Source organism: Microvirga massiliensis (assembly GCF_001006805.1).
Taxonomy (GTDB): domain Bacteria; phylum Pseudomonadota; class Alphaproteobacteria; order Rhizobiales; family Beijerinckiaceae; genus Microvirga; species Microvirga massiliensis.
Genome location: NZ_LN811353.1, coordinates 531,311 through 587,304 on the forward strand (window position 1 = coordinate 531,311; position 55,994 = coordinate 587,304).

The 55,994-nt window shown below is 63.6% G+C and carries 55 protein-coding genes (1 of these 55 cut by a window edge); 29 read left to right on the top strand and 26 right to left on the bottom strand.

The features are described 5' to 3' along the window. Positions 1–155: 155 nt before the first annotated feature. The 6 genes from BN1233_RS15015 to BN1233_RS15040 all read left to right on the top strand — a co-directional run bounded on the left by BN1233_RS15015 (position 156) and on the right by BN1233_RS15040 (position 6,634). Entirely contained in the window at positions 156–1,082 is a 927-nt protein-coding gene (locus tag BN1233_RS15015; protein WP_046864349.1) for a LysR family transcriptional regulator, read from the top strand. A 130-nt stretch (positions 1,083–1,212) separates the two neighbouring features. Then, a complete protein-coding gene (locus tag BN1233_RS15020) occupies positions 1,213–2,124 on the top strand; it encodes an NAD(P)-dependent oxidoreductase (protein WP_046864350.1) in 912 nt (303 codons plus the stop codon). Between the two features lies 1 nt (position 2,125). After that, positions 2,126–3,670 (top strand): aldehyde dehydrogenase family protein, encoded by a 1,545-nt coding sequence (locus tag BN1233_RS15025; RefSeq protein ID WP_046864351.1) that lies wholly within the window; start codon positions 2,126–2,128, stop codon positions 3,668–3,670. A 225-nt stretch (positions 3,671–3,895) separates the two neighbouring features. Beyond that, positions 3,896–4,729 (top strand): DUF3100 domain-containing protein, encoded by an 834-nt coding sequence (locus BN1233_RS15030; protein ID WP_046864352.1) that lies wholly within the window; start codon positions 3,896–3,898, stop codon positions 4,727–4,729. Next, positions 4,726–5,238 carry a hypothetical protein gene (locus tag BN1233_RS15035; RefSeq protein WP_046864353.1) on the top strand — a complete coding sequence of 171 codons (513 nt, stop codon included), beginning with the start codon at positions 4,726–4,728 and terminating at the stop codon, positions 5,236–5,238. The genes BN1233_RS15030 and BN1233_RS15035 overlap by 4 nt, the downstream gene beginning before the upstream one ends. Positions 5,239–5,407: 169 nt before the next feature. Then, positions 5,408–6,634, top strand: a complete 1,227-nt coding sequence (locus tag BN1233_RS15040) for an adenylate/guanylate cyclase domain-containing protein (protein WP_046864354.1) — start codon at positions 5,408–5,410, stop codon at positions 6,632–6,634. Here the strand turns inward: BN1233_RS15040 and BN1233_RS15045 are convergent. After that, entirely contained in the window at positions 6,629–7,582 is a 954-nt protein-coding gene (locus BN1233_RS15045; RefSeq protein ID WP_046864355.1) for a pseudouridine-5'-phosphate glycosidase, read from the bottom strand. The two genes, BN1233_RS15040 and BN1233_RS15045, sit on opposite strands and share 6 nt — an antisense overlap. Before the next feature lie 520 nt (positions 7,583–8,102). Here BN1233_RS15045 and BN1233_RS15050 point away from each other — a divergent pair. Next, positions 8,103–8,492 (top strand): septal ring lytic transglycosylase RlpA family protein, encoded by a 390-nt coding sequence (locus BN1233_RS15050; RefSeq protein WP_046864356.1) that lies wholly within the window; start codon positions 8,103–8,105, stop codon positions 8,490–8,492. 131 nt (positions 8,493–8,623) lie between these two features. Here the strand turns inward: BN1233_RS15050 and BN1233_RS15055 are convergent, their stop codons facing one another. The 3 genes from BN1233_RS15055 to BN1233_RS15065 all read right to left on the bottom strand — a co-directional run bounded on the left by BN1233_RS15055 (position 8,624) and on the right by BN1233_RS15065 (position 10,449). Then, a complete protein-coding gene (locus BN1233_RS15055; RefSeq protein ID WP_046864357.1) occupies positions 8,624–9,097 on the bottom strand; it encodes a YbaK/EbsC family protein in 474 nt (157 codons plus the stop codon). Positions 9,098–9,293: 196 nt separating this feature from the next. Next, positions 9,294–9,824, bottom strand: a complete 531-nt coding sequence (locus tag BN1233_RS15060) for an isochorismatase family protein (RefSeq protein ID WP_046864358.1) — start codon at positions 9,822–9,824, stop codon at positions 9,294–9,296. After that, positions 9,811–10,449 carry a TetR/AcrR family transcriptional regulator gene (locus tag BN1233_RS15065; protein ID WP_046864359.1) on the bottom strand — a complete coding sequence of 213 codons (639 nt, stop codon included), beginning with the start codon at positions 10,447–10,449 and terminating at the stop codon, positions 9,811–9,813. Before BN1233_RS15065 ends, BN1233_RS15060 begins: the two co-directional genes overlap by 14 nt. Positions 10,450–10,529: 80 nt before the next feature. On the opposite strand from BN1233_RS15065, the gene BN1233_RS15070 reads away from it, so the two are divergent. Genes BN1233_RS15070 through BN1233_RS15080 form a run of 3 tightly spaced genes read left to right on the top strand, consistent with a single transcriptional unit; the run spans position 10,530 to position 14,670 of the window. Continuing rightward, positions 10,530–12,053, top strand: a complete 1,524-nt coding sequence (locus BN1233_RS15070) for a 4-hydroxyphenylacetate 3-hydroxylase family protein (protein WP_046864360.1) — start codon at positions 10,530–10,532, stop codon at positions 12,051–12,053. Between the two features lie 5 nt (positions 12,054–12,058). Further along, the gene (locus BN1233_RS15075; RefSeq protein WP_046864361.1) at positions 12,059–13,714 is read left to right on the top strand and encodes an acyl-CoA dehydrogenase family protein; all 1,656 of its coding nucleotides are present in this window, start codon (positions 12,059–12,061) and stop codon (positions 13,712–13,714) included. A 41-nt stretch (positions 13,715–13,755) separates the two neighbouring features. Next, on the top strand, positions 13,756–14,670 hold the full coding sequence (locus BN1233_RS15080; RefSeq protein ID WP_046864362.1) for a LysR family transcriptional regulator: 915 nt from the start codon (positions 13,756–13,758) through the stop codon (positions 14,668–14,670). A 28-nt stretch (positions 14,671–14,698) separates the two neighbouring features. Here BN1233_RS15080 and BN1233_RS15085 read toward each other — a convergent pair whose 3' ends face one another. The 4 genes from BN1233_RS15085 to BN1233_RS15100 form a co-directional block, all read right to left on the bottom strand. Next, entirely contained in the window at positions 14,699–15,544 is an 846-nt protein-coding gene (locus BN1233_RS15085; protein WP_046864363.1) for an HTD2 family dehydratase, read from the bottom strand. Further along, complete coding sequence (locus BN1233_RS15090) at positions 15,541–16,674, bottom strand: CaiB/BaiF CoA transferase family protein (RefSeq protein ID WP_046864364.1); 1,134 nt, start codon at positions 16,672–16,674, stop codon at positions 15,541–15,543. Before BN1233_RS15090 ends, BN1233_RS15085 begins: the two co-directional genes overlap by 4 nt. Further along, a complete protein-coding gene (locus BN1233_RS15095; protein ID WP_046864365.1) occupies positions 16,674–17,846 on the bottom strand; it encodes an acyl-CoA dehydrogenase family protein in 1,173 nt (390 codons plus the stop codon). The genes BN1233_RS15090 and BN1233_RS15095 overlap by 1 nt, the downstream gene beginning before the upstream one ends. A 103-nt stretch (positions 17,847–17,949) precedes the next feature. After that, positions 17,950–18,486 carry a GNAT family N-acetyltransferase gene (locus BN1233_RS15100; RefSeq protein WP_046864366.1) on the bottom strand — a complete coding sequence of 179 codons (537 nt, stop codon included), beginning with the start codon at positions 18,484–18,486 and terminating at the stop codon, positions 17,950–17,952. Positions 18,487–18,737: 251 nt separating this feature from the next. Between BN1233_RS15100 and gcl the strand changes: the two genes are divergently transcribed. The 10 genes from gcl to BN1233_RS15150 all read left to right on the top strand — a co-directional run bounded on the left by gcl (position 18,738) and on the right by BN1233_RS15150 (position 27,605). After that, positions 18,738–20,513 (top strand): glyoxylate carboligase, encoded by a 1,776-nt coding sequence (gene gcl / locus BN1233_RS15105; RefSeq protein WP_046864595.1) that lies wholly within the window; start codon positions 18,738–18,740, stop codon positions 20,511–20,513. Between the two features lie 23 nt (positions 20,514–20,536). Then, positions 20,537–21,352, top strand: a complete 816-nt coding sequence (gene hyi, locus BN1233_RS15110; protein WP_046864596.1) for a hydroxypyruvate isomerase — start codon at positions 20,537–20,539, stop codon at positions 21,350–21,352. Further along, entirely contained in the window at positions 21,349–22,254 is a 906-nt protein-coding gene (gene glxR, locus BN1233_RS15115; protein ID WP_046864367.1) for a 2-hydroxy-3-oxopropionate reductase, read from the top strand. The genes hyi and glxR overlap by 4 nt, the downstream gene beginning before the upstream one ends. A gap of 191 nt (positions 22,255–22,445) precedes the next feature. After that, positions 22,446–22,733 carry a hypothetical protein gene (locus BN1233_RS15120; RefSeq protein ID WP_046864368.1) on the top strand — a complete coding sequence of 96 codons (288 nt, stop codon included), beginning with the start codon at positions 22,446–22,448 and terminating at the stop codon, positions 22,731–22,733. Between the two features lie 357 nt (positions 22,734–23,090). After that, positions 23,091–23,639 (top strand): sigma-70 family RNA polymerase sigma factor, encoded by a 549-nt coding sequence (locus BN1233_RS15125; RefSeq protein WP_046864369.1) that lies wholly within the window; start codon positions 23,091–23,093, stop codon positions 23,637–23,639. Continuing rightward, positions 23,632–24,393: an anti-sigma factor family protein gene (locus tag BN1233_RS15130; RefSeq protein ID WP_046864370.1), complete on the top strand. Its 762-nt coding sequence runs from the start codon at positions 23,632–23,634 to the stop codon at positions 24,391–24,393. The genes BN1233_RS15125 and BN1233_RS15130 overlap by 8 nt, the downstream gene beginning before the upstream one ends. A 22-nt stretch (positions 24,394–24,415) precedes the next feature. Continuing rightward, positions 24,416–25,132, top strand: coding sequence for a Bax inhibitor-1/YccA family protein (locus BN1233_RS15135; RefSeq protein WP_046864371.1), 717 nt, complete (start codon positions 24,416–24,418; stop codon positions 25,130–25,132). A 136-nt stretch (positions 25,133–25,268) separates the two neighbouring features. Continuing rightward, on the top strand, positions 25,269–25,832 hold the full coding sequence (locus tag BN1233_RS15140; RefSeq protein WP_046864372.1) for a DUF2076 domain-containing protein: 564 nt from the start codon (positions 25,269–25,271) through the stop codon (positions 25,830–25,832). A 489-nt stretch (positions 25,833–26,321) separates the two neighbouring features. Next, positions 26,322–27,083 (top strand): TerC family protein, encoded by a 762-nt coding sequence (locus BN1233_RS15145; RefSeq protein WP_046864373.1) that lies wholly within the window; start codon positions 26,322–26,324, stop codon positions 27,081–27,083. A 69-nt stretch (positions 27,084–27,152) separates the two neighbouring features. Then, the gene (locus BN1233_RS15150) at positions 27,153–27,605 is read left to right on the top strand and encodes a hypothetical protein (protein WP_046864374.1); all 453 of its coding nucleotides are present in this window, start codon (positions 27,153–27,155) and stop codon (positions 27,603–27,605) included. Between the two features lie 421 nt (positions 27,606–28,026). Here the strand turns inward: BN1233_RS15150 and BN1233_RS15155 are convergent, their stop codons facing one another. The 13 genes from BN1233_RS15155 to BN1233_RS15215 all read right to left on the bottom strand — a co-directional run bounded on the left by BN1233_RS15155 (position 28,027) and on the right by BN1233_RS15215 (position 41,137). Continuing rightward, the gene (locus BN1233_RS15155) at positions 28,027–28,287 is read right to left on the bottom strand and encodes a DUF3297 family protein (RefSeq protein ID WP_046864375.1); all 261 of its coding nucleotides are present in this window, start codon (positions 28,285–28,287) and stop codon (positions 28,027–28,029) included. A gap of 88 nt (positions 28,288–28,375) precedes the next feature. After that, entirely contained in the window at positions 28,376–28,792 is a 417-nt protein-coding gene (locus BN1233_RS42930; RefSeq protein WP_048709229.1) for a hypothetical protein, read from the bottom strand. Positions 28,793–28,800: 8 nt separating this feature from the next. Then, positions 28,801–29,703, bottom strand: a complete 903-nt coding sequence (locus tag BN1233_RS15165) for a TIGR02587 family membrane protein (RefSeq protein WP_082145464.1) — start codon at positions 29,701–29,703, stop codon at positions 28,801–28,803. 134 nt (positions 29,704–29,837) lie between these two features. Next, a complete protein-coding gene (locus BN1233_RS15170) occupies positions 29,838–30,050 on the bottom strand; it encodes a hypothetical protein (RefSeq protein WP_046864376.1) in 213 nt (70 codons plus the stop codon). A 56-nt stretch (positions 30,051–30,106) separates the two neighbouring features. Beyond that, positions 30,107–30,808: an ABC transporter ATP-binding protein gene (locus tag BN1233_RS15175; protein WP_046864377.1), complete on the bottom strand. Its 702-nt coding sequence runs from the start codon at positions 30,806–30,808 to the stop codon at positions 30,107–30,109. Between the two features lie 24 nt (positions 30,809–30,832). After that, complete coding sequence (locus BN1233_RS15180; protein ID WP_046864378.1) at positions 30,833–31,552, bottom strand: ATP-binding cassette domain-containing protein; 720 nt, start codon at positions 31,550–31,552, stop codon at positions 30,833–30,835. Next, positions 31,549–32,589, bottom strand: a complete 1,041-nt coding sequence (locus BN1233_RS15185; RefSeq protein ID WP_048709231.1) for a branched-chain amino acid ABC transporter permease — start codon at positions 32,587–32,589, stop codon at positions 31,549–31,551. Before BN1233_RS15185 ends, BN1233_RS15180 begins: the two co-directional genes overlap by 4 nt. Before the next feature lie 3 nt (positions 32,590–32,592). Next, positions 32,593–33,453, bottom strand: a complete 861-nt coding sequence (locus BN1233_RS15190) for a branched-chain amino acid ABC transporter permease (RefSeq protein WP_046864379.1) — start codon at positions 33,451–33,453, stop codon at positions 32,593–32,595. Positions 33,454–33,529: 76 nt separating this feature from the next. Next, positions 33,530–34,783, bottom strand: a complete 1,254-nt coding sequence (locus BN1233_RS15195; protein ID WP_046864380.1) for an ABC transporter substrate-binding protein — start codon at positions 34,781–34,783, stop codon at positions 33,530–33,532. Between the two features lie 127 nt (positions 34,784–34,910). Further along, positions 34,911–35,792, bottom strand: coding sequence for a nitrilase family protein (locus tag BN1233_RS15200; RefSeq protein ID WP_074078303.1), 882 nt, complete (start codon positions 35,790–35,792; stop codon positions 34,911–34,913). A 464-nt stretch (positions 35,793–36,256) separates the two neighbouring features. Further along, positions 36,257–37,312, bottom strand: coding sequence for a 2-oxoacid:ferredoxin oxidoreductase subunit beta (locus BN1233_RS15205; RefSeq protein WP_046864381.1), 1,056 nt, complete (start codon positions 37,310–37,312; stop codon positions 36,257–36,259). Continuing rightward, entirely contained in the window at positions 37,309–39,153 is a 1,845-nt protein-coding gene (locus BN1233_RS15210) for a 2-oxoacid:acceptor oxidoreductase subunit alpha (protein WP_046864382.1), read from the bottom strand. Before BN1233_RS15210 ends, BN1233_RS15205 begins: the two co-directional genes overlap by 4 nt. A gap of 172 nt (positions 39,154–39,325) precedes the next feature. Continuing rightward, the gene (locus BN1233_RS15215; protein ID WP_046864600.1) at positions 39,326–41,137 is read right to left on the bottom strand and encodes an FAD-dependent oxidoreductase; all 1,812 of its coding nucleotides are present in this window, start codon (positions 41,135–41,137) and stop codon (positions 39,326–39,328) included. Positions 41,138–41,502: 365 nt separating this feature from the next. Between BN1233_RS15215 and BN1233_RS15220 the strand changes: the two genes are divergently transcribed. The 7 genes from BN1233_RS15220 to BN1233_RS15250 all read left to right on the top strand — a co-directional run bounded on the left by BN1233_RS15220 (position 41,503) and on the right by BN1233_RS15250 (position 48,346). Beyond that, positions 41,503–41,943 carry an SRPBCC family protein gene (locus BN1233_RS15220; RefSeq protein WP_046864383.1) on the top strand — a complete coding sequence of 147 codons (441 nt, stop codon included), beginning with the start codon at positions 41,503–41,505 and terminating at the stop codon, positions 41,941–41,943. Between the two features lie 388 nt (positions 41,944–42,331). Continuing rightward, on the top strand, positions 42,332–43,423 hold the full coding sequence (locus tag BN1233_RS15225) for an ABC transporter ATP-binding protein (RefSeq protein ID WP_046864384.1): 1,092 nt from the start codon (positions 42,332–42,334) through the stop codon (positions 43,421–43,423). Beyond that, positions 43,416–44,552: an ABC transporter substrate-binding protein gene (locus BN1233_RS15230; protein WP_147707261.1), complete on the top strand. Its 1,137-nt coding sequence runs from the start codon at positions 43,416–43,418 to the stop codon at positions 44,550–44,552. Before BN1233_RS15225 ends, BN1233_RS15230 begins: the two co-directional genes overlap by 8 nt. Before the next feature lie 106 nt (positions 44,553–44,658). Beyond that, positions 44,659–45,492 carry an ABC transporter permease gene (locus BN1233_RS15235; protein ID WP_046864386.1) on the top strand — a complete coding sequence of 278 codons (834 nt, stop codon included), beginning with the start codon at positions 44,659–44,661 and terminating at the stop codon, positions 45,490–45,492. Continuing rightward, complete coding sequence (locus tag BN1233_RS15240; protein WP_244889832.1) at positions 45,489–46,409, top strand: ABC transporter permease; 921 nt, start codon at positions 45,489–45,491, stop codon at positions 46,407–46,409. Before BN1233_RS15235 ends, BN1233_RS15240 begins: the two co-directional genes overlap by 4 nt. 99 nt (positions 46,410–46,508) lie before the next feature. Continuing rightward, positions 46,509–47,258 (top strand): DUF4336 domain-containing protein, encoded by a 750-nt coding sequence (locus BN1233_RS15245; RefSeq protein ID WP_046864387.1) that lies wholly within the window; start codon positions 46,509–46,511, stop codon positions 47,256–47,258. Between the two features lie 320 nt (positions 47,259–47,578). Next, a complete protein-coding gene (locus tag BN1233_RS15250) occupies positions 47,579–48,346 on the top strand; it encodes an SDR family NAD(P)-dependent oxidoreductase (protein WP_046864388.1) in 768 nt (255 codons plus the stop codon). A gap of 25 nt (positions 48,347–48,371) precedes the next feature. Here BN1233_RS15250 and BN1233_RS15255 read toward each other — a convergent pair whose 3' ends face one another. Next, positions 48,372–49,058: a hypothetical protein gene (locus BN1233_RS15255; RefSeq protein WP_046864389.1), complete on the bottom strand. Its 687-nt coding sequence runs from the start codon at positions 49,056–49,058 to the stop codon at positions 48,372–48,374. A gap of 185 nt (positions 49,059–49,243) precedes the next feature. Here BN1233_RS15255 and BN1233_RS15260 point away from each other — a divergent pair, with 185 nt between their 5' ends. Then, complete coding sequence (locus tag BN1233_RS15260) at positions 49,244–49,990, top strand: sulfite exporter TauE/SafE family protein (protein WP_046864390.1); 747 nt, start codon at positions 49,244–49,246, stop codon at positions 49,988–49,990. Positions 49,991–50,064: 74 nt separating this feature from the next. On the opposite strand, the gene BN1233_RS15265 is transcribed toward BN1233_RS15260, so the two are convergent. From BN1233_RS15265 to BN1233_RS15280, 4 genes are all read right to left on the bottom strand, one after another. Next, positions 50,065–51,477, bottom strand: a complete 1,413-nt coding sequence (locus BN1233_RS15265) for a pyridoxal phosphate-dependent decarboxylase family protein (protein ID WP_046864391.1) — start codon at positions 51,475–51,477, stop codon at positions 50,065–50,067. 38 nt (positions 51,478–51,515) lie between these two features. Next, positions 51,516–52,703, bottom strand: a complete 1,188-nt coding sequence (locus BN1233_RS15270; RefSeq protein WP_048709234.1) for a hypothetical protein — start codon at positions 52,701–52,703, stop codon at positions 51,516–51,518. Positions 52,704–52,754: 51 nt separating this feature from the next. Beyond that, on the bottom strand, positions 52,755–53,738 hold the full coding sequence (locus tag BN1233_RS15275) for an NADPH:quinone oxidoreductase family protein (RefSeq protein WP_046864392.1): 984 nt from the start codon (positions 53,736–53,738) through the stop codon (positions 52,755–52,757). Positions 53,739–54,080: 342 nt separating this feature from the next. After that, positions 54,081–54,266 carry a hypothetical protein gene (locus tag BN1233_RS15280; protein WP_046864393.1) on the bottom strand — a complete coding sequence of 62 codons (186 nt, stop codon included), beginning with the start codon at positions 54,264–54,266 and terminating at the stop codon, positions 54,081–54,083. A gap of 366 nt (positions 54,267–54,632) precedes the next feature. Between BN1233_RS15280 and BN1233_RS42935 the strand changes: the two genes are divergently transcribed. After that, on the top strand, positions 54,633–55,994 hold the 5' portion of the coding sequence (locus tag BN1233_RS42935) for a PAS domain-containing protein (protein ID WP_048709236.1). 1,143 nt of this gene lie beyond the right edge of the window; only the first 1,362 of its 2,505 coding nucleotides appear in the window; the start codon lies at positions 54,633–54,635; its stop codon lies beyond the right edge, outside the window.

Genomic DNA, 55,994 nt, shown 5'->3' on the forward strand with positions numbered 1-55,994 from the left:
TTGTGGGAGAGGTCGCGCACGCAGTGCGCGGGTGAGGGTGGCTGCGCCGAATTGTAAAAGCACCCAAACAGTTTGGCGTAATGCGGCGAAGCGGACGCGAGTGATTTAGTAGATCGGGCTCGCCGTGAATCTCTCTCGATGCTGATCTCACGCCCATGTCCTTCGACGCACTGGACTCACGAGCGCTTCGCCATTTCCTCGCGGTCGTCCGCACCGGATCGATCCGTGCCGCTGCGGATTACATCAACATCGCTCCCTCGGCGGTCAGCCGGCAGATCGCGGATATCGAGCATCGCCTCGGCCTGCCGATCTTTGAACGGACCGCGAGAGGCGTGATCCTCACGGAGGCGGGGCAACTCCTGTCCGAGCACGCGAAGCGCATGCTCGAAGACGAGGAACTCCTGCGCGAACAGCTCGACCATCTCAAAGGTGTAAGACAGGGCCTCGTCCGCATCTGCTGCGGCGAGGGATTTGTCGCGGACATGGTTGCGAACGGATTGAGGACCTTCGCGCAGATCTATCCCAGAATTCGCTTCATGATCGGGCTTGCCGGAACCGACGGCGTCCTCGAGGCGGTCTCGATCGGCGATGCGGATATCGGGTTGGTCTATAACCCGGTCATCGACACCGGTATCCGGTCGATTGCGATCGCGCGGCAGCCCCTTGGGGTCGTTGCCCCACCGGGTCATCCGCTGCTCGAACATTCGAGCGTCAGTCTGGCTGAGACCTTGAAACACTCTTACGCCTTGCTCTCCGAAGGCCACGGCGTACGTCAGCTCGTCGGCCGCGTGGCAACGGATTGCGGGCTTGCCCTCGCGCCGGTCCTCGAAACGACCTCTATCGATCTCCTTCGTGAGTTCGTCGGTGCTGGGCTCGGCATCACCTACCTGCCGCGCTTCTCCGTCGCGACCGAGCTGGCGCGCGGTGCCGTCGGAATCGTCGAGCTCACAGATACCCTGCTCGCGGAAGCCAGCGCTCACCTCATCATTCGGGCGCGTCGACGGCTGCCCGTCTCGGTCGAGCAACTCGTCAGTCATCTCGCCGCCGAAATGGTCGCTTTCAGAGTCAGACATCCCTATTGACCGCCTGCGTTGCGGGTGCAGCAACACCTCGTTCTTCCCTTTCGTCTTGTCGGCAGCCCCTCGTTTCCCGACTGTCCCTTGACGCCAGATCGCCCGAACAAGGGCCGAGAGGATCACGAAGGGACGTTCAATGACCAGGCAGGTTCGCGAAACGGTCGGGGTCGTCGGCCTCGGAAGCATGGGGCTGCCGATGGCGCAGACTCTTGTCGGCAAGGGCTTTCGGGCCATCGGCTACGACGTGTCGGAGGCGCGCGGCTCCGCTGCGATGGCGACCGGCATTGAGATCCTGCCCGAGGTCGGAGAGATCTTCACTAAGGCGAACTTCGTTCTCTTCTCGCTTCCCTCCGCCCGTGAGGTCGAGGCTGTCGTGAAGGCTCCGGGCGGACTCCTGGAGCGGAGCCGGGCGTCTCGGGTGATCGTGATCGACACGTCGACGTCGGAGCCGGATGTCAGCCGCCGGCTCGCTACAGAGCTTGCCTCTGTGGGCCACGGCTTCCTGGACGCGCCCGTCAGCGGCGGCCCTGCCGGCGCCGGCTCGGGCAACCTGACGATGATGATCGGCGGCAGCGAGGAGGACGTCGCCCTGGCGCGTCCGGCGATCGAAGCCATCGCATCCAAGATCCTGCATGTCGGTCCGGCCGGCGCTGGCAACGTGGCGAAGCTCGTCAACAATATGTTGGTCGCCGCTCACATGCTCACGACGAGTGAGGGCTTGCGCCTCGCGGCGGCGGCCGGTGTCGATCCGGATGCCGCGCTGCGCGTCGTGAACGCCGCCACAGGGCGTTCCGCGCTCAGCGAAATTCACTTCCCGAAATGGATCATGTCGGACCGCTTCGACAGCGGCTTCTCGGTGGGGCTGATGCGCAAGGACGTGCGGCTCGCCCAGGAGCTGGCCGAGAGGGTCGGCGTCGAGCTTCCGATCGCCGAGGCAGTGTCTCAGCAATGGAACTCCGGACCCCGGCAGCTCTCCGACACGGACGATTTCACCCGCATGGGTGCGGTCACGTCCGACCGGGACCCCTCCAGCAAGAAGGTTGCCTGATATGAACGCCCCCCGCATCGACATCGACGGCAGCGCGCGCGTGCAGGAGTTGCTTCAATCTCTGCTGCCTTCGAAGGATATCGGAAGCTTCGTTGGCGGCAGGGTGCTTCCGGGAACCGGCGAAACCGTCGAGCTCGTCGATCCGGCTACCGGCCAAGTGTTCCTGACTTATGCCGATGCCGGACCAGCCGTGATCGACGCGGCCATGGACGTCGCGCAGCAGGCGCAGGCGCGCTGGCTCGCCATGACGCCCTCGGCCCGTGGTCGGATCATGTGGGAGATCGGTCGCCTTCTGCGCGAGCATGCCCCGGCCATTGCCGAACTCGAGACCCGTTCCGCGGGCCAGCCGATCCGTGACACGCGCGGGCTCGTCGGCAAGGTGGCCGAGATGTTCGAGTACTATGCCGGCTGGTGCGACAAGCTCCACGGCGAAGTTATCCCGGTGCCGACGTCGCACTTCAACTACACGCGCCGCGAACCCTACGGCGTCGTGGTCCAGATCACGCCCTGGAATGCACCTCTGTTCACGGCGGGATGGCAGATCGCGCCTGCGATCTGCGCCGGCAATGCCGTGGTTCTCAAGCCGTCGGAGCTCACGCCGCTGACCTCTCTCGTTCTCGGAGCCCTGTGCGAGCGCGCGGGCGTTCCCGAGGGGCTCGTGAACGTCATCGCGGGCGTCGGGCGCACGTCCGGGCAATATGCGGTCGCGCATCCCGCGACCCGACTGGTCGTGTTCGTCGGATCGGCAGCCGCCGGCTCCGCGATTGCGGCGACTGCGGCGCGCAAAGTCGTGCCGTGCATCCTCGAGCTCGGGGGCAAGTCCGGCAACATCGTCTTTGCGGATGGCGATCTCGACCGGGCCGTGGTCGGGGCCCAGGCGGCGATCTTCGCCGGGGCCGGGCAGAGCTGCGTCGCGGGATCGCGGCTCCTCGTGCAACAGTCCGTGCATGGCGAGTTCGTCGAGAAGCTCGCGCGGGCCTCCGAGAGGATTCCCGTGGGATCCCCGCTGGACGATCGGACCCAGATCGGGCCGATCCACAACCGGCAGCAATGGACGAAGATCGACGAGATGGTCTGGCAGGGCGTCTCGGATGGAGCCCGGCTCGCGATAGGCGGCTGCAGGCCGGCCGCGCTCGAGGCGACGGGCGGGTTCTACTATGCGCCGACCATCCTCGATCGGGTCGATCCGGCCATGGAGATCGCCAGGGAGGAGGTCTTCGGGCCCGTGCTCGCCGTCACGCCCTTCGAGGACGAGGCCGAGGCGATCGCGATTGCGAACGGCACCCCGTATGGCCTCGCCGGGGCAGTCTGGACCGAGAATGTCGGGCGGGCCCACCGGGTGGCCGCCCAGGTGCGAGCCGGTACGTTCTGGATCAACAGCTACAAGACGATCACCGTCATGTCCCCGTTCGGGGGCTTCGGCCAGAGCGGCTACGGCCGGTCCAGCGGCAAGGAGGCGCTCATGGCCTACACCCAGACGAAGAGTGTCTGGGTCGAGACGGCCGAAAATCCGCCCGTCGTGTTCGGCTATCACCCGGCCGAGTAGGTGCGGCAACGGGCCGAGGATCTGCTCCGAGGGTGAGATCTGAACCGGGTTGCCTTATCGGGGCGTCGATGGCAGACGGGCGGCGCGAGGGCAGCGTTGCCGAGCCGGCAACGTATCGTTGCGCATAACGCGACTACCCTTTTGCCATCCCGTCTCGATAGCTCCGAAAATCAGGGATGACCTGAGATCGATGGGCATTCCGCATCAACCAGAGGGAACGATCGAATGACGCAGACCGGCCTGGACAGATATGGAGGGGTGGCATTGCACCTCTTCGTGCTGGGGATCGTGGTGGTCGCCGAATGGATCGGGCTCATTCGTGTCCCCATTGGCATCGCGGCCGTCATCCTGCTGCCGATCCTGTATGCCTTCGCGATGGGGATCATCCTCAATCCCAACATCCTGAAAGGCACAAGGCGCGTCCTGTCCGGCAACGCCACCAAGGTCGCCGGCACGATGATCGCAGTCGCGATAATGCCGTTCATCGCCAAGTTTGGGACGACCGTCGGGCCACAGATCCAGAAGGTGATCGAGACCGGCCCCGCTCTCGTGCTCCAGGAGATCGGCAATCTCGGGACCATTCTCGTAGCCTTCCCGATCGCGGTCTTCGTCCTGAAGATGGGTCGGGAAGCAATCGGTGCGACCTATTCCATCGATCGCGAGCCGAATCTGGCTCTGATCGCCGACAAATACGGGCTCAACAGCCCGGAAGGCGCCGGCGCGATGGGCGTTTATGCGACCGGGACGATCATCGGTACCTTTGTCTTCGCGATCATGCCGCCCCTCATCCATAGTCTTGGAATCTTCGATATCAGGTCGCTCGCCATGTCCTGCGGCGTGGGCTCCGGCAGCATGCTGGCGGCCTGTACGGGCGGCCTCGTCACTGTGGCGGCCGAGCATAAGGACACAATCCTGGCGCTCGCCGCAGCGAGCAACATCCTTACCTATGCGACCGGCCTCTATGCCGGCGTCTTCGTTGCGCTGCCGCTGACGGAATGGCTGTACCGGATCAGCCGCGGTGAAGAGACATCCAGGACTCCTCGGGAGGCGCGGTCATGACAACCAAGACCTACAACGACGCGTCGGCACCGGCGGACACGTTCAATGCGGAAGACGAGCGTCGGGTCGATGTCGCTCATCATGCCTTGCTCCTGCTGATTGCCTGCGCGATCGGGCTCGTGAGCAACTGGGTCGCCACCAACGTCGATCCGGTGGCCGCTCTGCCGGGCATGGCCCTCCTCTACGCGATGTCGATTGTGGGACTTGTCCTAGCGCGGTTCGCACCGTTCTATCTCCCGAGCGTCGCCTGGATCTCGCTCGTGGCTATCCTCCTGACGATCCCCGGAGTGCCGGGATCCGCTTATATCGTCGAGCAGGTCAACAAGCTGAACTTCCTGGCTCTGGCCACGCCTGCGCTCGCCTATGGCGGGCTCGCGCTGACGCAGAACGAGTTTCATATCGCTCGCACGTCGGGCTGGAAAATTGTCATCGTGGCGATCTGCGTGATGTTTGGGACCTATATAGGTTCCGTGGTGATCGCCGACATCACGCTTCGGCTCTTCGGGTAAGTCGGAGGGCATGTACTGATGGCGGATGCCCCTCGCGTGTATCCTCTCGACCTTGGGCCGCTGACCTCAGCGGCCTTTTTCGTGGGCGAGAGGCCAAGGTTCTAGGCAGCAGCCTTCCGCGTTAGTCTGTGGTAGTGCAATCCATCCGCGATGCCGGGAGGATCACTCCATGGACGCTGCGCATGCGACGGGCATTCTGAAATCGATCACCGAGGCCGGTCTCGCCGGCGCGTCCGAACTCGATCTGCTGCGGGAGTTCTGTACGCGGCTGAATGCTGATGGGTTGCCGGTATCCCGCGCGAACGTCCTCATCGACACGCTGCACCCCGTGCATGAGGGGCGCGTGTTCCGGTGGCGGCGCGACGAGGACGAGGCGAATTCCGTCGTTGAATACGGCAGAACTCATGAGGGTGCCGCAGCAGAGAACTGGCGCCGCAGTCCGTTCTACCATCTCGTCCAGACCGGCGAGGCGATGCTGCGGCGCCGGATCGCGCCAGGGCAGCCCGTCGATTTTCCAGTTCTCGAGGAATTGCAGGCGCTCGGCCAGACGGACTTCCTCGTCCTGATTCACCGTTTCGCTGCGCAAGGCGTGATCGGCGAGATGGATTGTGTCCATTCGTCCTGGGCGACCGATGCACCCGGCGGATTCACGGAAAATCAGATCTCCACGCTCTGCGAGCTCGTTCCGACCTTCGCATTGGCCATGAAATGCGCCTCGCTCGCCCGGATCGCCGAAACGCTCGTCGAGACCTATCTCGGCCGCGATGCCGGACAGCGCGTGCTGAGCGGCCGCATCGAGCGTGGCGTGACCGACCGCATCAGCGCCGTGCTCTGGTACAGCGATCTGCGCGGCTTCACGCGCATCACCGAAACGGCGGCCCCTGGCGAGATCATTCCGTTCCTGAATGATTATGCGGAGGCAATCATCTCGTCGGTTCACGATGGCGGGGGCGATGTCCTGAAACTGATCGGCGACGGGACGCTGGCGATCTTCAAGGCCGACGAGCCGGCCCGGGCCTGCCAATGCGCCCTCGGCGCAGTGCGCCTGCTGCGTTCCCGGATCGGCGCGCTCAACCTGCATCGTGCAGGACGAGGACTGCCGCTCACGGAGACCTATCTCGGACTCCATATCGGCGAGGTCTTCTATGGAAATATCGGCAGCCGGAACCGCCTCGACTTCACCGTCGTCGGGCCGGCCGTCAACGAGGTCAGCCGCATCGTGGCCCTATGCCGGTCCGTCGAGAAGGACGTCCTCGTGTCCTCGGCCTTCAGGTCCGCGGCGCGGGATGACGATCGCGCTGGGCTGGTCTCGGTCGGCCGCTACGCCTTGAAAGGAGTGGCGCGGTCGCAGGAGCTGTTCACCCTGGACCTCGACGAGGAGAATGGAAGGTCATGAGCGGGTTTGCGGCACGTCCGCAGTGCCGCGCCTAAGCGAGACTGCGACCTGCGCCGCCAAGGCCGCATTATTCTTCACGAGGGCGATGTTCGTCCTCAGGCTGCGTCCGCCGGTCTTCTCGACAAGGTATGACAGCAGGAACGGCGTCACTGCCTTGCCGATGATGCCTCGCCTGTCCGCTTTCTCGACGGCATTTTCGATGAAACGCGCCATCTCGGCCGATGGGATCTCGTCCAGGCTCGGGACCGGATTGGCGACGAGAAGGCCGCCCGTGAGCGCGAGGGCTTCCTTCGTGTGGATGAGGTCTGCGATCGCGTCCGGAGTGTCGAGGCGGATCGGCACGGGCAACTCGCTCGTCGCGCTCCAGAAGGCCGGAAACCGGTCTGTCCGGTAGCCGATCACGGGCACGCCCCGCGTCTCGAGATATTCGAGCGTTCGCGGCAGATCGAGGATCGCCTTCGCTCCGGCGCAGACCACCGCAACCGGAGTTCGCGCGAGCTCGTCGAGATCGGCGGAGATGTCCATGCTGTGTTCGACGCCGCGATGCACGCCGCCGATCCCGCCCGTTGCGAAGATGCGGATCCCGGCGAGATGCGCGCAGATCATCGTCGCTGCAACCGTCGTCGCGCCATGTCGGCGTGTCGAAACCGCGAAGGCCAGATCCGCACGACTGAGCTTCAGCACATCCTTTGCAGTTCCAAGCCATTCGAGCTCGCTAGCCTGCAATCCGATTTTGATCCGCCCGCCGATCACTGCGACCGTCGCCGGCATTGCGCCGTTCTCACGCACGATCGCTTCGACCTGCCGCGCGGTTTCGACATTCTGAGGAAAGGGCATTCCATGAGTGATGATGGTCGATTCGAGCGCCACGATAGGTTTGTTCTGCTGCAATGCGGCTTCGACAGCGGGATGAATGTCGAGAAGAGCTTTCGCGTGATCGTCGGGCATTGTGCTTTTCGCTTCTCGTCAGATGCGTGAATCCTTGGAGCGTAACGTTTCCTCCTCAGCCGCGCGCTGTCGCGCGCGACCTCTTCCGTTAGGCGAGAGGCGAAGCGGCGGAGGCTCGCACCTTACCTCCTTCTCGACGGGAGAGGTCGATGCCCGAAGGGTGGCGGGTGAGGGTGACCGCGCCAACCCCGCAAGCACGGCAGCGCTGCGCTCCCTCGGCATCTCCTTCGTCCTGTTGCCATCTTGCCTCCCGATTAACGCGAATACTCGGTCACATCATTCTATTCGAGATATTGGCAGAACGGCGCAAGCACTCGCCAAGTCTCGAGTATATGATAAGTATTGTGATGACTTGTTGTCGGGTTATTGCGATCAGGTCGCGAACCTGAACATCCGTTCAGGCTATTTTTCGAGGTAAGTTGAAGAACATCGCCGCTCGGACAGAAATTTCGCGCGGTCATATTCTCGCCTCATCTATTTAGATTTTGCGCGCATCCAAAAAGACACAAGGGAATGCGCTATGAATCAACGCAAGTTCATACTTGCGATTGTGGGACTTTGTGCCTCTTTCGCTCCGTATGCCTCCGCTTCGGCCGCCGACGCCAAGCCGGCCAGCGAGCAGGGATCGAAAGTTCAGGAGGGACAGGCGTCCTGGTACGGGCCTGGTTTCCATGGGCGCCGCACGGCCAGCGGCGAGCGGTTCGATACCAATGCGATGACCGCAGCCCACCGCACGCTTCCATTCGGCAGTCGGGTGCGGGTGGTGAACAAGCGTACCGGCGATTCCGTGGTCGTGCGCATCAACGACCGTGGCCCCTATGCCAAGGGGCGTGTGATCGATCTCTCCCGCGCTTCGGCCGAGGCGCTGGGGATCTCGGGTGTGGGAATGGTCGAGCTTTCGGTGCTCTGATCACGCGGCGAGTCGTCGCCGAAGCTCCTGGCAGACGGGCCAGCGCCCTGGAGATGCGGGTTCAGCCTTCAGGCTGGCCTGCCCTGGCCTGAGCAGCGCGGACCTCCAAGCGCCGCTCGGGCCAGCCGCCGTCAGTCGACGGCTGGAGGCTGGCAGACATCCACCCAGTCCGCCTTCGTGAGCTCGGCGATGCGCATCGGGGCGATGCGGACGGCGGCATGGGTGGATCCGGCGGCCGGAACGACCTCGTCGAAGGCCCTCAGGGAAATGTCGCAATAGATCGGCAGCGGGTTTGCGAGCCCGAACGGGCAGACGCCACCGACCGGGTGCCCCGTGAGGGCCTGCACCTCCTCGGGGCCCAGCATCGACGCCTTGCCGCCGAACACTGCCTTGATCTTGCGATTGTCGAGCCGGGCGTCGCCGCGCGTGACGACGAGGATCGTCCGGTCGCCGACGCGCAAGGAGAGTGTCTTGGCGATCTGCCCGGGCTCGACCCCGTGGGCCGCAGCCGCCAGGGCGACGGTCGCTGAGCTCGCTTCGGTGACGAGGACTTCGACGTCGGGAGCATGCTCGGCGAAAAAGGCGCGAACGGATTCGAGGCTCATATCCTGGTGGTTCCTGAGATCGTGGCCGGGAGAACGGGGCGAATGCCCGTGGCCGCTGATAGACGATGCATCGGCGCCAGGGAAAGGGTCGTGAGGGAAAGCCTGCCAATGCAATGATGCATGGCCGATTGCTCCGGCAAAGCCCAAGGAGCCACGATTCCCGATCGCGCAAGGCTGCGAAATCAGCCCCCGACTCTCACTTGACCAATGCGATCGCCTCCCGGAAGCGCGGGTGATCGGCCGTCGCGAGCCATTCGAATACGACCATCTCGGTCGTCACGATCTCGGCCCCATGGCCTTCCATCCGACGGATCGCCGTCTCCTTGCTTTCAGGGCGGCGTGCGCCGAGGGCATCGCGCACGAGATAGACCTTTCGTCCGAGGTCGAGCAGGCCGAGCACCGTCTGGAGCACGCAGACATGCGCCTCGCAGCCCGCGACGACGATGGACGGCTTGTCGGGCAGCGACAGGACGAAGCCAGGCTCCCGACAGGCATCGAAGAACATCTTGTGAGAGACCGCGTGACCCTCGGCCAGCCCGGGCACGGTTGCGCCGAGGCCTTTCGCGTTCTGCTCCGTGAACAGGACCGGGATGTCGAGGAGCGCAGCGGCCTGCAAGAGGCGTTTGGTATTCTCGACGGCGGCATCGGCCTCGTGGATCGCCGGCATCAGCCGCGCCTGGAAATCGACGACGAGGAGAGCGGACGTCGCTCGATCAATCGTTCGCATAGGTCTCTCCCTTCTCGAGTTCCGCGACGAGCCTGTCGACGTGGTGTTCCATGAGCTCGCGTGCGGAGGCCGCGAAGATCCGGATACGTCGCGTATGGGCGAGCAATAGCAGCCCGCTCGCATGCGCGAAAATGTCCGCGATGGCGAGCCGACTCATGCGGTGGTCGGCGCCGAGCGCCTCCGCGGCCTCGCCGATCGGCTGCAGCGTCGCGAACAGGGCCGCGTTCAGGCGTTCGTCGTGCTCGCGGCCGAGGCCGTGCGGCCTCATGCCGCCGCGGAACAGGTAGAAGCCGAGGTCGAGATCGCGGGGATTCTGCGCATAGAAATCGAAGAAGGCGAGCGTCGCCGCTCGCAGCCGTCTGGTCGGCAATGTCGTTGCTGCGACTGCTGCAGAAACGGCCTCCTGCAAGGACGCCAGCGAGGCTGCCAGGAGCTCGGCGTAGATCGCCTCCTTCGACTCGAAGTGGAAATACAGCGCCGCCGGGGTGTAGCCGGCCTCGGCCGCAATCGCCCGCAGGGATGCGCCTTCGAGGCCGTCGCTCTCGAAAACCCGCCGCGCCGCATCGAGAATGAGGCTCCGTTTCAGGTGGCTGACCGCCTCTCGGCGGCCCTGGCGGCGCTCCATGCCTGCGGCTCCGTTGCGAGTTGCTTGACTGAAATTCTAACAGTGTTCAAAAATATGGACAACTCAGGGAGGAATTCGTCATGCTGATGTCGGCCGCCGACTACCGTGAGTCGCTGCGAAGCTATTCGCCCCGCGTCTTCGTGAACGGCCGGCGGGTCGAGAGCGTCGCCGACGAGCCGCTCCTCGCGCCTGGAATCGCTGGCGTGGGCGTAACCTACGACTTTGCCCGCGAGCCCAGGCATGAAGCTTTGATGACCGCGCGTCAGGGCACCTCGGGGAAGATCGTCAACCGCATGCTGCACATCGACGAGACCTCGACGGATCTTCTCTACAAGCTCGAAGCCGTTCGCCTCGTCTGCCAGGAATCGGGCTGCGCCCAGCGCTATCTCACGCACGACGCATTCAACGGAATCTTCCAGGCCACGAAGAGGGCGGACGATGCGCACGGAACCGAGTACCACCAGCGCTTCATCGCCTACATGCACGAGGTGCAGGACAAGGATCTGACCCTCGGCGTCGCGATGACGGACGCCAAGGGCGATCGCTCCAGGCGGCCCGGTGCACAGGCCAATCCCGACGTCTACGTTCACATCAAGGAACGCAGGCCGGACGGGATCGTCATTCGCGGCACCAAGGCGATCGTCACCGGCGCGCCCTATATGCACGAGTTTCTCGTCATGCCGTGCCGGACGATGACCGCAGAGGATTCGGAGTTCGCGGTGTGCTGCGCGGTGCCGGTCGACGCGCCCGGCGTGACGATCATCGCGAAGCCCGCAGGCCGACCCGGAGAGGCGGCCGCGAAATTTTCCGCGAAATACGGACAATCGGTCGGCGTCGTGATGTTCGACGACGTCTTCGTGCCGTGGGAACGGGTCTTCCTGGCCGGGGAACACGAGGAGGGAGGCTATCTCACGACGTCCTACGCCACGCACCATCGGCATTCCTGCATCGGCGCACGAGCGGGTTTCGGCGATCTCCTGATCGGCGCCGGCGCATTGATGGTCGAGGCCAACGGCCTCGACCCGGACCGTCACGGACATATCCGCGATGCGATGGTCGATCTCATCAAGATCGTCGAGGGATTCTTCGCCTGCGGGGTCGCGGCATCGGTCTATTGCATCAAGGATCAGGCAGGCTCGGTCATGCCGGATACCGTCTTCTCGAATATCGGCAAGCTGCTTCTCGCGACGCAGATCTACGACATGCATCGCCTCGCGAGCTATGTGTCGGGCGGGCTTGTCGTGGCGTTGCCGGGACCGGACGAGGACCACAATCCCGAAACGGCCGGATCCCTCGCGGCGGTGCTGGCGGGGCGCGCAGATATTCCCGCCGCGCAACGCATGGAGGTCGCGCGTCTGATGGAAGACCTCACCGCTTCGCATCAGGGCGGCTGGTATTCGACCATCTCGCTTCATGGCGGCGGCTCTCCGGAGGCGATGAAGCGCGAGATCTGGCGCAACTATCCCGTGATGGAGAAGGTCGATCTCGTCGAGCGGCTCCTGGACCGCGGTGTCGTGGCCGACGGACGCCGCGTTTCGAAACAGCCTGGTCGCTGCTGCGCGACCGGCTGCGAGGTTCCGAGCGTCCCGGAAGCCGCGGAGTGAACCCCATGAACGCGCTCGATGATTACGGCTATTCGACCCATGAGGTCCTGAACCAGCCGCCGCCGCTCTGCGACTACGATGCCTTTCGCACTGACGAGACGCTTCGGCGCGTCGTCGACGTTTTCGACGCCGGCTGGGCCAGCGCAAAGCTGAGCGAGGCGGGTCGAACGGTCGGTTCCGCGCATGTCCAGGAACTGGCGCGGCAGGCCAATCGCGTCGGCCCCGAATTGCGCACCCACGATCGCTTCGGAAATCGCGCGGATCGGATCGATTTCCATCCGGCCTGGCACGAACTCATAGGACTCGCGATTGGCCAGGAGACGCATTCCCTCGCTTGGACGCAGGAGAGATCGGGCGCACAGGTCGCGCGCGCTGCTCTCTCGTATCTCTGGAACCAGGGCGAGAACGGCATCTGCTGCCCGATCGGCATGACCTATTCGGCGATCCCGATCCTGCGCCGCGACTCGGAGCGCTGGGCCGAGTGGGGTGAGAGGATTCTCTCGAACCGGTACGACCGCCGGCAGATCCGCGCCTCTGATAAGACCGGCGCCACGGTCGGGATGGCGATGACGGAAAAGCAGGGCGGTTCGGACCTGCGACAGACACAGACATATGCGACCCCGAACGCGGATGGGACCTGGTCTCTCGTCGGGCACAAGTGGTTCTTTTCGGTCCCGCACTCCGATGTTTTTCTGACGCTGGCTCGCACCGAGACCGGCGTATCCTGCTTCGTCGCTGCCGGCTGGCTGCCGGACGGATCGCGCAATCGTATCCAGATTCAGCGCTTGAAGGACAAGTGCGGCAACCGTTCGAATGCATCCTCGGAAGTGGAGTTTCGAGGCGCCATTGCCCATCTGATCGGCGAGCCCGGACGCGGGATCCGCACGGGTCTCGAGATGAACCACTACACCCGGCTCGACTTCGCGGTCGGCTCGGCCGGCCTCATGCGCCAGGCGGTTGCGCAGTCGGCGCATCACGTCGCGCATCGGCGCGCCTTCCAGCGCGCGCTGATCGATCAGCCCATTATGGCGAACGTGGTCGCGGATCTAGCGCTCGAAGTGGAGGCTGCTACCTGGCTGTCCTTCCGCTTCGTGGCGGCGCTCGACCGCGAGCGGCAGAGCGAATCCGAGCGCCTTCTCGGCCGCATCGGCGCGCCGATCGCGAAATATTGGATCTGCAAGCGAGCCCCCGCCGTGGTCGTCGAGGCGCTCGAATGCCATGGCGGCAACGGCTTCATTGAAGACCACCTGATGGCGCGCCTCTATCGCGAGGCGCCGCTGAACGGCATCTGGGAAGGAACCGGAAACGTCATCTGCCTGGATGTTCTTCGCTCCATGGCGCGCGAGCCGGGCTGCGTGCCGGCCCTGCTCGACGAACTCCGGCAGGCACGAGGCGCGGATCGGGACTATGATCGCTTTGTGGATGTGCTCGATGCGGAGCTGACGGATCTCGGTCGACACGAGGGCCAGGCGAGACGCCTCGTCGAGCGTCTGGCGCTCGCTCTCTCGGCCGGCCTGCTGTTGCGCCACGCACCGGATCCCGTTGCCGGGGCCTTCATCAAGGCGCGTCTGGCAGGGCCCTGGGCCGGTCACTTCGGAGATTTGCCACACGGGCTTGCGGTGGACACGATGGCGCGTCGCGCGGTGCCGAATCTGGTGTAGGGAACGGGCGGACGCACAGGTGGGTTCGCACGGTCGTACAGATGGACAGGTTCACGGGCATTCAGATCTTCGCACGAGTCGTGGAGACGGGCAGCTTCTCGAAAGCCGCGCGTGATCTGAATGTCAGCCAGCCGACCGTCACGAAGCACGTGGCCGCGATGGAGGGCACGCTCGGCGCCCGGCTCCTCAACCGCAACACGCGGGGCGTTAGCCTCACGGAACTAGGCGCGCTCTATTACCAGAAGTGCAAGACGATCCTGCGCGAGCTCGAAGAGGCCGATAATCTCATCGGGCGGCGCAATGAAAGACTTGAAGGCGTTCTCCGCGTCAGCACCTCCGTGGCCTTCGGCCGGCGCGTCCTTGCGCCGCTTCTGATCGAGTTCGTCAAAGCCAATCCGGCGCTTCGGATCGATCTCAGTTGCGAGGACACCTATGTCGATCTCGTCGCGCAAGGGGTGGACGTCGCACTCCGCATGGGCCGGCTTGCGGATTCATCGCTCGGCGGGCGCTATATTGGCACGAACCCCTGGGTTATGGTCGCCTCGCCGGATTATCTCGCAGCGCACGAGGTGCCGGATCACCCGGCAGAGCTCGCAGCACGGGATTGCCTCATCTACAGCAGCGTGCAGGGCGATGATGTCTGGCATATTCGCTCGCCGGACGGTGAACGGCACTCGGTCCCGGTCAGGGGGCGGCTGCGATCCAACAACCTGTCGACGATTCTTGCCGCCGCGAGCGGCGGCCTCGGGATCGCGATCCTGCCGCAATACGTTGCCGCGCGAGCCCTGCAATCAGGCATCGTCACGCAGATCATGCCGGATTGCGGCCTTCAGGAGCAGGAGATCCATGCGGTCTTCCCATCACCAAAGCTCGTGCCCTCGAAGGTCCTGGCCTTCATCGGATTCCTGCAGGGCCGGTTCAAGGGCGAGTGGTGGCGGACGCTGATGCTGACGTGAACCGATCACGAATGCTCGGGGCTTCTCGTCACGACCAGCGGGCCTCCGCGATCATCGCGACGGGACCGTTCTCGCGGGCCGTCCAGAGCTTCAGTTTTTCACCGTCCTCGCTGGCATGGAGCCGGACCGGATCGTCGTCGAAGAGTGGGGACAGGCTGCGGAACGCAAAGCGCGACGGTGGCGCGCCGCGGATCACGCCGGCGAAGTTCAGGAGCAGGGTCGCCTGCAGCGGACCATGCACGACGAGGCCGGGATAGCCCTCGATCTCCACGGCATAGCGGCGGTCGTAATGGATGCGGTGTCCGTTGAAGGTCAGCGCGGAGTAGCGGAACAGGAGTGGCGCGGAGATCTCGATCTCGCGCCGGTGCGTGCCCGTTTCCGCCGGTGCCGGCGGCTTGGCGACCCCACCCGTCTCGGTGCCGCGATAGACGATGTCCTGGCGCTCCTCGAGAGCGAGGGCGCCATTGGCTTCGATCCGGTGCTCGACCGTGACGAAGCAAAGCGGTCCCGTCCTGCCTTCCTTCAGGACGACGTCGGCAATGCGGGAGACGCGCCGGACCATGTCTCCGATGCGGATGTTCTGCCGGAAGCTGAGTTCGCCGCCCGCCCACATGCGGCGCGGCAGGGGAACGGGCAGCAGGAAACCACCACGGGCCGGATGGCCGTCCGGTCCGAGTTCGGCCTGCGGCACCGCTGGCTGGGTGAGGCAGAAGTGGATGAGGCGCGGTGCGGGTTCTCCGGGCGCGGGATCTCCGCCGGGCAGATCGAGCGTGGCCCGGAACTTTCGTACGAGATCGGGGGTGACGACTTCGCTGGCCTCGTCCTCGCGTCCGATCCAGGACCGGAGGTGGTTGATGTCGAGAGACTCGGTCATTGGGCGGCCTCCGGGTTAGGAAGATCAGCATGCTCGCCGAGCGCCGGCACTGGCCTGTAGCTGCGAGGCTCTCCGGAGACGATGGGTGCTGGCGCCGGAATTGCGGCCGTGCCGGACGGTGTCTCGACATGGATGCGGCGCAGGTGCGGATGAGCCGAGAGCGCCGCCATGTCGTTCACGGACGCGAAGGCGGTGTCGGCCTCCGCCAGCAAACTCACGGCCTCGGCATGTCCGAGCGCAGAGAACGCGGCCGCGACCAGCGCGTCAGTCTCGGTGCGATTTGCGACGCGAGCCACGTTGGTGGCGAATCGCTGGTCCCTTGCAGCATCCGGCTGCTTCAGGAACACGGCACAGAACTTTGCCCATTCCCGATCACTCTGGATGGAGATCAGGATATCCCGCCCGTCGCGGGTCGAGAATACGCCGTAGGGCGCGATCGAAGGATGCGCGAGCCCGATGCGCTGTGGCGGTTTGCCAGCCTCCTGATGGAGCAATGGAACGGCGAGCCAGTCCGCCATCACATCGAACATCGAGACCTGAATATCGGCCCCGAACCCGGTCACGGCCCGGCCGATCAGCGCTTCGAGAATGGCGGAATACGCCGTCGCGCCTGTTGCGATGTCCACGAGCGAGACTCCCACCCGGGCCGGCGCCTCCGCTCCGCCTGTGATGGACGAGAGACCCGACTCGGCCTGGATCAGGAGGTCATAGGCCTTGCGGTCGGCAAAAGGCCCGCTCTCGCCGTAGCCGCTGATCGAGCACGTGACGAGGCGCGGATAATCCGACCGGAGCCGTTCGATGGCGAAGCCGAGTCGCGCCAGCGCACCCGGCTTCAGGTTCTGGATCATCACATCGGCTCCGGCGATGAGGGTCTCCAGGTTCGCCTTGTCGGATTCCTTTGTGAGATCGAGGACGACCGACTCCTTGCCTCGGTTCAGCCAGACGAAATAGCTGCTCTGGCCGGCCACCACATCATCGTAGCCGCGCGCGAAATCGCCCTCCGGACGCTCGACCTTGATGACCCGAGCGCCGGCATCGGCGAGCCGGGAGGAGCAGAACGGGGCCGCGACCGCCTGTTCGATCGCAATCACGACGACGCCTTCGAGGGGAAGGCGGGCTGCGGTTCGCATCAGTAGGACCTCGGCATTCCGAGCACGTGCTCAGCCAAATAAGACAGGATCAGGTTCGTGGAGATCGGGGCGACCTGATAGAGCCGGGTCTCGCGGAACTTGCGCTCGACGTCGTATTCCTCGGCGAAGGCGTAGCCGCCATGGGTCTGGACGCAAGCTTCGGCAGCGGCCCAGGAAGCATCGGCGGCGAGCATTTTCGCCATGTTGGCCTCGGCTCCGCAATCCTTGCCGTTCTCGAACAGATGGGCGGCCCGATGCACCATCAGTTCGGCTGCGCGCATCTGCGCATAGGCTTTCGCGATCGGGAACTGGACACCCTGGTTCTGTCCGATGGGGCGGCCGAACACGATGCGCTCCTTGGCATAGGTGCTCGCCTTCTCGATGAACCACTTGGCATCGCCGATGCATTCCGCGGCAATCAGGATTCGCTCGGCATTCATTCCCGAGAGCACGTAGCGGAAGCCCTTTCCCTCTTCACCGATGAGATTCTCCGCCGGGACTTCGACATTGTCGAAAAAGACTTCCGTCGTGGAGTGGTTCATCATCGCGCGGATGGGGCGGATGGTAAGGCCCTTCTTCTTTGCCCCCTGCATATCGAGGATGAAGACCGAGATGCCGTCGGTGCGCTTCACCACCTGGTCCTTGGGCGTGGTTCGGGCGAGGAGCAGCATCAGATCCGAATACTCGGCACGAGAGGTCCACACCTTCTGGCCATTGACGATGTAGCGGTCGCCGCGTTTCTCCGCGAATGTCTTGATCGAGGTCGTATCCGTGCCGCTCGTCGGCTCTGTTACACCGAAAGCCTGCAGGCGAAGCTCGCCGGTCGCAATTCTCGGCAAGTATTTCTGCTTCTGGTCTTCGCTGCCGTGGCGGAGGAGGGCGCCCATGATGTACATCTGCGCATGACAGGCAGCGCCATTGCAGCCCGCGCGCTGGATTTCCTCCAGGATGGCGGCGGCCGCCGAAAGCGGCAGTCCTGAACCGCCGTATTGTTCGGGAATGAGAGCGGCCAAGTAGCCGGCATTGCTCAGTGCTTTGACGAACTCGGCCGGGTAAGCGCTCTCACGATCGAGCTTGCGCCAATATTCGTTCGAGAACTCGGCGCAGAGCTTTCGCACCTCCTCACGGATTTCCGCATAGTCTTGCGTCGCATTGCTGTCGATTGCACTCATTGTCGATTCCTCGGACCTGTATGGAACGGGCTGAAGCGGCCGTACTATCCATTTGGTTCGGCTCGACGACCGGATCATTTCAATACAAGCAGGATTTCGAGGCTCACTGTCCGATCTGCTTGTAGAAGATGGTCGTGTCGCAGAAACCGCCCTGCGGCCAGAGCGCGTAGTTCGGGATGACACCGGATTTCTGCCAGCCGAGGCGCGTGTAGAGGCGCTCCGCATTGCTGCCGGTAACCGTGTCGAGCACGAGCACGGTCTTGCCGGCTGCGCGAGCGGCCTCTTCGGCAGCCCGCATCAGGGCGGCGCCAACGCCGCGGTTCCGGACGCGGCGATGGACCAGCATCTTGGCGATATCGGCCCGATGAGGCTGGTTCTCGGGTTGCCGGAGCACGACCTGCACGGTTCCGACGATCTGCCCGTCGGGACTATCCTGCGCAGCCAGCAGAATGCGCTCGCTCGCCGCGACGCTCTCGGCCACACCCTTCCAAAACGAATTCGCCCGTTCTTGTGACAGGGGTGCCATGAAGCCGACCGAGGCGCCTCCTTCGACGCAGTCGATCAGGACCGCAGACAGAGCACCGATCCGCTCCTTGGCTTCACGCGGGGACAGAACGCAGATCGCAACGTGCTCGCTCATCGAGAGGTCCTTAACCCTCACTACCGCGAATCCGTTATGGCAGATCCTCACGGAGCCGATAGAGGCTCCATTCCCAGGAGCAGCCCAGGCCATTGCAAAACCAGCCAATTGGCTAAATCAGGGGCAGTCCCAAGCCTCCTCGCTGCCAGCCACTTATTCCGCTTCGGAATAAGTCAAATAGCTGTATCTGGTATACCAGCCCCTCTCCGGATCCAGTAGCGTCACCTCATCTGCCTTGGGAGGAGATGATCATGGCACGGATGAGAGCGACGGAAGCCGCGGTTCGGGTGCTGGAGCGGGAAGGGATCTCGTGCGCATTCGGCGTGCCCGGCGCCGCAATCAATCCGTTCTATGCGGCCATGCGGTCGCGGAATAGCATCCGCCACATTCTGGCGCGCCACGTCGAAGGCGCCGCCCACATGGCCGAGGGTTATACGCGGGCGTCCGCCGGCAATATCGGCGTCTGCATCGGCACGTCGGGCCCGGCCGGCACTGACATGATCACCGGCCTCTATTCGGCCTGGGCGGATTCGATCCCGATCCTTTGCGTGACCGGGCAGGCTCCCCGGGCGCGCCTCTACAAGGAGGACTTCCAGGCCGTCGATATCGAATCCATCGCGAAGCCCGTCACGAAATGGGCCGTCACGGTGCGCGAGCCCGCGCTCGTGCCGCGGGTGTTCCAGCAGGCCTTTCACGTCATGCGCTCGGGGCGGCCGGGGCCCGTTCTGATCGACCTGCCGCTCGACGTGCAGATGGGCGAGATCGAGTTCGACATCGACACCTATGAGCCGCTGCCGATCTATCAGCCGCGCGCGACCCGCGCCCAGGTCGAGAAGGCTCTCTCGATGCTCGCAGTGGCGGAGCGTCCACTGATCGTCGCAGGCGGCGGGATCATCAACGCCGACGCCTCCGATCTCCTCGTCGAGTTCGCCGAAGTGACGGGCGTGCCGGTCATCCCGACGCTCATGGGCTGGGGTACCATCCCGGACGATCATCCGCTCATGGCCGGCATGGTCGGCCTCCAGACGAGCCACCGTTACGGCAATGCAACGATGCTCGCGTCCGATTTCGTGCTCGGCATCGGCAATCGCTGGGCGAACCGCCACACGGGGTCGGTCGAAACCTACACCAAAGACCGCAAATTCGTGCATGTCGACATCGAGCCGACTCAGATCGGACGCGTCTTCGCTCCGGATTACGGCATCGTCTCCGACGCGGGCGCAGCACTCGAGCTGTTCGTGGAAGTCGCGACCGAGTGGCGCGCCTCCGGGAAGTTGCCGGATCGCTCTGGCTGGGCCGGCGAATGCCGCGCGCGCAAGAAGAGCATGCTGCGGCGGACCGACTTCGACAACGCTCCGATCAAGCCGCAGCGCGTCTACCAGGAGATGAATCGCGCCTTCGGCCGCGAGACCTGCTACGTCTCGACGATCGGCCTGTCGCAGATCGCTGCTGCGCAGTTCCTGCATGTCTACAAGCCCCGGAACTGGATCAATTGCGGTCAGGCCGGTCCGCTCGGCTGGACGATTCCTGCAGCGCTCGGCGTGCGCGCCGCCGATCCCGATCGCGATATCGTTGCGATCTCCGGCGACTACGACTTCCAGTTCCTGATCGAGGAGCTGGCCGTCGGGGCGCAGTTCAATCTGCCCTATCTCCAGGTCGTGGTGAACAACTCCTATCTCGGCCTCATCCGCCAAGCCCAGCGCAACTTCGACATGGATTACTGCGTGCAGTTGTCCTTTGAGAACGTGAATGCGCCGGATCTCGACGGCTACGGTGTCGATCACGTGGCGGTGGCGCTCGGCCTCGGATGCAAGGCGATCCGCGTCACGAAGCCCGAGGACATCCAGCCTGCATTCGTTGAGGCGAAGGCTCTGATGAAGGAGTTCCGCGTGCCCGTGCTCGTCGAAATCATCCTCGAGCGCGTGACCAACATCGCGATGGGAACCGAGATCGACAACGTGGTCGAATTCGAGGAGCTCGCCGGCGAACCAGTCGATGCGCCGGCCACACTCACCCCCGCTGAATAAGTGATAAGAAACGGATGTTCGACATGCTCAAATTCGCGGCCAACCTCACCATGCTCTATGGTGAGCATGATTTCCTCGGACGCTTTGCAGCCGCGAAGCGCGATGGGTTCGATGCCGTAGAGTATCTCTTCCCCTATGCCTTCGAGAAGGAGCGGCTCGTCGAGCGCCTGCAGAAGCACGATCTCGTGCAGGTTCTGCACAACCTGCCCGCGGGCGACTGGGACAAGGGCGAGCGTGGAATCGCCTGCCTTCCCGACCGGGTCGGCGAGTTCCAGGATGGCGTCGGCCGCGCGATTGACTATGCGACGGCGCTTGGCTGCCCGCAGGTGAACTGCCTGATTGGGATTCCAGCGGAGGGTGCGGATCCGGACGAGACGCGGCACGTCGTGGTCGAGAACCTCACCTTCGCGGCGCGCGAGCTGAAGCGCGCCGGGATCCGCCTGCTCATCGAGCCGATCAACAGGTTCGACATCCCGGGCTTCTGGCTCAACCGGGTCGACCAGGCGGTCGAACTCATGGACGAGATCGGTTCGGACAATCTCTTCCTGCAATACGACCTCTATCACCAGCAGCGGACGGAAGGGGAACTCGCAGCCACCTTCCGTCGCCTGAGCAATCGCATCGCGCACATCCAGGTCGCGGATAACCCGGGCCGTCATGAGCCGGGAACCGGTGAGATCAACTACCTCTATTTGTTCGACCTTCTCGACGGCGTAGGCTACGAAGGCTGGATCGGGTGCGAATACAAGCCGAGGGGAACGACCTCGGGCGGCCTCGGATGGGCACGAGGCTATCTGCGCCCTGTACAGAGAACGATCCGTGAAGAGGTGTTGGCATGAAGGTCGGATTCATCGGGCTCGGGATCATGGGGTGCCCCATGGCGGGGCATCTCAAGAACGGCGGGCACGAATTGTTCGTGCCCGCGAATCGCAAACGGTCGGCGGAGTTGATCACCGCCGGTGCCGTGGGCTGCGCATCGAGCAAGGAGATCGCGGAGAAGGCGGACGTCATCATCCTGATGGTGCCGGACACGCCGCAGGTCGAGGAAGTGCTCTTCGGTTCCGGAGGCGTGGCCGAGGGTCTTTCCCCCGGCAAGATCGTCGTCGACATGAGCTCGATCTCGCCGATTGCCACGAAGGATTTCGCGAAGCGCATCAACGAGCGCGGGTGCGACTATCTCGACGCGCCGGTCTCCGGCGGTGAAGTCGGCGCCAAGGCCGCGAGCCTCACCATCATGGTCGGCGGTCCGCAGCGCGCCTTCGACAAGGTTAAGCCGCTCTTCGACCTGATGGGCAAGAACGTCACGCTCGTGGGTAGTAACGGTGATGGGCAGACCACGAAGGTCGCGAACCAGATCATCGTTGCCCTGACGATCGAGGCGGTCGGCGAAGCGCTGTTGTTCGCCTCGAAGGCCGGCGCCGATCCCAGCAAGGTCCGGCAGGCGCTGATGGGCGGTTTCGCGTCATCGCGAATTCTCGAAGTTCATGGCGAGCGCATGATCGCCCGCAAGTTCGATCCGGGCTTCCGTATCGAGCTGCATCAGAAGGACCTCAATCTCGCGCTCCAGGGCGCGAGGGCGCTCGGAGTCAGCCTCCCGAACACGGCGACGTGCCAGGAGCTGTTCAACGCCTGTGCGGCGAACGGCGGCGCCGGGTGGGATCACTCCGGTATGGTCCGCGCGCTCGAGTTGCTGGCGAACCACGAGATCAGTGCCGAGGATGTTGCGTCAAAAGCAGCCTGACACCTGATCGACGTCGGGCGCGAAAGCCTGCGGCTCCCTCCCGGCCGCAGGCTTTTTTCATGAGGCATCCTGTCGCCCGAACATGAACGGATTGTAATGTTCCGCCCACTGCATGTTCATCGCTGCTCCGCTAGACAGGTGCGGTAGCCTGCCGCTCGGCGGGAACGGTTCGGATCGCGCAGGAGGGCATCATGTGGACAGCGCTCGGCGACCTCGGGAAGGTCATGGGCTCGCAGCAGTTCTGGGGCTCCACGATCCGGCTCGCCATCCTGGTCGCGTTCGGTCTCGCAGTCCTGCTGATCGCCTTCACGACCTTCGTGGTGATTCTTCCGCTCGCCCTGGCGGGCGGCCTCGCCCTCCATCTCTATCTGCGCCGCAAGCTGCGTCAGGCGCGGCAGCAATATGCCCGACAGCACTATGCTCGGCAGGCCGATAATCTCGTCATCGAGGGCGAATACACCGTCGTGGACCGTCGTTAGGCCGTCGGTTCGAGATCCGGCGAGGCCAAGCCCAGCCTGAAATATGCTCCGAATATCGTCGCCGCCCTTGCGGCGGGGGCATGCGTTTTCTATCTGAGCCTCATCATGGGGTCCGGGCCCCTCTGGCGAGCCGCCGCTCGCGATGTCGGACTTCTTCTCTTGCCCTTGCGCCCAAGAGCGCGATCGCAACTGGAGATCCGGCCATTGGCTTCCAGCACATATCGAGTTCTCAACCTCTTCATTGGGGAGAGCGGCGCATGGCCGCTCGTTTCCGAGGATCGGCGGCTGATGCGAAGCGCCTGCAAAAAATTCCGGCGAGGTCCGGATTAGGACGGCGTTCCGCTTCGTATACCGATCATGGATGATGGAAAGCGCATGGACGTCGTCGGCTTCCTCGGGCCGCTGCGCCGCTACGCGAGAGCGCTGACGCGCGACGAGAGCCAGGCCGAGGATCTCGTGCAGGATACCCTCGTGCGCGCCTACGAGCGGCGAGGCTCCTTTCGCCTGGGCGGCAACCTGCGCGTCTGGCTTCTCTCCATTCTGCACAACACCTTCATCGATGAGCGTCGCCGCCGGAATGCGGAAAGCCTCCGCATCGAGCAGCTTGCCGAGATCGCTACGGCGGAGCTCCCCGCAGACCAGGAAAGCCGTGTCCGGTTCCAGCAGATCCGGCAGGCCTTCCTGTACCTGCCCGACGAGCAGCGCTCGGCCCTGCATCTCGTTGCCGTGGAAGGCTTGTCCTATCAGGAGGCCGCGGCCGCGCTCGGGATCCCGACCGGAACCCTGATGTCGCGCCTCGGGCGGGCGCGCGCCGCCTTGCGCGCCTTCGAGGCCGGGCAGGGGCCGCTCCAGATCGCGACAGGCCAACGCCCCAACCTGCGTGTCGTCGGAGGCTCGCATGAATGACCCGATCACCGAAGCCGACCTCCTGGGCTATGTGGACGATCAGATCGATGTGGCCCGTCGGATCGAGGTCGAGGATTATCTCGCCCGGCATCCCACGGCGGCTGCACGGGTGATGGCCGACCTGCGGACCCGCCACGCGCTTCGCCTGTCCTTCGCGGTTCCCTTGCCACGCCCTGCGGACGAGACGCTCGCGGCGGCCAACCGCCTCGAGCGCGCCCTCGCCTGGCGCGAGATCGGGCAGCGCTTGCGTCGCCTGGCCGCCATGGTCGCCCTGGTGGGCTTCGGCTGGTTCGCCCATGCGCAGGGCGAGCTCGGAATCACCGGCAGCGAGGCCTCGCCCAAACCTCCGGCTTTCGTCGAGGAGGCCCTGCACGCGCATCGGACGGCGCTGCTGCGCGCCCGGATGGCTTCTCAGCCCCGGACGACCCGCTACGATCCCGCCGAGATCCTCGTCGAGACCGGCGTTCGGCTGCCGCCGCTGCCGGGTGACTGGCAAGTTCTCGATGCGCAGGTCTTCCCATCCCGGGACGGCCACAGCGTCGAGATGAGCCTCGAGGCCGATGATCTCGGCCGGATCTCGCTGTTCGCCGCCCAGGTTCCCGCTTTCGACGTCGTCGCGCCCACGGTGGCGCGATTCGACGGCGCCAGGTCCGTTTACTGGCAGACGGGCTCGCTCGCCTACGCGCTGACCGGAGCGGGCTCCGAGAGAGCCCTCGAGAAGGCGGCGCTCCGGCTCTCGAGCAAAGTTCAGTAACCCACCACCAGAGGAAGATGTGATGAATACACCCTATGCTTGGCAGACCGGCGCCACGCGTGCCGGAACCGCCCTCTTCGACGAGGGCCTGCGGCAGCACATGCTGCGAGTCTACAATTTCATGGGCCTCGGCCTCGTGATCACGGGCCTGGTCGCGTTCGTCGTCGCTGCAACGCCCGCGCTCCACGTGCCGATCTTTCAGACCCCGCTGAAGTGGGTCGTGATGCTGGCGCCGCTCGCTTTCATATTCTTCTTCTCGTTCCGCATCCACGCGATCTCGGCCGCGACGGCGCAAACCCTGTTCTGGACATTCTGCGCGGTGATGGGCCTGTCGCTCGCCTCCGTGTTCCTCGTCTTCACGGGAATGAGCATCGCGCGCACTTTCTTCATCACGGCCGCGATGTTCGGCGCGACGAGCCTGTGGGGCTACACCACGAAGCGCGATCTCTCGAAGTTCGGCTCTTTCCTGTTCATGGGCCTGATCGGCGTCGTGATCGCGTCGCTCGTCAATCTCTTCATCGGCTCGACGGCGCTCCAGTTCGCGATCTCGATCATCGGCGTGCTCGTGTTCACGGGGCTGACTGCCTATGACACGCAGAGCATCAAGGAGCAGTATGCCGAGAGCTTCGGCCACGAGACCAACACCAAGCTCGCGGTGTTCGGTGCGCTCTCGCTCTACCTGAACTTCGTCAATCTCTTCCAGCTCCTGCTCAGCCTCACGGGCCAGCGGGAAGAGTAATCCCACCGACGCCGATCAGCTTCTCCCCGGTCCGTAGCTCGCGGGAGAAGCCGCTTCATCAATCTGTTCCCACTCCTGCCATCTCGTGAGAGCGGGAAGTGGATCCCTTTTCGACAAGCAACGAGGACAAGACTCCATGGACCATCAGGATCGTCAGGCCATCGATGGGCTTTTCACCAAGCTCGGTCAGGTCGAGCGCCAGAGCGGCGCTCGCGATGCGGAGGCGGAAGCTTTCATCCAGTCCCGCATCACCACTCAGCCCGCTGCGCCCTACTTCATGGCGCAGACGATCGTCGTGCAGGAGCAGGCTCTCAATGCCGCCCAGGCGCGCATCGCCCAGCTCGAGCAGCAAGTCGCGAGCCGCCCCGCGGGTGGCGGGGGCTTCCTGTCGGGCCTCTTCGGCGGCGGCCAGGCGCGGCCACAGCCGATGTCGCATCAGTATCAAACGCCCGGCATGCCTCCCCACATGGCTCCCGGAATGGGTAGCATGGCTCCAGGGCGGGGCGGCGGCGGCTTTCTCGCCGGAGCGGCCCAGACGGCCATGGGTGTCGCGGGCGGCGTGCTCCTCGGCAACATGATCGCCAACGCGTTCGGGGGGGACGAGGCCAATGCCGCGGAGGCGGGCCAGCCTGAACCGCAACAGGCTGCGGCAGAGGACTTCGGCGATTCCGGAGAGGATTTCGGGTTCGACGATATCTAACCCAGAGCCAGGTTCGGGCGATGTGCGGGATGAGAGGCACACCGCCCGGACAACCTTGGAACGGCCGGATCTGCTCGAATCTGGAGCCCATGAAAACCCGGCCGTCGCAAAGTGCGCACGGCAGCTGACAGCGCTTGCGAACCTGCTCGACACAGGACCATGTCCGCTCCTACGGGAGCCGCACCGCTGTGGCGAGGGCTGAAGGTGTTGCGGAAACCCGATGACGCTTGGCCGCTGGGCTGCGGCTACATGAACGGGTGAGCCTGGCGAGACGTGGAGTGGGGCCTCGAAGCGGTGGCAGGAACGGCCGCCATGTCGACGTGCTCGCCGCTCTGGCCGAGCTATTAGTAGCGGCGTGATTCACGGCAACGGATCAACCACCTCGCCCGTTACTGCTCTCGAAATGCGCGACCCGAGATGGCTGGCGGCCTAGCCGCTTCCGTCATGCCGACCTGAGCCCTCCGGGCAGATGCCCGAAAGGAATATTAAATGGACTTCACGTGGATTTCCGAGCCGACGGCGCTGGTTGCGCTCGCGACCCTGGTCGTCATGGAGGTCGTGCTGGGGATCGACAACCTGATCTTCATCTCGATCCTGACCAATAAGCTTCCCGAACATCAGCGCGCGAAGGCACGGCGGATCGGGATCGGGCTGGCGCTGTTTCTACGACTGGCGCTGCTGGGAACGATCGCGATCATCGTCCAGCTCACGCAGCCAGTCTTCACGGTCTTCGGGCACTCGTTCTCATGGCGGGACCTGATCCTGATCGGCGGTGGCCTCTTTCTCGTCTGGAAAGCCACGAAGGAAATCCATCACAACGTCGATCCCACTCCGGGCGACGATCTCTTCGACACCGCGCGGGGAACTATAAGTTTCGGTGTCGCCATCGGACAGATCCTCCTGCTCGATCTCGTCTTTTCGCTCGACAGCATCATCACCGCGGTTGGGATGACGGACCACGTGGCGATCATGGTGATCGCCGTCGTCGTCGCCGTAACGGTGATGCTCCTGGCCGCCGACCCGCTGGCCCGCTTCATCCACGCCAACCCGACGATCGTGATGCTGGCCTTGGGATTCCTCCTGATGATCGGCATGACCCTGATTGCCGAGGGCTTCGGAGCGCATGTCCCGAAGGGTTATATCTACACCGCAATGGCGTTCTCGGCCGCGGTCGAGGCCCTGAACATGCTCTCGCGGCGAGCCGCGCGCCGCAAGGCCGAGGCGCGCTCCGCCGCTTCGGAACAACCATGACGTGGCGGAGGAAACTGCTGTCGCAGCCTTTCGTCTTTCCCACCATGCCAGACCGAACGGAGTGAATAGATGATCGCTATGAAACGCTCTGCCGCTGCCATGGCGGCTCTTGCTTGCTTCGTCGCCCTGCCCAGTATTGCCGCATGGGCACAGACCAACAGCGGCTACCGGAGCGTCGACGCGGATGCCGGCAAGTCGCGCCGTCTCGGAGTCTATGGCAACGTCACGAAGGATTGCACGTCAGGGCCACTGCCGACGATCCGGGTGGTGACCCCGCCCAAGCACGGCGAGCTGAACGTCCGAAGCGGCACGCTGAAGGCCGGCCGGATCACACGCTGTCCGAAGCTCGAGGCGAAGGCGCAGGGTGTATTCTACAAGGCCAACGCACAGTACACCGGAACCGACGAAGTCAGCTACGAGGTGAGATCCGCCAGCGGCAAGATTGAGTCCCACACCGTCAAGATCAACGTGACGAGCACGCCACCCGCCGGCGCCAAGCCGAGTGACGATACGGAATTGTAAGGCGCGATCACAGTGGCGATCCAGGTGTCGGCACCCGATCCTGGAATATTTCACTTTGTTCGCAATGACCCACCGAGTCCGGCGCCACTCCGTTTCCGGCCATACACTCCCTTTCTCCCGTTCTCTTCGTCATTGCGCGCGGAGCGAAGCGATCCAGGAGCGAATTCGTCGACGGGTAGATTGCTTCGCCTGCGGCTCGCAAGGACGGAGGTGCGATGGGACTGGCAGTGCACACGCCCGCGGCTCGCAAAGACGGCAGTGGGTCCGGCGCTACTCCGGTTCCGGCCCTGCACTTCCCGCCCTCACGCCCTCTTCGTCATTGCGAACGAAGTGAAGCAATCTACCCGTCGACGGATGGTTCGCCTCGCCTGCGGCTCGCCATGACGGCAGGGGGCGGAAAGTGTATTGAGCGTGTAGAACCTCAGGCCGCCGAGCCCTCGTCCCCACTATCCCGCAGGTAGGGCTCGACGCGTCCTTTCAGCTTGATCGTCATGGGATTCCCGGCGCGGTCCTTGGCCTTTCCAGCCGCCACGCGAATCCAGCCTTCGCTGACGCAATATTCGTCGACATTCGTTTTCTCCGCACCGTTGAAACGAATGCCGATGCCGCGTGCGAGCAACGCCTCGTCATAGTACGGGCTGTCCGGATTGGTGGACAGACGATCGGGCAGTGAATTGGTCATGGAGTATTTTCCCAATTTGGCGAATGGCTAGCGAGATCCGCCGCGACGGCCAATCGGCTTGGCTTGCGCAACGATCCGGTTCAGAGGGTCACGGATCCTCGTATCCAGTGGCGCGGACATTCAGCGTATGGAGACGGGGATCGTTCTGGAAGAACAGGCCGCCACGCCGTTCCGCCCCGTCGGGCACGAAGCTGAAAGTCGTCGTGCTTTCCTCGACGACCTTGTTGCCCTGCATCAACTCGCCCACGATCTGAACCTCCGCTCCAGTCGCGCCGCCGGAATTCCGCGCAACGATCCTCGCGAGATACCCGGTCGGCTGATCGACGATCGACACGACGTGCACCGAGATCGCGGGGGCGTCCCCGTTCCGTGTCAGGCCCTCATAGGCCAGGATTCCGATCGTGGCTACGAAGATCAGAAAGCCGGCAAGGGCCGTCAGCCTCTCGGGCCATGGAATCTTTTCCTTCTCCTCGTCGCCCTTTTGATTCCCTGGTTCGTGCTCCACGGCCGACCTCACAGGATCAGGCGGGCCGCAGCGGCGCCCAAGGCCCCGGGAAAGGCAAGGATCACCACGATGAGCGCACCGTCGGCAAGTCCAAGGCCTGCGAAATGGCCGAACGTCCAGAGAATGTAGGTGCTGACCAGGAGCGTGACCGCGTATCCCACGATGCTGAACCGGAGGAGCAGCGACCAGAAGCCTTTGGCCTCGGCTTTCTCCTGGCCGTAGAAGCCGACTTGATAGACGAAGGCGTGCAGGATCGCGACGGAGAACAGAGCCAGTGCAATCCCGTGCCAGGAGCTCATCTTGAAGGAGATCACGATCATCTCCTCCGTGGGAGCGAGATTGAAGACGAAATAGAGCGCCCCCGCTGCCATCAGAAAAAGCGTTCCAAAATAAGCCACCTCTTCCTTTTGCTCGACCTGCTGGTCGCCTTGCTGGCCGAGCTGCTCGCGGGCAAGAACGGCACCCATCGCTGCCGGCACCATCTGAATTGCGATCTTGCCGACGATCTCTGAAAAATCCTCACGCCAGGTCAGGATACCGAGCAGCGTCATCACGAGGGCGGAGGTCAGAGCCCCGATCGCAAGAGCCGCGAAGCCATCGACGACATCGTCCTGCCAGTCGAATGCGTCTCTAATGCCTGAGTAATAGGCAAGGCCGATCAAGAGCGGCAGCGACAGCCCGACGAACAGCGCGAGCTTGAGAGGGTTCAGGGAGAAACCGAGCCACCACATCTCCATCGTCATGAGAAGCGGCAGCCCGAAAATCGCTGCGCCCGCAAAGGCGCGCGCGAGATCACGCAGCCAATGACTGCTCCGCCCGCGAGGCGGTTTGTCGTCCTCTGCAGTTGCCCTATCGAAAGCTCGAGGGTTGGGCTGGACGTCCAGAGGATGATCTCGTAGGGCCGTGCTCATCGGACCATCAACGGTCAAGCACGCGGATGGTTCGCGAGGCGGAATCGGCCGGCAGCCTTAAGCGCTCTGGCGTACCGGGGCTGCATTCCCGGCGCGCCATTTCACGACCTCCGAGATCAGCACGCCGAGACAGATCAAGGCCGCCGAGAGCCAGGTCGCCTCTGCCCTCGGGCTGGATATCCGAAGGAGGCCCGGCCGGTCACGAGCAAGCCTCCCACGAGCCAGAAGGCGCCGGCGCCGGACATCGCGAGCGCGAGATCCATGGGTCCACTGTCCTTCGGCCAGAACTGGGCCCGATAGATGTTGTCGGCCGCAATCGTGATCGGCGCCAGCATGACGAGCAGCACCCAGAGACCTTCTCCATTGGGCGATCCACTGGCGAGAACGCCAGTGTGACGGTGCCTTATACGGCGAGATATTCATGCATAGCGTTGGATGCCTCAAGTTCCGGGCGAGTGCCGGATGCAACCACCTGACCTTTCTCGATGATCACGCATCGGTCAGTCATTCGAAAGATCATGGGTACATTCTGTTCCACAATCAGGATTGTGAGGCCGCTTTCACGGTTGATGCGAGCCAAGATATCCGCGATCTGATGCACCAGGACCGGCATGATTCCGTCCGACGGCTCATCCAGAAGCATCACCTTCGGGTGGGTCATGAGTCCACGGCCGATCGCAAGCATCTGCTGCTCGCCGCCACTCATGGTTCCCGCCTTCTGGCTCATTCGTTCCCCGAGGCGTGGAAAGTAGGAGACCACCTCGTCGAGCCGCGACGGGAGGCTCCGCCCAGAGGCAATGCGGCCCATCTCGAGATTTTCACGTACGGTGAGGTTCGGAAAAACGCCCCGTCCCTGAACGACCGTGGTGAGACCCAGACGTGCGCGCTCATGCGCCTCTAGGGCGGTAATGTCTCGAGAGCCCGCTGTGATGCGCCCGGAAGTGGGCGGATTGAGCCCCGCGATGCAGCGCACCAGTGTGGACTTGCCCATGCCATTGCGACCAAGGACACCGAGCACACCGCGCTCGGGAAGTCTCAGGGACAGTCCCCTCAGGACTTCAGCCTTGCCATAACCGGCATGAACGCTTTCGACAATAATATCCATTACGGGGTTCCAGCCGTTCGCCTGTCAATCCATTCCTAGGTAGATGCTGCGGACTTCTTCGTCGGCTGAAATGGATTCGAAGCCTCCCTCCCGGAACACCCGGCCGAGATGAAACACTGTTACCGGCGCTTTGAGATCCCGTATGAAATTGATGTCGTGTTCGATGATGATGGCGGAGAGCCCGAGATCGCTCGTAAGCGCACGAATGAGTTTTCCGGTGGCATGTGTTTCCTCCGCGGTCATGCCTGCGGTCGGCTCATCAAGCAGCATCAAGCGTGCGTTCATTCCAAGCAGCAGCCCGATCTCGAGCCATTGGCGCTGCCCGTGAGATAAGGCCGCAACTTTGCGCTCTGCGAATTCGCCGAGACGTATCGTCTCGAGGAGTTCACCGATCCGGCCTTGCTGTTGGACGGTCTTTCGTTCGGCGGCCAGGACAGCGAGTTCGAGATTTTCGATGACCGTAAGTTCCGGAAAGACCGACGGGGTCTGAAACTTCCGCGCGATGCCCAAACGCGCACGCTTCGGAACCGACAAGCCGGTAATGTCATGGCCACTGAAGAGGATGCGCCCCTCGGTAGGACGCTGATGGCCTGAGATCATGCTGATGAAGGTCGTCTTGCCCGCACCGTTGGGTCCAATGATGGACCGAATCTCGCCCGCACCGAGAGTCAACGATATTCCCTCATTGGCGACTATCCCTTGAAACCGCTTCGTGAGGTTTTCGACCCGCAGGATTTCAGTCACCGAGGGTCTCCTCGCTTCTCGAGGAAATTGCTTACCGCGCCAGCCATGCCACCTTGGAACCAGGCAATCGAGACGATGAACAAAACGCCGATGATGAGCTGCCAATATTCAGGAGTTACTGCACTCAAGGCATTCGATAGCGAAGATACGATGATCCCGCCCAGCAGGGCTGCCAGAAGCGACGAGCGCCCGGCGATCGCAACCCACACGACAACCTCGGTCGAGAAAAGGACGCCTCCTAATGAGGGAGAGATGAAGCCCGAATGGGCTCCGTAGAGCGCGCCCGCCGAGCAGGCGACAGCCCCGGATAGCGCAAAGGCGGCAGTCTTGTAGAGAGAGGTCTCAAATCCGAGAGCCTCCATGCGTGGCTCGTTCTCCCTGATTCCAATCAGGATTTTCCCGAATCGGGAGCGAACGGCGGCAGAAAGCCAAAAATAAACGAGTGCCGTGAAGATGAGAATGACGTAGTAGATCGGCCTGTCTTCAAAGAGGGAGATCTCACCGATGCCAAAGGTGAGTGAAGGCCGCATCACGAACATTCCGTTCCAGCCGCCGGTGATCTGACTCTGGCTTACGGAGAGCTGCTCGATGACAATCGACAATGCCAGGGTGACGAGCACGAAATATGCGTCCCTGACACCGGCGGAGAACAGGAACCAGCCGATGAGCGCTGCGATGCATGCGCCGGCACTCGCCGCCGCGACTAGGGCAAGATAGGCAGGGTTGATCGGGAGGGCAGCCGACATGAGCAGGCCCATGATGTAGCCCCCGATGGCGAAAAAGCCGGCCTGCCCGAAGCTGAGGACGCCCGTGTAGCCCCACAGAAGTGCGAGCGACATGGCCATCACGCCGAACAGCATATATTGCGGGAGGATATAGATGGCATATCCTTCGTACAGCAGCGGGATGGCGAAGAGTGTAGCGAAGACGAGGATCGCTAGGCTCGCCTCGCTTCGAACAACTCTTGCAGGCGATCCGGGCCGGACGCTCGTGGCCGCGACGGGGCCGTGGGACGCACGAGTATCGATCTGCGTCATGGACTAATTCTGCTGCGCCAGGATCCCGCGTGGGCGGAAGCGGAGGATCAGGATTGCGAGAACGAAGACAATCGTCTGCGCGAAGGTCTGGCTGGTGATAAGGGCGAAGAGGGTCTCGGACCCGCCGATGATGAAGCTGCCGAGGACGGTGCCACCGAGTAACTGCCCCAGGCCTCCTACTGTGACGACGAAGAAGCTGCGGACCAGGAACACATTGCCGATGTAAGGATCTATGCTCAGCATCGGGCTGATCAGCGCTCCTGCGAGACCCGCCAGGAAAGCGCCACCTGTGAATACCCAACGATAGAGGGCTCGGACGTTCAGGCCGAGCAGGCTTGCGACTTCCCGGTTCTGGATCAGGGCGCGGATCCGAATGCCAAGCCCTGTCCGATAGTACACGAGCCCCATTGCGACGAGCAGTCCGATCGTGAACAGGCCGATCAAGGTTCTGTATGCCGGAACCTCTGCGAAGCCCAAGTTGAAGGTGCCGGGGAGGGGCTCGGGGATGCTCCGAAAATCGCTCCCGAAGACGATCTTGATCAACTCGGTTGCCACCAGGAAGAAGCCCCAGGTCAGGAGCAGGGTCTCGAAAGGTCGGTCATAGAAGTGGCGGATCAGCACAACCTCAAGGACGAGGCCAATGAGCCCGACGCCTATAGCCGCCAGAAGCGCAGCGAGCAGAAACGGCATCCCGCCAGAGACGAGTGCCCAAGCAAAGTAGGCGCCGAGCGTCAGCATCGCGCCATGGCCCATATTGATCACGCCGACGAGGCCAAAGATCACCGCAAGGCCAGAGGCTGCCAGGGCAAGGACAAGCGTGATCAGCGTCGCGTCGACGAGAATGCTGACAGCTGTGGCAATCACGCTTGTCTCCTACGAGGAGGATACGTCGCAGGGCCCGGTCCCGGCCGACTCCGGAGGATCGGCCGGAAGAACCAAATCAGAGCGGCAACTTGCAGTTTGCGGGAGCAGGTTCGACAGCCTGCAGTGCCTGGACTTCCTCAAACATATCATTGACGCCGGTCCAGTTACTGCGGACCTTCATGAGATAGGAGGGGAGCACGGCTTGATGGTCCTCTGCACGCATCCGGACCGGGCCCTGGGGAGCCTTGTCGAATACGATGCCCCCAAGGGCATCGCGGACCTTGTTGGTGTCTACGGATCCCGCCTTCTCGATGGCCAGAGCAAGCATGTGGGCTGCGTTGTACATGCCGACCCCAACAGTATTCATCAGTGTTCCGGGACCATATTTCTTGACGAGTTTCTCCAGGAATGCCTTGTTGTTCGGATGCTGGATCGACATGAAGTAGTCGAAGCTGACGTACGTGCCCGCCGATATTTCTGGCCCGAGTCCCGTCGTGACGACTTCCTCATCATCCACCGTCCAGATCACGATGTCCTTGCTCATCCCGGCTGCATGGAACTGGCGTCGGAAATTCACGGTGTCGCTGCCGGTAAGCGTGTGGAAGACCACCTGAGCTCCCGAGTTTCTTATGTCACGGATTACGGACTCGTATTGCGGTGTATTGAAGGGAATATAGACCTCGCCGACAACCTCCCCGCCGAAATCCGCGAACTTCTTCTTGAACATTTTGTTCGTCTCGCGAGGCCAAGCGTAGTCTGAGCCTATGAGAAAGAACTTCTTGCCGTGGTTCTTCACGACGTATTCGACATGCGGCCAGACCTGCTGGGACGGCTCGGGGCCGAACATGAAGATGTTCTTGTTGCAAACGCCCGGGAAAAATTCCTGGCTCTGACCCTCGTAGAATGTCGGGTAAAGCAGCATCTTGCCACTTTGCGCGACGACGGGGCCGGCTGCATTCCTCTCGGCACTGCTGAATGTGCCGGCGAGGAAATCGACACGATCCTGGCGGATCAGCCTATTCGCTTGCTCAACGACGATCCGTGGCTCGGTCTTGGAATCCCCGATGACGATTTCAACTTTACGACCGAGGATCCCTCCTGCTGTGTTAATCTCGTCAACGGCGAGCTCGAAGCCCGAGCTGTGCGCCTTGCCGTAGACGGTCCAAGCGCCCGTAAGAGGTGAGATCACGCCAATCTTGATGGGATCAGCGGCCCACGCCTTGCGGATGAGCGATGGAGTCGCAAGCGCAGTTACTCCAGCCGCGGTCACTTGCTTTAGAAAGGTGCGGCGTCCTGAGTGAGACACCTTGCTTGGATGCTTCTGTGCCATCGAATGATCCTCCCGCGGATTGTTAGTTGCGCAGCCGCCCAATGTATGCGCTGCTCTGTCAAGAACTGATCACACGCTTCTCGTGGGCAGAACCTGCAGCCCGGGTCCGTTTGGACGAAAGCAGATCTCAGTACCAGCCCGGGCGAGCATCGGCTCCGAGCATCTCGTCGTAGACGTCGGTCCGGCGATCCCTCAAGACTTGATTGTACTCGTTCCAGTTCCGCTTCCGCCGTGCATCGGCGAGATTCACCTCGGCGTAGATGATCTCCTCCTCCGAACTGCTGGCCGGCCCTCCGATTGGCCAGCCGGTGTAGCTAACGATAAGGCTCTGTCCGAGGAAGGGTTGCCCTCGCTCGGTGCCGACGCGATCTGCAGCGGCAACGAACACTGAGTTCGAGTGAGCTGCTCCCATGACGAGAATGTTCGCCATGGCTTCGCGCTTCGGATCCTGACCCGGTATCGGAACCCAATTCGTTGGGATGCAGACGATATCTGCTCCTTGCAGCGCGCACATGCGGTAGCTCTCAGGGAACCACCCATCGTAACAGATGAACGTACCGATACGTCCAATCGGAGTCTTGAAGACGGGGAAGCCCAGATTCCCTGGCTCGAAGAACAGATTCTCCTCGTTCCAAAGGTGAACCTTGCGGAACGTCCCAACATGCCCTTGTGGGCCAATCACGACGGAGGAGTTGTAGAGAGACTCGCCCTCGCGTTCACAGATACCGGCAACAATGTGGAGGCCGTGGCGTGCTGCTATCTCTGCCCAGGCTCGGCTAGTCTCGCCGTCAGGAACAGGCTCGGACAGAGCAAAGGCTTCTTCGCGACTCTCGAAGACATAGCCGGAATTACACAGTTCCGGCAGCACGATCAGCTTGGCCCCCTTTGAGACAGCCTGTTCGATGAACTCCAGGCTGCGCCGGACATTACGATCTTTCTCACCGACGACGGGCTCCATCTGGATGCACGCAACCTTGATGAGAGCCTCCTCGCGCGACTTTCTGCTCATCGACAGCCTCCCTTGATTATACGCGGTCCGCCTAAGGCTGGCCGCGACGGAGCGAATGCTGGCACTGCAATGCGATTTAGTCAATAAAGTTGAATAAGGCTAAAAATGCGATCTGGTATTGGAACGGAAAGTCAAATACAGTCGGCGTATTCCCTCCAACAGGTCTACTCAGTATCAGAATGCTGGCAGAGCATTGATCCAAGCGCCCCTTGCCGGATGTCACTCGGTGTTCCTATGGCTATGGGGAGCCTTTGATTGGAAGAAGAAAGGATCTCTCTTTTCTAGCGCCCGGTCCTAGCGCCAACCTGCAGCTCAATTGCGCCTTTCATTATTATTCCAACCTCTTCACCAAGATGACTGGTCGTTCCTCCATGGTCGGCCCCAGACATAATCGGATGGATATGCCGTGCAACTCGCCTGGATAATAGCCGTGGCCACCTCAGAGGCTCGCCTCTTTCCAACTCTCAGCGCAGGCTGGCGTTCAGCTTTTCGAGGGCGGCACGCCCGGGGCAAAGCTCTGCGTCCGACAGGGCGTTCAGCGGCGTCTGCACGGTCCCGAGCCTGTCGTGAAGATCCTCGCCCTCCGGGTCGAGATAGAGCAGACCCGTGACGATCTCGCCTGCGGCTTGCTGCTCCTGGAGATAGGAGATCGCGGCGCGTTTGTCGGTCGGATCGTAGCCGGCATCAACCTTGCGGAGCTTCAGGAGCGAGCCGTCGTGCTGCTCTACGAGTTCGACGGTGCCCGGCGCATAATCGGCCGTGATTTCCTCGCGTCCTTCGATGACGTCGAGATAGTTCACGGCCTCATTGTGGGCACGGACGTAATCATAGCTTTTCGTCGAGCCCGGATGGTTGTTGAACGCGACGCAGGGACTGATGCAGTCGATGAAGGCGGCGCCGCGGTGCTCGAGGGCGGCCTTGATCAGGGGCACGAGCTGCGTCTTGTCGCCCGAGAAGCTCCGACCCACGAAGGTCGCGCCGAGCAGGATCGCCATGCTGACGAGATCAATGGGGGAATCCTCGTTGCGGATTCCCTTCTTAGACTTCGAGCCCATGTCGGCAGTGGCCGAGAACTGGCCCTTGGTGAGGCCATAGACGCCGTTGTTCTCGACGATATAGGTCATGTTCACGCCGCGGCGCAGGCAATGGGCGAACTGGCCGAGGCCGATCGATGCCGAGTCGCCGTCGCCCGAGACGCCGAGATAGATGAGATCGCGGTTCGCAAGCGCGGCGCCGGTGAGCACCGATGGCATACGTCCGTGAACCGAGTTGAAGCCGTGGCTCGCGCCTAGGAAATAGGTCGGTGTCTTCGACGAGCAGCCGATTCCGGAGAGCTTCGCGACCCGGTGCGGCGGAATCGCGAGCTCGAAACAGGCTTGGATAATTGCCGCCGAGATCGAGTCATGGCCGCAGCCGGCGCAGAGCGTCGAGATCGCACCTTCGTAGTCGCGCCGGGTATAGCCGAGTGCGTTCTCGGGGAGCTTCGGATGATGCAGTTTCGGCTTTATGAGGTAGGTCATTCCGCAGCCTCCCGGCTGTTCTTCTCAGTAAGAAACGCCCAGCGGCGCGCGATCTCGCTGGTGATGAAACGCGCCGTGATCGGCGTGCCGTCGTAGTGCAGGATGGAGATCAATCGTGCCGGATCGAGAGCGCCCTCATTGATGAGGAGCATGCGCAACTGCGCATCCCGGTTCTGCTCGATGACGAAGACCTGATCATGATCGAGAACGAAGTCGATCACATCATCGGCGAAGGGAAAGGCCCGCACCCGCAAAAGATCGAGCGCAATTCCTTCGGCTTCCAGCGTCTCGAGCGCCTCGTTCATGGCAGGCGAGGTGGATCCGAAATAGATCGCGCCGAACTGCGTCGGCTTCGGCGCGTCCCTGCGAATCGGCACAGGGACCAAACACTTCGCCGTCTCTAACTTGCGCAGGAGGCGCTGCACGTTCTCGACATAGGCGCCGCCTTCCTCGGTGTAGCGCGCATAGGGGTCGCGCGAGGTCCCGCGGGTGAAGAAGGAGCCCTTGGTCGGGTGCGTTCCAGGATAGGTGCGGAATGGGATCCCGTCTCGATCGATGTCGAGATAGCGTCCGAAATCCGTGGCGGCCTCGAGTTCCTCGGCGCTGAGTACCTTTCCGCGATCGAACCTGCGGCTGTCGTCCCAATCGAGCGGTTCGCACAGCCATTCGTTCATGCCGATATCGAGATCGAGCAGAACGAAGACAGGGGTTTGGAGCCGATCAGCGAGATCGAAGGCGAGCGCCCCGAACTCGAAACATTCGCGCGGATCCTCCGGGAACAGCAGGACGTGCTTGGTGTCCCCGTGCGAGGCATAGGCCGAGATCAGGATGTCCGATTGCTGCGTGCGGGTTGGCATCCCGGTCGAGGGGCCGCCGCGCTGCACGTCGAAGATCACCGCTGGCACTTCGGCAAAATAGGCGAGGCCGATGAATTCCTGCATCAGGGAGATCCCGGGCCCGGAGGTCGCCGTGAAGGCCCGCGCACCGTTCCAGGCGGCGCCGATCACCATGCCGATGGAAGCAAGCTCATCCTCGGCCTGCACGATCGCGTAGCGGTTCTGGCCGGTCTCCGGGTCCGTGCGGAAACGGTGGCAATATTTTGCGAAGGCTTCTGCCAAGGACGTCGAGGGCGTAATCGGGTACCAGGCCGCCACCGTCGCGCCGCCATAGACGGCGCCGAGCGCAGACGCATCGTTCCCATCAAGGAAGATGCGATCGCCGACAGCATCGGCGCGCTGCACCTTCAGCCCGATGCTGCTTTTCAGATGCGCCTCGGCGTAGTCCCGGCCCATATGCAGGGCTTCGAGATTCGGCGGAATGAGCCTGTCCTTGCCGCGGAACTGCTCCGCGATGAGGCGCTCGATCTCGCCGATCTCGATACCGAGCAGTGAGGCGAGGGCGCCCACATAGATGATGTTCTTGAAGAGCTGGCGCTGGCGCGGGTCGCTGTAATGCTCGTTGCAGATCGCCGTGAGCGGCATCCCGACGACGTTGATGTCGCTCCGGAACCGCGATGGCGGCATGGGACGGGTCGAATCGTAGAAGAGATAGCCTCCCGGCTCGATCTCGCGGATGTCCTTGTCCCAGGTCTGCGGGTTCATGGCGACCATGAGGTCGACGCCGCCGCGGCGGCCGAGATGTCCGGCTTCCGTGACCCGGATCTCGAACCAGGTCGGAAGGCCCTGGATGTTCGACGGGAAGATGTTCCGGGAGGCGATCGGCACGCCCATCCGCAGGAAGGAGCGGGCGAAGAGCCTGTTGGCGCTGGCCGAGCCCGAGCCGTTGACGTTGGCGAATTTGATGACGAAGTCGTTCGTAGCCTCTAGGCGCGGTGCTGGCATGTCCTGATCCTGTACGCCCGCGCCAGTTCACCGGCCCCGAAAGGCCACCTCCCGGCGAAAGCGAAGTGGGGCGTCGCTCCAAGAGCGTGTGGCGGCGAAGAGGATCTGGATCGTCGTCGGAAATGGGGTGGCCCAGGTTTCTGGCGGCCATTCGCGGAGCATGAGGCCGAATCTATGCGTGGTGCCGGCATGGCTTCGCTCCGTAGGCGTGCCCCGGCTCGAGCAGGAATTTCTGCATGTCCCAGGCGCCCGTCGGGCAGCGCTCGGCGCAGAGACCACAATGCAGGCAGACGTCTTCGTCCTTCACCATGACGCGACCGGTCTTGAGCATATCGGAAACGTAGAGATCCTGCGTCAGGTTCACGGCCGGCGCTCTGAGGCGGGGCCGCAGCTCGTCCTCGGGTCCGTTCTCCGTGAAAGTGATGCAGTCCATCGGGCAGATGTCGACGCAGGCATCGCATTCGATGCAGAGGTCGCGGGTAAAGACCGTCTCGACATCGCAGTTGAGGCAGCGCTGCGTCTCCGCATAGGCGAGCTCGCGATCGAACCCCAGTTCGACCTCGGCCCTGATGTCCTTGAGCGCGATCGCCTGATCGCGCAACGGCACCTTGTAGCGCAGATCGAGGGAGACCTCGTTGTCATAGGACCATTCGTGGATGCCCATCTTCTGCGAGACGAGATTCGTCATCGGGGATGGCCGGGTGCCGAGGCTCTCGCCCCGGCAGAACAGATCGATCGAGATCGCCGCCTCGTGGCCATGGGCCACGGCCCAGATGATGTTCTTCGGCCCGAACGCCGCGTCGCCGCCGAAGAATACCTTCGGCAGGGTCGATTGATGGGTCTTCGGGTCCACCCTTGGGAGGCCTCGGGCGTCGAATTCGAGGCCGAGATCCCGTTCGATCCAGGGGAAGGCGTTCTCCTGCCCAATGGCAACCAGCACGTCGTCGCATTCGAGATGAATGTCGGGCTCGCCGGTCGGGAGGAGCTGGCGCCGGCCGTTTCCGTCGATCCGCGCGGCCACCTTCTCGAACAGCACGCCGGTCAGCCGGCCGTTCGCGTGGGTGAATTCCTTGGGCACGAGGTAGTTGAGGATCGGGATGCCCTCGTGGATGGCATCCTCCTTCTCCCAGGGGGAGGCCTTCATCTCCTCGAAGCCGGAGCGCACGACGACCTTGACGTCCTCGCCGCCGAGGCGCCGGGCGGTGCGGCAGCAATCCATGGCTGTGTTGCCGCCCCCGAGCACGACGACCCGACGGCCGATCCGGTCGATATGGCCGAAGGAGACGTTTGCGAGCCAGTCGATCCCGATGTGGATGTTCGCGGCACCCTCCCGCCGACCCGGGATGTCGAGGTCACGCCCGCGCGGAGCCCCGGTGCCGACAAAGACGGCGTCGAAATTCCCGGCCAGCACCGCGCGCAGGCTGCCCACCCGCTCGCCGTAGCGGGTTTCGATGTTCCCTATCTCAGTGATGTAGCCGACCTCCTCGTCGATCACCTCCTCGGGCAGGCGGAAGCGCGGGATTTGGCTGCGGATCATGCCGCCCCCACGCTGCTCGCCGTCGAACAGGACGATCTCGTAGCCGAGCGGCGCGAGATCGCGGGCAACCGTCAGGGAGGCGGGTCCAGCGCCGATCAGGGCAATACGCCTGCCATTCCTGTGCGACGGCGCCTTCGGAAGGAGGGCCCCGACATCCTCCTTGTTGTCGGCCGCGACGCGTTTCAGGCGGCAGATTGCGACCGGCTCCGCTTCGACCCGGCCTCGGCGGCAGGCCGGTTCGCAGGGGCGGTCGCAGGTGCGCCCGAGGATCCCCGGGAAGACGTTCGAGCGCCAATTCACCAGATAGGCGTCGGTGTAGCGCCCGGCGGCGATGAGCCGGATATATTCCGGCACCGGGGTGTGGGCCGGACAGGCCCACTGGCAATCGACTACTTTATGGAAGTAATCCGGGTTCCGGATATCCGTGGGCGGAAGCCCTGGAGCCATTTGAGACTTACTGTCTCGGTCCCGGATGTCCGTGAGCGGAAGCTCGGGACCAGCCTGCGACTTGACCGCAAGGTCGACTGCCTCGCGGGAACCCTGTTCACTCGGCATCGTTGCTTCGCCTCGTTGGGCGTTTCGCGCTTTGGTGCCCATCGTGGCCGAGTTGGAGGGCGAAATAAAGGAGAATCGGACAGCGCTTTACGGGCTACTGCATCAGGGCTCCTCGAAACAGCCAGGGCTGCAGGTTCAACATGTCGCGATCGGAAGAGGGGACTCTCTCCGCATTCTGCCGGGGAATTTGCCCCACGCTTATGCTTTCGGCCTACAGGAGTTACGATCCCTACTGCCTTCGAAGAGGCGAAGCGCTGATGATGCCAAAACCTATCCCCGTGCGCGTCACCCAACGATTCGTGGCGCCTCCCGAGCAGGTCTTCGATGCCTGGCTCGACGCCGACAATACCGGCCGATGGCTGTTCGCGACTCCTGGAGGCCGGATGATGCGCGTCGAGATCGACCCGCGTGAAGGTGGGCGGTTTGCGATCGTGGAACGGCGCGGAGATCAGGATGCAGAGCATTTCGGCACGTATCTGGAAATCCAGCGTCCGCGACGTCTCGTCTTTTCCTTCTCGGCCGAGAGAGACAGCCAGAAGGCGGATCCGGTCACCATCGAGATCGTGCCCATCGGGAGTGGCTGCGAACTGACGCTGACACATCAAATGCAACCCGAATGGGCAGAATTTGCAGCGCGTACGAGGGAGGGTTGGGCCGGAATTCTGCAGAAGCTCGCAGACCTGTTTTCTCGGACCTGACATTATCGAGAGCACCCGAAGTAGCTCATTCGAATATCACTCGATGCAGAGCGCTGACCTGCGGGAAAGGCGGCCACCGAGCGAACCGCTGCGGACGCGGCGAGTGAAACCATGCTTCGCACGCGCTCACTGGCGATGGCCGGAGACGCCAGACCTCGCTCGATAGATCTTAGCGCCGAAGTCCTTGTCAGAGACGGGTTGGCCCTTTCCGTGGTCATGAATCCGGTGTCATCCGCCTGCAATGCTTCCGTGCGAGCCGCAGCGCCATGATATGGTTCAGGCATGTACCTCCTCCGGCGGAAGTTGCCCTTTTTCCGCGGCGTCAGCCGTGCTTTGATGGGCACTATCAGAAGACACGCGGCAGCGTGCGACGGGAGGAGCGGAGGACGTGAGGACTCCGGGAACAGCCGCGATCGAGGTCGACGACCTGCGAGCCGCCTATGGGAGTAATCCGGTGCTCCACGGCATCGACCTTGCTGTCGAGGCGGGCGAGTTCGTCGCTATCCTGGGCTCGTCCGGATGCGGCAAGACCACGCTTTTGCGGACGATTGCCGGCTTCCAGAGGGCCTCGAGAGGCTCCATTCGTCTTTTCGGCAAGGATGTCGTCGGCGTGCCCCCGGAACGGCGCGGCGTCGCGATGGTGTTCCAGTCCTACGCGCTGTGGCCGCACATGACCGTGCTCGGCAATGTCGGGTACGGCCTGCGCCTGCGCGGCGTTCCGAAGGCCGAGGTCCGCTCGCGCGTCGCGAACGTGCTGCGCATGCTCAATCTGTCGGGCCTCGAAGACCGCAAGGTGACGAACCTTTCGGGCGGGCAGCGCCAGCGCGTTGCGCTCGGCCGTGCGCTCGCCATCGAGCCCGACCTTTTGCTGCTCGACGAGCCGCTCTCGAATCTCGATGCGAAAGTGCGGATCCAGCTTCGCTCCGAGATCAAATCGCTCCAGAACCGGCTCGGATTCACGGCGATCCACGTCACGCATGACCGCGAGGAAGCCATGACAATGGCGGACCGCATCGTCGTCATGGAGTCCGGGCAGATCGCGCAGGTCGGCACGCCGAAGGAGGTCTACGACCGGCCGATCTCGCCGTTCGTGGCCAGCTTCATGGGAGCCGAGAACACGATCGCGTTCGATGTCCGAAAGGTCCCGTCTGGCGTCGAGGTGAGGACCGCCGACGGTCGCACCACGCTGTGGAAAGACGACGCGCCGCTCGGTGCGGTGACGGCTCACTTCCGCGACGACGTTGCGCGCCTGGATCGCCCGGACCTTCAGGTCGACGGCGCGATCGTTCTCCCGGGTCGCATCGCGCAACGGACCTATCCCGGTGGTCACTATCGCTATGCCGTCGCAATCGGCGACCGTCATTTTACCGTGACGGACGATCGATACCTCGACCTCGACACTCTGGTCGGACTGCGCTTGCCGCTGGAGGCTCTGCATCTGTTCCCAAGCGCCCCCACATCGGGAGGAAATCATGCTTAGATTCGCCCTTGCCGCCGGTCTGGCGGCCGGTCTTGCAGCGTCCCCGTCACACGCCCAGACGCTGAACGTCGCCACCGCCGGCGACCAGAACATGGTCGACTACATCAAGGACTACCTCGGTCCGATGTTCGAGAAGGCCCATCCGGGTGTGAAGGTGGTGGCGGTCGGCACCGGGCCCGGCGATGGCGGCTCCCAGAAGATCTATGAGAAGCTCGACGCCCAGAAGAAGGCCGGAGCCGCGGCGGCCGATTTCGACGTGGTCGTCATCCACCAGAAGGCAGCGGGCACGATGGTGCAGGAGGGCCTGCTCGAGAAATATCGCGACACAATTCCGACAGGCACTCTCGTGACCCGGAATACGGCTGAGAACGCGCTCGGCGCCGAGGTCTCCGGCTATGTTATGCCGATGTTCCATTCGCAGACGGCGATCGCCTACAACCCCGATCTCGTGAAGACGCCGCCCAACAGCTATCCGGAGTTGCGTGAGTGGGCGAAGAAGAACCCGAAGCAGTTCGGCTATAACGGCATCAAGGGCGGCATGTCCGGCGTCGCTTTCGTAGCCGGCTGGGTCGAGGCCTTCGGCGGCGGCGGCGCCAAGCTCGAGAAAGGGCCCTACGATCCCGCCGTCAAGGCGACGTGGGACAAGGCCATGGCGGATCTCAAGGAGTTCAACAGCAATGTCGTGATCACGCCCGGGAACGCCGGCACGCTCGACATGCTGAATCGCGGCGAAATCGCCATGGGGCCGGTCTGGGTCGACATGTTCTACACATGGAAGGCAGACGGAAAGCTTCCTCCCAACATGCGGCTCAAGCTCGTGTCGCCCGGCATGCCGGGCCAGCCGATGTACTACGCGATCCCCACCAAGGCGCCGCAGGCGAAGCTCGCGGCCGAGTTCGTCACGCTCGCGACGAGCCCAGAGGTTCAGGCCGAGGGGATTGTGAAGCGGTTCAACTGGTATCCGGGGATCGATGCGAAGAATCTCGAGGGCAGGCTCGATCAGGCAGCCTGGAATCAGCTCTTCGCGGATATCACGCCCGAGGACCTCGCGACGAAAGGCAAGCCGTTCCCGATTGCACCGTACTTCAACGATATCCTCGAAGCGTATGAGAGAAAGGTGGCGAACTGATTATTGATTGAAGCATTTCGCGTGGGGTGCATCCGGCTTGTCGGATAAGGCCTATCGTCCGGCGCACTCCACGCGATCGAGCTGCTCACGAAAGGCTAACATCTCCATGAAGCATGCCTCCGTCGCCGGGCTCGTTCTCGTCGCCCCGGCGCTCGCCATGGTCGGGGCGCTGTTTCTCTATCCGCTCGGATTCTCGCTCGCCTCCGCGTTTGCAGGCGAGGAAGGGGAACTGACGCTCTCGCATTTCCAGAAGGCGTTCGAGTTCTACTCTACGGATATCGTTTTCACGATCTTCATCGTCTGCGCATCGACGGCCCTGATCGCCATTCTGTCGATTGCGATCGCAGGTACGCTGACGCTGAGCGAGACGCCCTGGCTCGTCGCCATTCTGCGCTCGATGTATCGCTGGCCCCTGTTCATTCCCTTCATCGTGGCGGCGCAATGCATGCGAACGTTCCTGGCGAAGAACGGGCTGATGAACAACTCGCTCGTGGCGCTCGGGATTCTCGAGCCGTTGCAGACCACGAGCTTTCTCGACTGGCGCGGTATCATCATCACATTCGTGTGGAAGCAGGTGCCGTTCGTGACATTGCTGTTGGCCGGCGCCATGGCCTCTCTCGATCGCGCCACGATCGAGGCCGGGCGCAATCTCGGAGCCTCCCGGCTTCGGGTCTTGCTGGAACTCGTCCTGCCACAGGTCGCGCAGACGCTGCTCGTTGCGCTCGTCCTTTCCTTCGTGACGATGATGTCGGTCCTGTCGGTGCCCATGATGGTGGCCGGATCGCAGCCCACGATGCTGACGGTCGACATGGCGTTTCGCATCAATTCCTACGGCGATTACGCCACCGCCAACGCCCTGGGCGTGATCTCCTATGCAATCTGCGGCATCGCGGCCTGGATCTATCTGCGCCACAACATGCGGCGGGAACTCCAGGCATGAGCGGAGATATGAAACCGCTTGGCCTGTCGCCCGATGGCGGGTCGGGCGCGATCGTCTCTGAACGCGCCGCGTTATGGGACCGAGCAGGGCTTTCCCGGTCCAGCCGGCGCATCGGTCCTCTGGCCGGCACGATCCTGAAGGCCGCTGCCCTTGCACTCTTCGCATTTGCGGTGTTCGGGCCCCTCGCCAATCTCGTTCTCTGGTCGGTGGCCGAGCGCTGGTACACGCCCTTCAAGCTGCCAGTGTCCTATGGTTTGCGCTATTGGGAGGTGGTGTTTCGTCCGACCGGCGACGCGATGATCTCGCTCGTCACGAGCGTCAGCATCGCGAGCCTCGTCGTGCTCGTCGCGCTGGCGGTCTCGGTGCCTGCGGGCTATGCGCTGGCGCGGCTACGCCTGCCGGCGCGGACCGCGATCATGATCCTCTTCCTTCTGCCGCAGGCCTTCCCATCGGTCGCAATCTACATCAACGTCGCGCGCGTCTTCTATGGCCTGGGGCTGACCGGAACCATCACGGGGGTCGTTCTTGTCCATGCCGCCCACGGCCTGGTCTATTCGGTCTGGATCGCCGCAGCCGCCTTCGCGGCCGTCGACCGCGATCTGGAGCTGGCCGCGCGCAATCTCGGAGCCTCGCCGCTCCGCACCTTCGCGACGATCACGCTGCCCCTCGCCGCGCCGGGCATCATGGCGAGCGCGATCTTCGTCTTCCTCGAATCCCTGGACGAGTTCACGGGCACGTTCTTCGTCGGCGTGCCGCAGGTCACGACCCTGCCGCTGCTGCTCTACAATGCGAGCATGGGCGGGAATTACCAAATCGCCTCCATCACGGCCCTCATCCTCCTGGTCCCATCCGTCCTCTTCATGCTCGCGATCGAGCGCTTCCTGAAGGCGGATGTTCTGAGCAAGGTCGGGCAGTAGGGACGGGAACCCCTCTGGGCGCCGAGTCATTCATGAGAGGTGTTAGACCCGGGCTCAGGTGAAGGGTCGGGGGGCGTAGCCTTGCAGGGCGGGAGCGACATGTCCGGAAGCGCGAACGACCAGGTAACCTATCCTCCCCTCGATCTGCTGAAGCCCGTCGCAGACGGGGTCTGGATCGTCGACAGCGGACCGCTTCGGGTCCTCGGCATGCCGATCCCTATTCGCATGACGGTGATCCGGCTCAGGAATGGCGATCTCTGGCTGCATTCGCCGACGCGCTATACGGAAGCCCTCACGCGCGAGCTCGAGCAGCAGGGGAGCGTCCGTCACCTCGTCGCACCGGATGTCGCGCACTGGTCCTTCGTGAAGGATTGGCAGCGCCACTATCCGGATGCCGTGACCTGGGTCGCTCCCGGATTGCGCGACCGCTCCCAAGTGCGAAAGGCCGACCTCAGGATCGATCACGACCTCGGTGAGATGGCTCCTGCGGATTGGGCGGGCGAGATCGAGCAGGTTCTGGTGCCGGGGCTCGGATTCAGCGAAGTCGACTTCCTGCACGTCGCCACGCGAACGCTCGTGCTGACCGATCTCGTGCAGAATTTCGAACCCGAGAGGCTGCCGGCGATGATGCGTCTTATGACTCGCCTGACCGGTGTTTTGGGGCCGAATGGCGGAACGCCGCTCTATCTACGCGCCGCCATCCGCGCAAAGCGCGAGCAGGCCGCGCGTGCCGCCAGCCGGATGGTGGACTGGAATCCTGAGCGGGTCATTTTCAGCCACGGACGCTGGTTCGACCGGAATGGCGCTGCAGCACTTAGGAGAGCACTGGGTTGGCTTTTGCCGGGATAATGCTGAATGCGTGTAGCTGGATCGCGATTCCGGAGAGCGCAGTGTTTCCCCCTCACCCGGACGCTTCGCGTCCCGCCAGGGGAGGGGCAAAGCGGCGGCAACTCGCACATCACCTCTCCCTCGATGGGAGAGGTCGACGCCCGCAGGGCGGCGGGTGAGGGGGAAGCGCTGACGCCACAAGCACTGCGCATCACCACACTCGACGGAGAAAGCATCATGCTTCACGCCGATGCGCAACACCGGGGAGATGAAAAGAGCTGTCGCACGACGCCAGGGCTGATATACGCTTCTGCATCGAGACACGCATGAGTGGAGGCAGCATGGATCTCGGGGCACGTCTCAAGGGCAAGCACGTCCTCGTCACCGGGGCCTCGGGCGGCCTCGGCGAGCATTTCGCGCGGCTCAGTGCCCGCTGTGGTGCCACCGTCACGGTCGCGGCCCGGCGGCGTGAGAAGCTCGAAGCGCTCGTGCTGGATCTCCGCGCTTGTGGCGCTGCAGAGGCCCACGCGGTCGAGCTCGACGTTTCGGATGAAGCCTCGGTCGAAGCAGCCTTTGCGGCGCTGAAGGATGGTCCGCCTCTCGATGTGGTGGTCAACAATGCCGGAATCGCGGGCACGGGTCCGTCCATCGATACGCAGACCGCCGAGTTCGACCGGATCATCGGCACGAACCTTCGGGGCGTCTGGCTCATGTCGGTCGCGGCCGCACGGCAATGGCGTGATGCCAAGCACCCGGGCGTAATCCTCAACATAGCCTCGATCGTCGGCCTGCGCGTGATCGGCGGCACGGCGCCCTATGTCGTCTCGAAGGCGGGCGTCGTGCAGATGACTGAGGTGCTGGCGCTCGAATGGGCGCGCTTCGGCATCCGCGTGAACGCGCTCGCGCCGGGCTACATCGTCACGGATATCAACGCCGATTTCTTCGCGACCGAACCGGGACTGCAGATGATCCGCCGCATCCCAATGCGCCGCCTCGGGCAGCCGGAGGATCTCGATGGCCCGTTCCTGCTCCTCGCGACCGATGCTTCCGCCTGGATGACGGGCGCAACCATCCCCGTCGATGGCGGGCATCTCGTGTCGGCTCTCTGAAGCACGCCATCTGCTGGAAGCGCCTTCAGTACTGCCCGGTTCTGATCGCGTAGGCAGTGTCCTGGTCCTGCCAATGACCCAGGGCCTGCTCGGCCGTGATGATGAGATCGCCGCGATCCGTAGCAGGGGCTTGGCCTGCTCCGATCAGGAGATCGGGGATGGCCATGATCGATCCCGGAAGATCCTTCGGATCGGGAAGTCGCCCACCCATCGCCTTGAACAGGTCGATGAGCGTCCCGGAAGCAAGGCCGTTCGAATCGAGAATGCGATGGGTAAGGCGCTTCTCCCACCCGCCGCCAAAGCTCCGGTTCGACCCGGAGTCGATGAGATTCATCATCACCAGGCCGGCTTCGGTGCGAGCCGCCGATTTCGGGTATGCGTGATCGCTGTCGCGGGTCTTAAGGGTGCTGGTCGGTACTTGAATGCCGAGCGCATCGAAGAAGGCAAGATGCGCTTCACGATAGTCCTTGTGCTGCGGATCGAGCCAGAGTTCCTTGTGCCCGCTCGGCCTCGTCAGGATCAATGCCTCGGATTTGGCGTATCCCTGGAGTGCGTTCGCGCGGGCGTTGAGCGTGCGGGTGAGCACGCTGGCATCTGCCGCGCCGATGACGAATGATCTCCCTGCCTTAAAGTTCGTCCCCTTGAATTGGGCAAAATGTTCCCGCTGCGCCTCTCGCTCGTAGGAAACGAACGGTATAGTTGGCTTGACCAAAGCTGCTCTCCGCCGGATGGATTACATCCAACCCGATGCCGAGGCTGAAAACGACTCCAGGATAAAGCGGCAGGATGAAGAGCGAAGTGAATCCGCGCACATCAGAGAGGTATTCGGTGTTGAGGTGGACGGTTTGACCCTCCTGGTCTTTGCGCTGAGTACGACCAAGCCCGAACAATGCCCTCATGAGTGAACTGGCGCTGCTCGCAACGATGGGCGCCGCATTGGTGATCGGCGGCCTGATCGGGAGCGTCGGAATCGGCGGCGTGCTTCTGGCGCCCTGGCTCGTGCAGGTCGTGGGACTCGGAGTCCGTGACGCGATCGCGATCAGCATGGCGAGCTTCGTGGCGACGGGACTCGTCGCACTCGTCCTGTTCGCCCGCACGGGCGGCGATCTCGTCCGTGATCGCCGCGAGCTCATCATCGCCACGATGCCGGGAGCGTTTCTCGGGGCGCTCGCTCTGGCCGTGACTCCGGAGCGCCTCGGTCTCCTCGTACTTGCGGGATTTCTGATCGTCACGGGCTTGCGCGTGCTGTTCGGCCGCAACGCGCCAGTACGCGTATCGCACGAAGCAGGTCGCGTGTCCGAGTGGCTCGTGGGAGCTGCAGCGGGATTTGCCTCGGCCCTGACCGGCACCGGAGGACCGATGGTACTGGTGCCTATTCTGGTCTGGCGCGGCACGCCATTGCTGACCGCGATCGCGCTCGGTCAGATCGTGCAGCTTCCCGTGGCAATCGTCGCGACGATCGGCAACGCCCTGAGCGGCGGCGTCGATCTCGCTACGGGCGCGCTGGTCGGAGCGATGCTGGTGCCTGGCGTGCTGCTTGGCCGGCGCGCCGCCGAGGCGATGCCGCTCGTGATCGTGGCACGGGCGGTTGCAGTCTTGCTGATCGGCACCGGAGTATGGCTTGCGCTCAAGGCCATCATGTAGGCGAAGTAATACGCCTTTGGACCTGTGATCCGACTCGGACCTTCGCAATCTCCTGCCAGGCAACGGATGCGGCGTTACTCCAACCCGCGCGCGAGCTCGTGGATGACGCTCCACGCCATCTGGACATCTTCGCGCGAGGTCGAGGTCTGGCCGACCTGGAAGCGAATGACGAATCGACCCTCGTGCTGCGTCTGCGTCAGGTAGATACGGCCGTCATTGTTGATGCGCTCCAGAAGGCGCGCGTTCAGCGCGTCGATGTCCCGAGCGCCTGCGGGCGCGTATCGGAACGTGAATAGCGACAGGACGGGCTGGGAGACGAGCTCGAAATCCGGATGAGCGTCGATCTGTGCTGCGAGTTCCTGAGACCAGGCAACGTGTCGGCGGATCATGGTCCGAAGCGTCTCGACACCATAGGAGCGGATCACGAACCAGAGCTTCAGGGCCCGGAAGCGCCGGCCGAGCGGCACGGACCATTCGTTGTAATCGACGAGTCCGTCGCGCCCGAGCGTCCTGAGATAGGCCGGCCGCAAGCCCAGCGTATCGGTGAGCGCCTTCGGATCCTTCACGAAGTGTGCCGTGCAGTCGAAATTCGTGAAGAGCCATTTGTGCGGGTTGAAGACGAAGCTGTCGGCGTGTTCGGCGCCACGCATCAGATCCCGGAACTCCGGACAGATCATCGCGCTTCCGGCCCAAGCGGCATCGACGTGGAGATAGAGGCCGTGGCGGCGCGCCACCTCGAAGACTGCCTCGATGTCATCGCAGGCACCGATGCTCGTGCTCCCCAGGCAGGCCACGATCGCGGCGGGAATAAACCCGGCCGCGCGGTCCTCCATGATCGCACGCTCCAGGGCCTCGACATCCATGCTGCCATGCGGCCCCCGCATCGGCACGTTGACGAGATTGGCGTCGCCGATCCCGGCAATCCGGACCGCCTTGTTGATCGACGAGTGAGCCTGCGGCGAGGCATAGACGCGCACCGGCGCATGAGCCGCCAGCCCCTGCGCGTTGCCCTCGAAGCCGAGCGCTCTCTCCCGCGCCGTGAGGAGCGCGGCGAGCGTTGCCCCAGAAGCCGAGTCCTGGATGACGCCCGCGAAGCCGTCACCCAGCCCGATCATCTGCCGGAGCCAGTCCAGTACCCGCGTCTCGAGCTCGGTGGCGGCAGGCGAGGTCTGCCAGAGCATGCACTGGGCCGCCATCGCGGCGGTCACGTATTCCGCGACCACGGAAGGCGGGCTCGAATTCGCAGGGAAATACGCGAAGAAGCGCGGATGCTGCCAATGGGTCATGCCCGGCAGGATGATCCGGTCGAGATCCGCGAAGATCGCCTCCATGGGCTCCGCGTCGTGCGGGGGATGCGGAGGCAGTTGCTTCAGGACATCGCCCGGCTGCGTCTGTGCCCGGACCGGGCGCTCGGCGACCGTCTCCAGATAATCGGCGGACCAGTCTGCGGCGCGGTGCGCCCAGGCTCGAAAGTCGTTATCGTCCACGTCGGTCTCCGAAGCGAGGATGTGCAGTCGCGCGAGCGCTACAGGCGGCTCTCCGCCGGGGCAAGGAGGCGACCGGGGAGGCCTCGGGGTTTGCTCTCACCGGCCGGTTGCCGGCGCTTGCGTCTCCTCCGGCGCGGCCAGAGGAGACGCGTCAACCAGCGCGTGAGGGCGATGATGAAGGCCAGGGCAGCCCAGAGCCACAGGGTGGCGGTCAGAGCCCAGCTCGCGAGGGTCACGAGCGCGCCGACCAGCACGAAAGCGCTGCGGCCGAGAACCTTCAGGACGGCACGGGTTCCGCTGCCGTAGCGCTCCGCAATTCGAGCGGCCTTTTTGACCTCGCCAGCGTTCTGTGCCAGCGCGAGTGTCTCCTGCGCGGCCCGTGCTCCGGCCCTGCGATAGAGGGTGACGCCGTCATCCGCGAGGCCGCGAAGGCGGGCCAGATGGGCCGGCCGTATCGCCCCTTGCACGGCCTCGCGCGCTGCCGTGACATTGAAGCGGGCCGCAGATTTCGCGGCGGCCTTCAAGGCTCCCAAATCGACGACATCCTGCAGCACGCGGGCGGTGCGGGCCGCGAGAGCCGGCGAGAGCTTGCCGGCCTTTCGCGCAGTCTTGACCAGGGTGAGGCCGCTGCGCGCCGGCAGCGCGCCACCGGCCGTCGCGACCGTAAGGCCGGTGAGGCCGAGGCCGACCGTGGCGAGCCCGAGCACCAGTTCGTCATGCGGCTCGCCATTCCACAGTTTCGATCCCTCGCGCCAGAGATCGCGCAGGTCGCCGTAGGCTGTGACATCCCCGGCCAGGATGCCGGCCATGCCTGGAAGGGAGGTTGCCTCGCCGGTAGCGAAGCCCTCGGCGAACTCGGTCGCGATCTGCCCGGGCGCCTCGCTGGCCTTAAGGGCCTCTGCGACGCGCGCCCGCTGCACAGGCGCGACCATGAGGCCGTGCTGATCGGCGAGGGTGAGAAAGCTCGCCGCGAGGTCCGGGTCCTCCGCCGCGAGCGCGACGTCGATCTCGGCGGCGACCACGGAGGGTGTCAGCGCCTTCTCGAGCCGCATCGCGGCAAGGGCCTGCGGGTCGTCCTCCCACCAGGCGAGGGCCTCGCGCGCATATGGGGAGATGCGAAAACCGATCGCGATGAGGACAAGAGCAGCCGCGACGAGGAGGACCGCCTTCGGCCAGCGCCTCTCGGCTACGCGGTGTGTCGTCGAGGGCGAGCGAAACCGGATCACCGGCGAAAGATAACGCAGCGTGATGCTCCGGGCCAGATGAGCAGGGCGCGCCTAACCGCCCCCTACCGTGACGACGAGCTTGCCCTGCACGCGCCGCTCCTGCACCTCACGCAGAGCGAGGACCGCGTCCTCAAGCGGATAAGCGTTCGCCACATGGGGGCGGATCTGCCCGGCCTCGTACCAGGCGATCAATTGGGCGAGGTTCGCGCGGTTGCGCTCCGGCGTGCGCTCCGCGAAGGAACCCCAGAACACGCCCACGACCTGGCACCCTTTCAGCAGCACGAGGTTGAGCGGCAGTTTCGGGATCTCCCCCGCCGCGAAGCCCACGACGAGGAAGCGTCCCTCCCAGGCGATCGACCGCAGGGCTGGTTCCGCGAGATCGCCACCGACGGGATCGAACACCACGTCCACGCCGCGCCCGCCGGTCAGCTCCTTCAGCCGCGCGCGAAGGTCCTCCTGTCCGTAATTGATCGTGTGGGTCGCTCCGTGCCGGCGGGCCAGCTCGAGCTTCTCCTCCGACGAGGCAGCCGCAATGACCGTCGCGCCGAGCGCAACCCCGATCTCGACCGCGGCGAGGCCGACCCCGCCGGCCGCCCCGAGGACGAGGAGCGTCTCACTGGGCTGGATCACAGCCCGATCCTTGAGGGCGTGTATGGCCGTGGCGTAGGTGAGGAACAGCCCCGAGGCGACCACATCGTCGATGCTCGCCGGGAGTTTCAGAGTCTGGCTTGCCTTGGCGACAGCCTTCTCGGCAAAGCCTCCCCACAGAGTCACGGCGGCGACCCGGTCACCGGCCTCGAACCCCTCGACACCAGGCCCGATCGCGCTGATCACGCCCGCGACTTCGCCGCCGGGCGCAAACGGGCGCTCGGGCCTGAACTGATAGCGCCCCTGCACGATCAGCACGTCGGGGAAGTTCACCCCGGCCGCATGGACATCGATGACGACCTCGCCCGGTCCGGGGACCGGATCCGGGAGATCGCCGATCGCGAGTGTGTCGATCGGACCAAATTCGAAGCACACCAGACCCTTCATGTGATCCCTCCTCCATGCCCACTCTCGCGGAGTTTCGATGCTGATGATTCCGTCCCGAATCCGCCGATGCGTATTCGGTGTTGTGTCCTACCGTAACTTCGGGCACGTGAATGCGTCGCCGCCGCGCCGCGAACATGCCGAACGTTAACGGGTACTGACGCCCGCCGGCTAGTCCATGGCCACACAGGAGTTGCCGGTCTGGATCAGACCTTCCCGCCCGCTGAAGCGCGGCGCCTTGCGATGCGGCTGGAGTTTCACGACACGCCCAGGCACGGGAGCTGGCTCAAGCAAACCAAACTCCGCCGCCTCTATCCTGCATCATCCCCTTAGCCCAGGACTAGACTAGGCCATGCCCAGAGCACGACCCACCAGTCCGACTCCCGCAGCCTGAAGGGCAATCTCCTCAACGCTCGCGACCGGCTGGGCCAGACTATCCTCAAGATCGTTGCGCGCGACGAGGAGGTCCTCGTCGCGCTGCGCCAGCAGAACTCGACCGCCGGCATTCGGCGCTGCTCGCAGTGCAGCCAAGCTCGCTGAGACACTCTCCCAGCGTGCAGGGCAAGCTTGACGGTGTTGTAGATAGCCGACTTTGTTGCCCCGAGGTCACCTTCCATACACTTTGAAGAAAGCGCCCTAGCTGAGCATCGGCAACGCTCGAGCTTCGCGGCCTTGGACAGCTGCAGCCACCCTGGTCTTTCGGAGCGGGTAGCGCCCCTTAGGCCCGGCTCTGGGCCCAGCCTTTCAGGTAGGCTATAGTGTCAGGTAGGCTATAGTGCCCTGCTCTTTGTGGCGTCATTTTTCATTGCGCTTGACGGCCACTGCGAAAGCGTCGGTACACGCCTTCATCTCAACACGCTTGCGTGGTGGAGCAGTCAGGCGGGGAGCGCCTCGGCAATGACGACAGCGCGAGAATACGCGGCAAACGCGACCACGGGTCTGTTCGCGGACCTGAACATCTCCCCAACCGAGCGTGATGCCGTTGCCGGCGTCATCGAGAATCTCCTGAAAGACGTAATGCTCGAGCGGGAGGCTGTGGAGCGGGAGCGAGCCGCGGAGGCGCAGGCGTCGCAGCAGCGCTTGACGCATCTGCTGAACTCCTCGCCTGCAGTGACGTACAGCTTCAAGGCGTCCGGTGATTTCACGCCGAACTTCGTCAGCGAAAATCTCAGACGAGTGCTTGGGTACGAGCCGAGTGATTATCTCGCGGATCCGAACTTCTGGCGAGACCGGGTTCATCCGGACGATCTGACACGAGTCGAGGAGGAAATTTCTCGCCTTTTCGGCAATGGTGTCCACGCCCTGGAATATCGCTTCCGTCGGCATGACGGATCGTACTGCTGGGTGGAGGACGAACAGCATCTGATACGCGACGAAGCCGGTGCCCCACTCGAGATCATCGGGTCCTGGAGTGACATCAGCGCACGGAAGCAGGCCGAGGAAGCGAAAGACGACGCCCAATCGCGCTTGACCCGGCTGCTCGCCGCTTCGCCGGCGGTGGTCTACAGTTTCGAAGCGTGCGGGGACTACCGGCCAACCTTCGTGAGCGAGAACATTCGGGACTGGTTGGGGTACGAGCCTTGGGAATATCTCGAAAGCCCGGATTTCTGGCGACGCTGCGTTCACCACGACGATCTTGCCGCCGTCGAGGCCGAGTTCTCGCATCTGTTCGAGAGGGGGCGCCACACCGTAGAGTATCGATTTCTCAAAAGCGATGGCAGTTACTGCTGGGTCAGCGACGAATGGCGCCTGGTGCTCAATGAAGCCGGGCAACCTTTCGAGGTGGTCGGATCGTGGAGTGATATCACGGCACGCAAGACGGCCGAGGAAGCGGCTGCGGCCGCGCGGGCGCGCATCGCTCGCCTGCTCGCCGGCTCGCCGGCGGTGATCTACAGTTTCAACGCGACCGGCAATTATGCGCCAACCTATATCAGCGAGAACATCAGGGATCTCTTAGGTTATGACCCTGACGAGTACCTGCAGAGCCCGGATTTCTGGCGGGAGCGGGTCCATCCTGATGACCTGTCGCGCATTCTCGGCAGCTATACCCGGCTCTTCGAGCAGGGCCGCCTCACCGCGGAATATCGATTCCGCAAGAAGGATGGCAGCTACTGCTGGATCAACGATGACCTGCTCCTGGTGCGCGGTCGCGCGGGAGAGCCGATCGAGGTTGTCGGGGCGTGGAGCGACATCGGCGCCCGGAAGCTGGCAGAGGAAGCCCAGCGCGAGACCGAGCAGCGACTGATCGACGCCATAGAA

What these genes read in the sequence shown, in the direction of transcription:
- BN1233_RS15015 (WP_046864349.1), top strand. Translation starts at nt 156, where the DNA reads ATGTCCTTCGACGCACTGGACTCACGAGCGCTTCGCCATTTCCTCGCG.
- BN1233_RS15020 (WP_046864350.1), top strand. Translation starts at nt 1,213, where the DNA reads ATGACCAGGCAGGTTCGCGAAACGGTCGGGGTCGTCGGCCTCGGAAGC.
- BN1233_RS15025 (WP_046864351.1), top strand. Translation starts at nt 2,126, where the DNA reads ATGAACGCCCCCCGCATCGACATCGACGGCAGCGCGCGCGTGCAGGAG.
- BN1233_RS15030 (WP_046864352.1), top strand. Translation starts at nt 3,896, where the DNA reads ATGACGCAGACCGGCCTGGACAGATATGGAGGGGTGGCATTGCACCTC.
- BN1233_RS15035 (WP_046864353.1), top strand. Translation starts at nt 4,726, where the DNA reads ATGACAACCAAGACCTACAACGACGCGTCGGCACCGGCGGACACGTTC.
- BN1233_RS15040 (WP_046864354.1), top strand. Translation starts at nt 5,408, where the DNA reads ATGGACGCTGCGCATGCGACGGGCATTCTGAAATCGATCACCGAGGCC.
- BN1233_RS15045 (WP_046864355.1), bottom strand. Translation starts at nt 7,582, where the DNA reads ATGCCCGACGATCACGCGAAAGCTCTTCTCGACATTCATCCCGCTGTC.
- BN1233_RS15050 (WP_046864356.1), top strand. Translation starts at nt 8,103, where the DNA reads ATGAATCAACGCAAGTTCATACTTGCGATTGTGGGACTTTGTGCCTCT.
- BN1233_RS15055 (WP_046864357.1), bottom strand. Translation starts at nt 9,097, where the DNA reads ATGAGCCTCGAATCCGTTCGCGCCTTTTTCGCCGAGCATGCTCCCGAC.
- BN1233_RS15060 (WP_046864358.1), bottom strand. Translation starts at nt 9,824, where the DNA reads ATGCGAACGATTGATCGAGCGACGTCCGCTCTCCTCGTCGTCGATTTC.
- BN1233_RS15065 (WP_046864359.1), bottom strand. Translation starts at nt 10,449, where the DNA reads ATGGAGCGCCGCCAGGGCCGCCGAGAGGCGGTCAGCCACCTGAAACGG.
- BN1233_RS15070 (WP_046864360.1), top strand. Translation starts at nt 10,530, where the DNA reads ATGCTGATGTCGGCCGCCGACTACCGTGAGTCGCTGCGAAGCTATTCG.
- BN1233_RS15075 (WP_046864361.1), top strand. Translation starts at nt 12,059, where the DNA reads ATGAACGCGCTCGATGATTACGGCTATTCGACCCATGAGGTCCTGAAC.
- BN1233_RS15080 (WP_046864362.1), top strand. Translation starts at nt 13,756, where the DNA reads ATGGACAGGTTCACGGGCATTCAGATCTTCGCACGAGTCGTGGAGACG.
- BN1233_RS15085 (WP_046864363.1), bottom strand. Translation starts at nt 15,544, where the DNA reads ATGACCGAGTCTCTCGACATCAACCACCTCCGGTCCTGGATCGGACGC.
- BN1233_RS15090 (WP_046864364.1), bottom strand. Translation starts at nt 16,674, where the DNA reads ATGCGAACCGCAGCCCGCCTTCCCCTCGAAGGCGTCGTCGTGATTGCG.
- BN1233_RS15095 (WP_046864365.1), bottom strand. Translation starts at nt 17,846, where the DNA reads ATGAGTGCAATCGACAGCAATGCGACGCAAGACTATGCGGAAATCCGT.
- BN1233_RS15100 (WP_046864366.1), bottom strand. Translation starts at nt 18,486, where the DNA reads ATGAGCGAGCACGTTGCGATCTGCGTTCTGTCCCCGCGTGAAGCCAAG.
- gcl (WP_046864595.1), top strand. Translation starts at nt 18,738, where the DNA reads ATGGCACGGATGAGAGCGACGGAAGCCGCGGTTCGGGTGCTGGAGCGG.
- hyi (WP_046864596.1), top strand. Translation starts at nt 20,537, where the DNA reads ATGCTCAAATTCGCGGCCAACCTCACCATGCTCTATGGTGAGCATGAT.
- glxR (WP_046864367.1), top strand. Translation starts at nt 21,349, where the DNA reads ATGAAGGTCGGATTCATCGGGCTCGGGATCATGGGGTGCCCCATGGCG.
- BN1233_RS15120 (WP_046864368.1), top strand. Translation starts at nt 22,446, where the DNA reads ATGTGGACAGCGCTCGGCGACCTCGGGAAGGTCATGGGCTCGCAGCAG.
- BN1233_RS15125 (WP_046864369.1), top strand. Translation starts at nt 23,091, where the DNA reads ATGGATGATGGAAAGCGCATGGACGTCGTCGGCTTCCTCGGGCCGCTG.
- BN1233_RS15130 (WP_046864370.1), top strand. Translation starts at nt 23,632, where the DNA reads ATGAATGACCCGATCACCGAAGCCGACCTCCTGGGCTATGTGGACGAT.
- BN1233_RS15135 (WP_046864371.1), top strand. Translation starts at nt 24,416, where the DNA reads ATGAATACACCCTATGCTTGGCAGACCGGCGCCACGCGTGCCGGAACC.
- BN1233_RS15140 (WP_046864372.1), top strand. Translation starts at nt 25,269, where the DNA reads ATGGACCATCAGGATCGTCAGGCCATCGATGGGCTTTTCACCAAGCTC.
- BN1233_RS15145 (WP_046864373.1), top strand. Translation starts at nt 26,322, where the DNA reads ATGGACTTCACGTGGATTTCCGAGCCGACGGCGCTGGTTGCGCTCGCG.
- BN1233_RS15150 (WP_046864374.1), top strand. Translation starts at nt 27,153, where the DNA reads ATGATCGCTATGAAACGCTCTGCCGCTGCCATGGCGGCTCTTGCTTGC.
- BN1233_RS15155 (WP_046864375.1), bottom strand. Translation starts at nt 28,287, where the DNA reads ATGACCAATTCACTGCCCGATCGTCTGTCCACCAATCCGGACAGCCCG.
- BN1233_RS15165 (WP_082145464.1), bottom strand. Translation starts at nt 29,703, where the DNA reads ATGAGCACGGCCCTACGAGATCATCCTCTGGACGTCCAGCCCAACCCT.
- BN1233_RS15175 (WP_046864377.1), bottom strand. Translation starts at nt 30,808, where the DNA reads ATGGATATTATTGTCGAAAGCGTTCATGCCGGTTATGGCAAGGCTGAA.
- BN1233_RS15185 (WP_048709231.1), bottom strand. Translation starts at nt 32,589, where the DNA reads ATGACGCAGATCGATACTCGTGCGTCCCACGGCCCCGTCGCGGCCACG.
- BN1233_RS15195 (WP_046864380.1), bottom strand. Translation starts at nt 34,783, where the DNA reads ATGGCACAGAAGCATCCAAGCAAGGTGTCTCACTCAGGACGCCGCACC.
- BN1233_RS15200 (WP_074078303.1), bottom strand. Translation starts at nt 35,792, where the DNA reads ATGAGCAGAAAGTCGCGCGAGGAGGCTCTCATCAAGGTTGCGTGCATC.
- BN1233_RS15205 (WP_046864381.1), bottom strand. Translation starts at nt 37,312, where the DNA reads ATGACCTACCTCATAAAGCCGAAACTGCATCATCCGAAGCTCCCCGAG.
- BN1233_RS15210 (WP_046864382.1), bottom strand. Translation starts at nt 39,153, where the DNA reads ATGCCAGCACCGCGCCTAGAGGCTACGAACGACTTCGTCATCAAATTC.
- BN1233_RS15215 (WP_046864600.1), bottom strand. Translation starts at nt 41,137, where the DNA reads ATGGCTCCAGGGCTTCCGCCCACGGATATCCGGAACCCGGATTACTTC.
- BN1233_RS15220 (WP_046864383.1), top strand. Translation starts at nt 41,503, where the DNA reads ATGATGCCAAAACCTATCCCCGTGCGCGTCACCCAACGATTCGTGGCG.
- BN1233_RS15230 (WP_147707261.1), top strand. Translation starts at nt 43,416, where the DNA reads ATGCTTAGATTCGCCCTTGCCGCCGGTCTGGCGGCCGGTCTTGCAGCG.
- BN1233_RS15235 (WP_046864386.1), top strand. Translation starts at nt 44,659, where the DNA reads ATGAAGCATGCCTCCGTCGCCGGGCTCGTTCTCGTCGCCCCGGCGCTC.
- BN1233_RS15240 (WP_244889832.1), top strand. Translation starts at nt 45,489, where the DNA reads ATGAGCGGAGATATGAAACCGCTTGGCCTGTCGCCCGATGGCGGGTCG.
- BN1233_RS15245 (WP_046864387.1), top strand. Translation starts at nt 46,509, where the DNA reads ATGTCCGGAAGCGCGAACGACCAGGTAACCTATCCTCCCCTCGATCTG.
- BN1233_RS15250 (WP_046864388.1), top strand. Translation starts at nt 47,579, where the DNA reads ATGGATCTCGGGGCACGTCTCAAGGGCAAGCACGTCCTCGTCACCGGG.
- BN1233_RS15260 (WP_046864390.1), top strand. Translation starts at nt 49,244, where the DNA reads ATGAGTGAACTGGCGCTGCTCGCAACGATGGGCGCCGCATTGGTGATC.
- BN1233_RS15275 (WP_046864392.1), bottom strand. Translation starts at nt 53,738, where the DNA reads ATGAAGGGTCTGGTGTGCTTCGAATTTGGTCCGATCGACACACTCGCG.